This is a genomic window from Paraburkholderia sp. BCC1885, assembly GCF_900996235.1.
Classification (GTDB): domain Bacteria; phylum Pseudomonadota; class Gammaproteobacteria; order Burkholderiales; family Burkholderiaceae; genus Paraburkholderia.
The window spans coordinates 1-57,671 of the sequence record NZ_CAAJGM010000210.1 but is presented as its reverse complement, the minus strand read 5'-3'; the positions used below and the strand labels follow the sequence as shown (position 1 = coordinate 57,671).

39 protein-coding genes, 1 rRNA gene and 2 pseudogenes (1 of these 42 running past the window's edge) are annotated in these 57,671 nt (G+C 61.9%); 27 read left to right on the top strand and 15 right to left on the bottom strand.

Features of this window, described 5'->3' with window-relative positions:
- The 5 genes from FQ755_RS22790 to FQ755_RS22770 form a co-directional block, all read left to right on the top strand.
- On the top strand, positions 1 to 2,275 hold the 3' portion of the coding sequence (locus FQ755_RS22790; RefSeq protein WP_144157282.1) for an AAA family ATPase. Its footprint begins 350 nt before the window's first position; the window shows 2,275 of its 2,625 coding nt (coding positions 351-2,625); its start codon lies beyond the left edge, outside the window; its stop codon occupies positions 2,273 to 2,275.
- The gene (recC, locus tag FQ755_RS22785) at positions 2,272 to 5,895 is read left to right on the top strand and encodes an exodeoxyribonuclease V subunit gamma (protein WP_260858799.1); all 3,624 of its coding nucleotides are present in this window, start codon (positions 2,272 to 2,274) and stop codon (positions 5,893 to 5,895) included. The genes FQ755_RS22790 and recC overlap by 4 nt, the downstream gene beginning before the upstream one ends.
- Positions 5,895 to 9,767, top strand: a complete 3,873-nt coding sequence (recB, locus tag FQ755_RS22780; protein ID WP_144157281.1) for an exodeoxyribonuclease V subunit beta — start codon at positions 5,895 to 5,897, stop codon at positions 9,765 to 9,767. The genes recC and recB overlap by 1 nt, the downstream gene beginning before the upstream one ends.
- A complete protein-coding gene (recD, locus tag FQ755_RS22775; protein WP_144157280.1) occupies positions 9,764 to 11,917 on the top strand; it encodes an exodeoxyribonuclease V subunit alpha in 2,154 nt (717 codons plus the stop codon). The genes recB and recD overlap by 4 nt, the downstream gene beginning before the upstream one ends.
- 193 nt (positions 11,918 to 12,110) lie before the next feature.
- Positions 12,111 to 12,494 (top strand): transposase, encoded by a 384-nt coding sequence (locus FQ755_RS22770; RefSeq protein ID WP_144157279.1) that lies wholly within the window; start codon positions 12,111 to 12,113, stop codon positions 12,492 to 12,494.
- 33 nt (positions 12,495 to 12,527) lie between these two features.
- On the opposite strand, the gene FQ755_RS22765 is transcribed toward FQ755_RS22770, so the two are convergent.
- The 3 genes from FQ755_RS22765 to FQ755_RS22755 form a co-directional block, all read right to left on the bottom strand.
- The gene (locus FQ755_RS22765) at positions 12,528 to 12,752 is read right to left on the bottom strand and encodes a hypothetical protein (protein WP_144157278.1); all 225 of its coding nucleotides are present in this window, start codon (positions 12,750 to 12,752) and stop codon (positions 12,528 to 12,530) included.
- 235 nt (positions 12,753 to 12,987) lie between these two features.
- On the bottom strand, positions 12,988 to 13,191 hold the full coding sequence (locus FQ755_RS22760) for a cold-shock protein (protein ID WP_012428559.1): 204 nt from the start codon (positions 13,189 to 13,191) through the stop codon (positions 12,988 to 12,990).
- Positions 13,192 to 13,520: 329 nt separating this feature from the next.
- Positions 13,521 to 14,159 carry a LysE family translocator gene (locus tag FQ755_RS22755; protein WP_144157277.1) on the bottom strand — a complete coding sequence of 213 codons (639 nt, stop codon included), beginning with the start codon at positions 14,157 to 14,159 and terminating at the stop codon, positions 13,521 to 13,523.
- A 267-nt stretch (positions 14,160 to 14,426) separates the two neighbouring features.
- Here FQ755_RS22755 and FQ755_RS22750 point away from each other — a divergent pair, with 267 nt between their 5' ends.
- The 3 genes from FQ755_RS22750 (at position 14,427) to FQ755_RS22740 (ending at position 17,407) form a co-directional block, all read left to right on the top strand.
- A complete protein-coding gene (locus FQ755_RS22750; RefSeq protein ID WP_144157276.1) occupies positions 14,427 to 14,690 on the top strand; it encodes an H-NS family nucleoid-associated regulatory protein in 264 nt (87 codons plus the stop codon).
- Between the two features lie 132 nt (positions 14,691 to 14,822).
- Positions 14,823 to 16,334 (top strand): sugar ABC transporter ATP-binding protein, encoded by a 1,512-nt coding sequence (locus FQ755_RS22745; protein ID WP_144157275.1) that lies wholly within the window; start codon positions 14,823 to 14,825, stop codon positions 16,332 to 16,334.
- A gap of 116 nt (positions 16,335 to 16,450) precedes the next feature.
- Positions 16,451 to 17,407 carry an ABC transporter permease gene (locus FQ755_RS22740; protein WP_260858802.1) on the top strand — a complete coding sequence of 319 codons (957 nt, stop codon included), beginning with the start codon at positions 16,451 to 16,453 and terminating at the stop codon, positions 17,405 to 17,407.
- On the opposite strand, the gene FQ755_RS22735 is transcribed toward FQ755_RS22740, so the two are convergent.
- The 4 genes from FQ755_RS22735 to FQ755_RS22720 are packed head-to-tail and all read right to left on the bottom strand — an operon-like array spanning position 17,398 to position 21,962.
- Positions 17,398 to 18,357: an ABC transporter permease gene (locus tag FQ755_RS22735; RefSeq protein ID WP_144157273.1), complete on the bottom strand. Its 960-nt coding sequence runs from the start codon at positions 18,355 to 18,357 to the stop codon at positions 17,398 to 17,400. The two genes, FQ755_RS22740 and FQ755_RS22735, sit on opposite strands and share 10 nt — an antisense overlap.
- On the bottom strand, positions 18,350 to 19,375 hold the full coding sequence (locus FQ755_RS22730; RefSeq protein ID WP_144157272.1) for an ABC transporter permease: 1,026 nt from the start codon (positions 19,373 to 19,375) through the stop codon (positions 18,350 to 18,352). Before FQ755_RS22730 ends, FQ755_RS22735 begins: the two co-directional genes overlap by 8 nt.
- Positions 19,372 to 20,937, bottom strand: coding sequence for a sugar ABC transporter ATP-binding protein (locus tag FQ755_RS22725; RefSeq protein ID WP_144157271.1), 1,566 nt, complete (start codon positions 20,935 to 20,937; stop codon positions 19,372 to 19,374). The genes FQ755_RS22730 and FQ755_RS22725 overlap by 4 nt, the downstream gene beginning before the upstream one ends.
- Positions 20,934 to 21,962 carry a sugar ABC transporter substrate-binding protein gene (locus tag FQ755_RS22720; protein ID WP_186308626.1) on the bottom strand — a complete coding sequence of 343 codons (1,029 nt, stop codon included), beginning with the start codon at positions 21,960 to 21,962 and terminating at the stop codon, positions 20,934 to 20,936. Before FQ755_RS22720 ends, FQ755_RS22725 begins: the two co-directional genes overlap by 4 nt.
- A 236-nt stretch (positions 21,963 to 22,198) precedes the next feature.
- Here FQ755_RS22720 and FQ755_RS22715 point away from each other — a divergent pair, with 236 nt between their 5' ends.
- The 6 genes from FQ755_RS22715 (at position 22,199) to FQ755_RS22690 (ending at position 28,699) form a co-directional block, all read left to right on the top strand.
- Positions 22,199 to 23,437 (top strand): SfnB family sulfur acquisition oxidoreductase, encoded by a 1,239-nt coding sequence (locus tag FQ755_RS22715; RefSeq protein ID WP_144157270.1) that lies wholly within the window; start codon positions 22,199 to 22,201, stop codon positions 23,435 to 23,437.
- 4 nt (positions 23,438 to 23,441) lie between these two features.
- Complete coding sequence (locus tag FQ755_RS22710; RefSeq protein ID WP_144157269.1) at positions 23,442 to 24,671, top strand: SfnB family sulfur acquisition oxidoreductase; 1,230 nt, start codon at positions 23,442 to 23,444, stop codon at positions 24,669 to 24,671.
- 46 nt (positions 24,672 to 24,717) lie between these two features.
- Positions 24,718 to 26,097 (top strand): LLM class flavin-dependent oxidoreductase, encoded by a 1,380-nt coding sequence (locus FQ755_RS22705; RefSeq protein ID WP_144157268.1) that lies wholly within the window; start codon positions 24,718 to 24,720, stop codon positions 26,095 to 26,097.
- 66 nt (positions 26,098 to 26,163) lie between these two features.
- Positions 26,164 to 27,234: a substrate-binding domain-containing protein gene (locus tag FQ755_RS22700; RefSeq protein ID WP_144157267.1), complete on the top strand. Its 1,071-nt coding sequence runs from the start codon at positions 26,164 to 26,166 to the stop codon at positions 27,232 to 27,234.
- A gap of 104 nt (positions 27,235 to 27,338) precedes the next feature.
- Positions 27,339 to 27,917, top strand: a complete 579-nt coding sequence (locus FQ755_RS22695; protein ID WP_144157296.1) for an NnrU family protein — start codon at positions 27,339 to 27,341, stop codon at positions 27,915 to 27,917.
- A gap of 254 nt (positions 27,918 to 28,171) precedes the next feature.
- Positions 28,172 to 28,699 (top strand): hypothetical protein, encoded by a 528-nt coding sequence (locus FQ755_RS22690; RefSeq protein ID WP_144157266.1) that lies wholly within the window; start codon positions 28,172 to 28,174, stop codon positions 28,697 to 28,699.
- A gap of 168 nt (positions 28,700 to 28,867) precedes the next feature.
- Here FQ755_RS22690 and FQ755_RS38255 read toward each other — a convergent pair.
- Positions 28,868 to 29,016: pseudogene (locus tag FQ755_RS38255) on the bottom strand (protocatechuate 3,4-dioxygenase subunit alpha); the annotation flags it as partial.
- A gap of 89 nt (positions 29,017 to 29,105) precedes the next feature.
- Between FQ755_RS38255 and FQ755_RS22680 the strand changes: the two are divergent.
- Together FQ755_RS22680 and FQ755_RS22675 are read left to right on the top strand one after the other, a co-directional pair.
- Positions 29,106 to 29,533 (top strand): annotated as a pseudogene (locus tag FQ755_RS22680) (2-oxoadipate dioxygenase/decarboxylase family protein); the annotation flags it as partial.
- Positions 29,534 to 29,757: 224 nt separating this feature from the next.
- On the top strand, positions 29,758 to 32,697 hold the full coding sequence (locus tag FQ755_RS22675) for an FAD-binding and (Fe-S)-binding domain-containing protein (RefSeq protein ID WP_144157295.1): 2,940 nt from the start codon (positions 29,758 to 29,760) through the stop codon (positions 32,695 to 32,697).
- 55 nt (positions 32,698 to 32,752) lie between these two features.
- On the opposite strand, the gene FQ755_RS22670 is transcribed toward FQ755_RS22675, so the two are convergent.
- Together FQ755_RS22670 and FQ755_RS22665 are read right to left on the bottom strand one after the other, a co-directional pair.
- Positions 32,753 to 33,379, bottom strand: coding sequence for a helix-turn-helix domain-containing protein (locus FQ755_RS22670; protein WP_144157265.1), 627 nt, complete (start codon positions 33,377 to 33,379; stop codon positions 32,753 to 32,755).
- A gap of 202 nt (positions 33,380 to 33,581) precedes the next feature.
- The gene (locus FQ755_RS22665) at positions 33,582 to 34,469 is read right to left on the bottom strand and encodes an oxaloacetate decarboxylase (RefSeq protein WP_144157264.1); all 888 of its coding nucleotides are present in this window, start codon (positions 34,467 to 34,469) and stop codon (positions 33,582 to 33,584) included.
- 192 nt (positions 34,470 to 34,661) lie between these two features.
- Here FQ755_RS22665 and prpR point away from each other — a divergent pair, with 192 nt between their 5' ends.
- Together prpR and FQ755_RS22655 are read left to right on the top strand one after the other, a co-directional pair.
- A complete protein-coding gene (prpR, locus tag FQ755_RS22660) occupies positions 34,662 to 36,623 on the top strand; it encodes a propionate catabolism operon regulatory protein PrpR (RefSeq protein WP_144157263.1) in 1,962 nt (653 codons plus the stop codon).
- Between the two features lie 651 nt (positions 36,624 to 37,274).
- Complete coding sequence (locus FQ755_RS22655) at positions 37,275 to 39,317, top strand: arabinofuranosidase catalytic domain-containing protein (RefSeq protein ID WP_144157262.1); 2,043 nt, start codon at positions 37,275 to 37,277, stop codon at positions 39,315 to 39,317.
- Positions 39,318 to 39,455: 138 nt separating this feature from the next.
- On the opposite strand, the gene FQ755_RS22650 is transcribed toward FQ755_RS22655, so the two are convergent.
- From FQ755_RS22650 to FQ755_RS22640, 3 genes are all read right to left on the bottom strand, one after another.
- Positions 39,456 to 40,940, bottom strand: a complete 1,485-nt coding sequence (locus tag FQ755_RS22650; RefSeq protein WP_144157261.1) for an MFS transporter — start codon at positions 40,938 to 40,940, stop codon at positions 39,456 to 39,458.
- 68 nt (positions 40,941 to 41,008) lie between these two features.
- Positions 41,009 to 42,592, bottom strand: a complete 1,584-nt coding sequence (locus FQ755_RS22645; protein WP_144157260.1) for a class I adenylate-forming enzyme family protein — start codon at positions 42,590 to 42,592, stop codon at positions 41,009 to 41,011.
- A gap of 146 nt (positions 42,593 to 42,738) precedes the next feature.
- Positions 42,739 to 43,038 (bottom strand): hypothetical protein, encoded by a 300-nt coding sequence (locus FQ755_RS22640; protein ID WP_144157259.1) that lies wholly within the window; start codon positions 43,036 to 43,038, stop codon positions 42,739 to 42,741.
- On the opposite strand from FQ755_RS22640, the gene FQ755_RS22635 reads away from it, so the two are divergent.
- The 8 genes from FQ755_RS22635 (at position 43,031) to FQ755_RS22600 (ending at position 52,862) form a co-directional block, all read left to right on the top strand.
- A complete protein-coding gene (locus FQ755_RS22635; RefSeq protein WP_144157258.1) occupies positions 43,031 to 44,275 on the top strand; it encodes a branched-chain amino acid ABC transporter substrate-binding protein in 1,245 nt (414 codons plus the stop codon). The two genes, FQ755_RS22640 and FQ755_RS22635, sit on opposite strands and share 8 nt — an antisense overlap.
- Before the next feature lie 58 nt (positions 44,276 to 44,333).
- On the top strand, positions 44,334 to 45,281 hold the full coding sequence (locus FQ755_RS22630) for a branched-chain amino acid ABC transporter permease (protein WP_144157257.1): 948 nt from the start codon (positions 44,334 to 44,336) through the stop codon (positions 45,279 to 45,281).
- A gap of 39 nt (positions 45,282 to 45,320) precedes the next feature.
- On the top strand, positions 45,321 to 46,601 hold the full coding sequence (locus FQ755_RS22625; RefSeq protein ID WP_260858801.1) for a branched-chain amino acid ABC transporter permease: 1,281 nt from the start codon (positions 45,321 to 45,323) through the stop codon (positions 46,599 to 46,601).
- Positions 46,598 to 47,371, top strand: coding sequence for an ABC transporter ATP-binding protein (locus tag FQ755_RS22620; protein WP_144157255.1), 774 nt, complete (start codon positions 46,598 to 46,600; stop codon positions 47,369 to 47,371). Before FQ755_RS22625 ends, FQ755_RS22620 begins: the two co-directional genes overlap by 4 nt.
- Positions 47,371 to 48,084 (top strand): ABC transporter ATP-binding protein, encoded by a 714-nt coding sequence (locus FQ755_RS22615; protein WP_144157254.1) that lies wholly within the window; start codon positions 47,371 to 47,373, stop codon positions 48,082 to 48,084. The genes FQ755_RS22620 and FQ755_RS22615 overlap by 1 nt, the downstream gene beginning before the upstream one ends.
- A 36-nt stretch (positions 48,085 to 48,120) precedes the next feature.
- Positions 48,121 to 50,160 (top strand): acetoacetate--CoA ligase, encoded by a 2,040-nt coding sequence (locus FQ755_RS22610; protein WP_144157253.1) that lies wholly within the window; start codon positions 48,121 to 48,123, stop codon positions 50,158 to 50,160.
- Between the two features lie 101 nt (positions 50,161 to 50,261).
- The gene (locus FQ755_RS22605) at positions 50,262 to 51,437 is read left to right on the top strand and encodes a fumarylacetoacetate hydrolase family protein (RefSeq protein WP_144157252.1); all 1,176 of its coding nucleotides are present in this window, start codon (positions 50,262 to 50,264) and stop codon (positions 51,435 to 51,437) included.
- Positions 51,438 to 51,473: 36 nt separating this feature from the next.
- Entirely contained in the window at positions 51,474 to 52,862 is a 1,389-nt protein-coding gene (locus tag FQ755_RS22600) for an FAD-binding oxidoreductase (protein ID WP_144157251.1), read from the top strand.
- A 17-nt stretch (positions 52,863 to 52,879) separates the two neighbouring features.
- On the opposite strand, the gene FQ755_RS22595 is transcribed toward FQ755_RS22600, so the two are convergent.
- Together FQ755_RS22595 and rpoD are read right to left on the bottom strand one after the other, a co-directional pair.
- Entirely contained in the window at positions 52,880 to 54,583 is a 1,704-nt protein-coding gene (locus FQ755_RS22595; RefSeq protein WP_222105771.1) for a glycoside hydrolase family 13 protein, read from the bottom strand.
- Positions 54,584 to 54,859: 276 nt separating this feature from the next.
- Positions 54,860 to 56,842, bottom strand: a complete 1,983-nt coding sequence (gene rpoD / locus FQ755_RS22590; protein ID WP_144157250.1) for an RNA polymerase sigma factor RpoD — start codon at positions 56,840 to 56,842, stop codon at positions 54,860 to 54,862.
- A gap of 764 nt (positions 56,843 to 57,606) precedes the next feature.
- Between rpoD and FQ755_RS22585 the strand changes: the two genes are divergently transcribed.
- A 16S ribosomal RNA gene (locus tag FQ755_RS22585) occupies positions 57,607 to 57,671 on the top strand; the annotation flags it as partial.

Genomic DNA, 57,671 nt, shown 5'->3' with positions numbered 1-57,671 from the left:
GCTCGGTTTTTCACGGGCGACGCGTGGGGCAATGAAGGCGGACCAGGCGGGCGTGCCCGGACTGTTGTGGGTGCAACAAGGTGAGACGCAAGACGTGCGCGACGCGAGTGGCCACGCGGCGCTGTATCTGCGCGATGCGCTGACGCAGTTGTCGGGTAGTGCCGGCTCGGCTGGCGAAGATGTGTTGATCGGCGCCGTGCAACGCGAGTTGCGGCAATTGCTCACCGCCCGCACACAACGATCGACGGGGCCGTTAGCCGAAGCGGAACAGACGCTGGCTACGCTCGCGCTCGAATGTGAAGCGCTGGAAGCGCAACGGCGTCAATTCGACGAAAACCTCACGCGTCTTGCCACGCAGCAGGAAGCGTCCGAGGACGCGCAACGCAAACGCCCTTGGGAAGCGCACGAGCAAAAGGCCGTGCAGCAGGAGGCGCGTGCCGTTGCGGTGGCCGAACTCGAACGCAGCGTGCAGGCACTGGCGCAAACGCTGCAACTCAGCGAAGTGGAACTGACGCACGCCTTGCAGCAGGAACAAAGCGCCGCAGATCAGGAAGCGGCGCTCGCCAACGAGCGGCTGTTGCTTGAGAAGGCTAAAGCCGCCGTGCTCGCCGCCGAGGCCGAGCATGCTCAGGCGAGCGAGAACGTGTCGCGCTGCCGGCTGGCGAACGACGCCGCGGCCCGCGCGCTGGAACTCGCGAACGCCGCGACGATGGCGCAGGACCTGCACAACCAGATCGCCATGTATCACGCGGAAATCGAGCGGCTGGAGGCCTCGATCGGCGCCGCTGAGGCGGCGCAAGCGGCGGTGCTCGATGCCACGCGATCTGCCGCCTCGCTCGAAATCGACGTCACGCAATTGCAGCGGCTGCCGGCGCTCGAATCGGACATTAGCGTGCTAAAGGCCCGCAAGGAAGCCGCAATGACGCGCATCGACTACAGGTTGAGCGGCACTATCGTCGTAGGTGGCGAGTCGTTCACCGGCGACGGCGTGTTGCGTCTCGAAGACGAGCAGACCATTGGCTTGCCGGGTCTCGGCGAACTGCGGATCGTGCCGGGTGTTTCCGATCTTGCCGCGCTACGCGCCGAGTTGTCCGCTGCCGAAGCACAGCGGGCTTCGATCTTGCAGGCATTGGGCGTAACCTCGCTCGCCGGCGCGCAGGCCCGGCATGAACAATGGAAGGCGCAACTCGCGCATCTGCAAAGCCAGCAGAAGATTCTCGCGGTGCATGCGCCAAAGGGCATCGAGCCTCTACGCAGCGCCCTGGAGAGTGCACACGCGCGACGCCAAACAGCGGATCAGCGACTTGCCGCATTGCCGGACGTGACCGGCGCACTGCTCGTGGACGACGCGCGCCGCGCGGCCGACGAGGCACGCCAGGCACTCGACTCCGCCACTCGCGCGCTGGCGCAAAGCGGCGAACGTCGCTCAAACGCGCTGGCGACCAGCGGCTCGCTCGCGGGTCAGGTACAGCTTAAAGAAACGCAATTGCAGGACCCGGCGTTCCGCGAGCGGCGCGCGCAATGGCAGGCGAAAATCGTCGAACAGCGCGCTCACGTGGCTGCACTGACCAGGCAGCGTGACGCGCGCAATCAGGAACTCGGCGCTGCGCGCACCGACGATCCGGCTGCGGAGGCGAAACGTTATCGCCAGTCGGCGGCCATCGCGCGCGCCGAGCAACAGGAACGGCAGGTGCGTATCGCCGAACTGCGCAGCCAACTCGAAACCATGGGCGCCTCGGGACTCGGCGAAAAGCTCGCATCCGCGCGCGCCGCGCTCGAACAGATGGAGCGGCGCAAGAACGAACTGAGCCGGCGTGCCGGCGCGCTGAGCCTGCTCGACAAGGTGCTGGTCGAGGAACGCGATTCGGCGGTCGCGCAACTTCGCGCGCCGTTGACGGAGCGATTGGGTCATTATCTGAAGCGAATCTTTCCGCAGTCCGCGCTCGAACTCGGTGACGACCTGAGCCCCATCGCCTTGCAGCGCGAAGGCCGTATCGACACGCTCGAGGCCCTCAGTTTCGGCACACGCGAACAGATGGGGATTCTCGCGCGTCTCGCTTATGCGGATCTGCTGAAGGCGTCGGGACGCCCCACCTTGCTGATGCTCGACGACGCCGCCGTCCACACCGACAGCACGCGACGCGATGCCATCAAGCGCGCCTTGCTCGACGCGGCCACGCGCCACCAAATCCTGCTGTTCACATGCCACCCCGAACTGTGGGACGACCTGGGCGTCAAGCAGCGCGCCATCGACGATCTGAGGGCCGCAGCATGAGTGCGATTCCCGCTGGACTGATGCTTGTTCACGGCAATCAGCCGGAGCGTTTGCGCGACCTGATGGTGCAGTGGATTCGCCAACATCCGTTGGGGCCGCTGGAAAAAGAGGTCATCCTCGTGCAGAGCAACGGCATCGCGCAATGGCTGAAGCTCGCGCTCGCCGCGGACCCGGAAGACGGCGGTTGCGGCATCGCCGCTGCGCTCGACATGTCGTTGCCTGCGAGTTTTTTGTGGCAGGTATATCGCGCCGTGCTCGGCGACGAAGCGGTGCCGGCCATCTCACCGTTCGACAAAACGCGCCTCGTGTGGCGTCTCACGCGGCTATTGCCCGAATTGCTCGAGGCGCCGGACTACGCGCCACTCAAGCGCTTCATGGCGCACGACGGCGATCAGCGCAAACGCTTCCAGCTCGCGCAGCGTGTTGCGGATCTGTTCGACCAGTATCAGGTGTATCGCGCGGACTGGCTCGCGGCGTGGGCCGCCGGCGACGACGTGCAGATCGACGCACGCAACCGGCGCACGCCGCTGCCGGAGGAATACCGCTGGCAGGCCGCGCTGTGGCGTGCCTTGCTGGAGGACGTGAAGGCGCACGCCCCGGCTGGAACGGACACGCGGACGGCCGGACGTGCCGCCGTCCACGACGAATTTCTGCGTCGCGCCGCGCAGTTGCCCGAGGACGAGCGGCCGCGCGGCTTGCCGCGCCGGGTCATCATCTTCGGCATTTCGAGCTTGCCGCGCCAGGCGGTGGAAGTGCTCGCCGCGCTTTCGCGCTGGACCCAGGTGCTGATGTGCGTGCATAACCCCTGCGCGCACTATTGGGCCGATATCGTCGCGGATCAGGATCTGTTGCGCGCGCAACGTTCGCGTCAGCAGCGCCGCGAGGGCGCGCCGGCCACCATCGACGACGCGCAGTTGCATCTGCACGCCCAGCCGCTGCTCGCGGCATGGGGCAAGCAGGGGCGTGACTTTATCGGCCTGCTCGACGAATACGACAGCGCCGAAGCGCGCGAACGCTACACGGCACATTTCACCGGCATCGGCCAGCGCATCGATCTGTTCGAGAGCGACGACGCATTGACGATGCTGCAGCAACTGCAGGACGACATCCGCGATCTGCGGCCGTTGCGCGAAACGCGTGAACTATGGCCCGAAGTGGACCCGGGCGCGGACCACTCGATCCGCTTCCACGTCGCTCACAGTCCGCAGCGCGAAGTCGAAATTCTGCATGACCAGTTGCTGGCCGCGTTCGCTGCCGATCCGACATTACGTCCGCGCGACGTGATCGTGATGGTGCCGGATATCGAGGTGTATACGCCACACATCCAGGCGGTGTTCGGCCTGCTCGATGAGCAAGACCCGCGTCATATACCGTTTAGCGTCGCCGATCGCGGCCAGCGCGACTTCGATCCGCTGATCGGCGCGCTCGAAACCTTGCTTGCGCTGCCGCAATCACGCCTGACCGTGAGCGACGTGCTCGATCTGCTCGAAGTGCCGGCCTTGCGCGCACGCTTCGAGATCGGCACGGACGACTTGCCGAAGCTGCGTAGCTGGATCAGCGGCGCCAATATTCGCTGGGGACTGCATGCCGAACAGCGCGCGAGTCTCGGCCTGCCGCAAGCCGGCGACGAAAGCGCACCGAATAGCTGGGCCTTCGGCATGCGCCGCATGCTGCTCGGCTATGCAGCCGGCGACAAGGCCGGCGCGTGGAACGATATCGAACCGTATGCGGAAATCGGCGGACTCGACGCGGCCTTGCTCGGACCGTTGACGCGTCTCATCGATGCATTGGATGAAACCTGGCAGACCTTGCGTCAAGCGGCCACGGTACCAGAATGGTGCGAGCGCTTGCGCTGGCTCAAAACCACATTCTTCGCGGCCGACGACAGCGAAGACGCCTACACGCTGGAACGTCTCGACGCCGCGCTCGAAGCATGGCGCGATGCGTGTGAAGAGGCGGCCTTGACCGGCGAATTGCCGCTTTCGATTGTTGCGGACTACTGGCTATCGCAGTTCGAAGGCGGCGGCCTGACGCAGCGCTTCTTCGCGGGTGCGGTCACTTTCGCCACGCTGATGCCGATGCGTGCGATCCCGTTTCGCATCGTCTGCCTGCTGGGCATGAACGATGGCGACTATCCGCGTAACCGCATGCCGCTCGATTTCGATCTGATGCGACGCGACTATCGTCCTGGTGACCGCTCGCGTCGCGAGGATGATCGCTATCTGTTCCTTGAAGCGTTGTTATCGGCGCGCGAACATCTGCATGTGTCCTGGGTGGGGCGCAGCGTCAACGACAACACGCCGCGGCCGCCTTCGGTGCTGGTCGGCCAGTTGCGCGATCATCTGAAGGGCGGGTGGCGCCTCGAAGGCGCGGCTGATGACGAACCGGACGCGCTGCTGGATGCGCTAACCGTGGATCACCGTTTGCAACCGTTCAGCGCCGAGTATTTTCCGGCGCGTCCGAATGTGTCGCCGTTATTCACGTATGCGCGGGAATGGGATCAGCAGGAGTTGAAGTCCGTTGACACCCGCGAGCATGGCGACGCGGCTTTGCAACCGCTCGAACGCGACGAGCCGCTTTCCGTGCGTGAACTCGCGGACTTTCTCAAAGACCCGGTCAGGAGCTTTTTCCGGCAACGCCTGCGCGTGAGCTTTGAAACCGAGGACGCGTCGAGCGAAAATCACGAGCCGTTCGAAGTCGACCAGCTCGAAACGTGGCAGTTGCAAAACGAGCTGATCCGCGCCCAGGCGGCGGCGCTCGAACGCGGCGACGAGGATCTGTTGCCGGCAGCGCTGAGCCGCCTCGAACGCATGCATCGCAGCGGCGATCTGGCGGCGGGCGGCTTCGGCAAAGTGATCGCCGCCGAGTTGATGGAACCGATGGCCGACCTGTTCGAACGATTCCGCACGGAATTGCAGCGCTGGCCGGAGCGGCTCGATGAGCAGTACGAACTACGCCTGGACGGTGACACCGACACCCGCGCGCTCAGCATCGAAGACTGGATCGGCGAACTGCGCGCCGGTTCCGACGGCAGCCGTGGCCGGGTCTTTCTCGACCCCGGCACGCTGATCAAGGACCGCAAATATCGCGGCGACCGCCTCATCGTGTATTGGGTCGCCCATCTCGCTGCACAGCTTGCTGCGGGCGCAGTGACCACGGTAATCGTCAGCAAGGTGGGCAGCGTCGAATTCGCGCCGCTCGCGGCGGAGCAGGCACGCGCGCATCTGCTGACCTTGCTGCGTGCGTGGGACGAAGGCATGCACCGGCCGTTGCCGCTTGCCGTCAAAAGCGCGTTCGCGTGGCTAAGAAAGCGACCCGGCGCGCTCGACTTCATGGATCCGCAGGATTTTGCCGGCGCAGCGCACGAAAGCGCCGAACTCGCGGCGGCGCTCGTCGACGCGCGGGACGCCGCCCGTGTCACGTATGAAGGCGCGGGACGCCAGCAAGGTGAGCGCGACACCAACGCCTATTTGCTGCGCGCATACCCCGATTTCGGCGCGCTTGCCGCGTCGGGAGAATTCGAACGGCTCGCTGTGGCGTTGTTGTTGCCATTGCACCGCGCGATTCCGGCTTCCTCGTCGAAAGCGAAGAGCGCGGCGACTCAAACGGGAGACGCGTAATGAACGCCACCCAGACACAAACGTTCGCCGCGCCAGCCGAAGTGCTGCGGCCGCTCGAATTTCCGCTGCTGGGCAGCAGCCTGATCGAAGCCAGCGCGGGGACCGGCAAGACCTTCACGATCGCAATGCTATACGTGCGGCTGGTGCTGGGTCATCGTGGAGCGGAGGGCGAGGCGCGTCCGCTGACGCCGCCGGAGATTCTCGTCGTCACGTTTACCGATGCCGCCACCAAGGAGCTGCGTGAGCGCATCCGCGCTCGACTGATCGAAGCGGCCGGGTATTTCCGTGCCGACCCCGCTGAAATCGAGCCGCTTCCGGTGGGCGAGGATCTGCTGCACGATTTGCGCGACGCGTACCCGCAGGAGCAGTGGGGCGCATGCGCGCGTCGCCTGCAACTGGCTGCTGAATGGATGGACGAGGCGGCGGTCTCCACTATCCACGGCTGGTGTAATCGCATGCTGAGCGAGCATGCATTCGACAGCGACAGCCTGTTTTCCCAGACACTCGAAACCGACCAGAGCGAGTTGCGCGCGGAGGTCGTGCGCGATTACTGGCGCACCTTCCTCGCGCCGCTCGACGCGCAATCCGCGGCTGAGGTGCGTGAATGGTTCGGCAGCCCGGCCGCGTTGCAGACGCAGATTCGCGGTTTGCTTGGCCATGCCGATTTGCTGCCCGAGGCGCTCGCGCCCGTCGACGCCCTTCAGCAGGCGCGCGAAAAACAGCGCGAGCATCTCGACAGTCTGAAAGCCAATTGGCCGGTCTGGTGCGACGAGATACAGGTGTTGTTCGACGACGCCCGCGCGAAGAAGCAGTTCAAGGCCACCAGTCTGAACGCGCCGAACTGCAAGAAGTGGATCGACAAGCTGCGCGACTGGGCCAACGATCCCGAGATGCTGCGGCCCGACTTCGAGGATTCCGCCGCCGTGTGGACACGCTTTACGCCGCCCGGTCTCGCGGAAATCTGGCTGAGCGGCGAGCCGCCGATGCACCCGGCGTTCGTCGCCATGGAATCGCTGCGCGAGGCGCTGGCTGCGCGGCCCACGGCGTATCACGCGGTGCTGTGCCACGCGGCGCGCTGGATTGCGCAGCGCTTCGCGGAGGAAGAGGCGTCGCGTTCGCAGATGGGCTTCGACGATCTGCTCACGCGTCTGAACGATGCGCTCCACAAACCGAATGGCGCACGCCTCGCCGAGATCATCAGACAGCAGTACCCGGTCGCGTTGATCGACGAGTTTCAGGACACGGACCCGGTGCAGTATCGGATCTTCGATGCTGTCTATCGGATAGCGGAGAATGATCCAGATACGGCAATTATTTTGATCGGGGATCCTAAGCAAGCTATCTATGCGTTTCGTGGCGCGGATATCTATACTTATCTGGAAGCACGGCGTGCCTGTGCGGGCCGCCTGTTCACGCTGAAGAAGAACTTTCGCTCGACGCGCGAGATGGTGGCGGCCGTCAATCGCTGCTTCGATGCGGCCGAAGAGCGGCCGGATGGCGAAGGGGCATTCCTGTTTCGCGGCGCAGAAGGCAGCGACAACCCGCTACCGTTTATCGAAGCCGAGGCACAGGGCCGCAAGGACCGTCTGCAAGCCGGCGGTGACGATGTGCCTGCATTGAGCGCGTGGTGGTTGCCGCCCGCTGAGGACGGCAAGCCGCTCAGCAAGGAGGCGTATCTGCGCAACATGGCCGCCAGTTGCGCAACCGAGATGGTGCGCCTGCTCAACCTGGGTCAGACCGGCGCGGCGGGTTTTAGCGGCGCAGCGCACGGCGCCCTCACGCCTTTGCAACCCGCGGACATGGCGGTGCTGGTCAACAACGGCACCGAAGCGCGGGCGATCCGCACGGCGTTATCGGAGCGCGGTGTGCGTAGCGTCTATCTGTCCGATCGCGATTCGGTGTTCCAGACCGAACAGGCTGGCGAGTTGCGGCACTGGCTGGCGGCATGCGCGGACCCGGACGACGGACGTCTGGTGCGTACCGCGCTGGCGACGGTCATACTCGGACTCGATTGGGCCGCGCTCGACCGCTTCAACAGCGACGAACTCGCGTGGGAGGCCGTCGTACTGCAGTTCCGCGGCTACCGTGATTACTGGCGCAAGAAGGGCGTGCTGCCGATGCTGCGTCGCCTGCTCAACGACTTCCATGTGCCGCAGCGTCTGCTTGGGCAGACGGCGGGCGCCGCGGTCAACGGCGAGCGCGTGCTGACGAATCTGCTGCATCTGGCCGAACTGTTGCAGCAGGCGAGTTCGCAACTCGATGGCGAACACGCGCTGATCCGCTACCTCGACGAGCAGCGCCAGGACGCAGGCGGCGGCGCGGGCGGCGATGCACGGCAACTGCGGCTCGAAAGCGACGCGGGCCTCGTACAGGTGGTGACGGTTCACAAGTCGAAGGGGCTCGAATATCCGCTGGTGTTTCTGCCATTCGCCTGCACCTACCGGCCGGCCAACGCCAACGACATGCCGCTCAAATGGCACGACGAAAGTGGCCAACTGCATATCACGTTAGGCGACGCCGACGTGCTGCCGCGCGCGGACCGCGAGCGTCTCGGCGAAGACCTGCGCAAGCTGTACGTGGCGCTCACGCGGGCGCGTTACGCGACGTGGGTGGGCATTGCGCCGATCCAGAGCGTCGAGTTGAGCGCGTTCGGTTATCTGCTCAGTGGTGGCCGGGCAATCGCGGCCGCAGAACTCGGTGAACTGCTTGAGCAGTTGAGGGGGACGTGCGCCGAGATCAGCGTCGCCGAAGCGCCGCCCGCCAACGACACGCCATTCGTGCCGCGCGGTGCGCAACAGCTTCGCGGCGAAGCGCGCCGAGTGCCGCGACCCGTGCGCGAACATTGGTGGATTGCCAGCTATTCGAGCCTGCGCAAGGAAGGCGGTGTGATTGGCGGCAGCATGACTCATGCGCTTCCCGCGCCCGCAATCGAGGTGGAAACGGACGAGTCGCGCGACGCTCCGCAGACGCGCAGCGAGGACGTGTTTCACGAATTGCTTGAAGCCGAAGCGCTCGACGACGCCGAGGATGAGGCGACGTCGCAAGCGGGCGGGTCCGCCGTACTCGCGCTTGCCTTGAATGCGGAGCAAACCTTGCATGGTTTCCAGCGCGGCGCGGACGCCGGCAGTTTCCTGCATGATCTGATGGAATGGGCCGCCGAGGAGGGCTTCGAAAAACTTGCCGCGGACGAGCAACGGGTGCGGGATACGGTTGCGCGGCGCTGCAATCTGCGTGGCTGGGCGCGCTGGATCGAACCGCTGACGCAGTGGCTGCTTGACCTGTTGCGCACGCCGCTCGCACTGCCTTCGGTAGATGGCGAAGGGGTGGCGCCCGTCGTGCTGGCGGATCTCACTTCATACATGGCGGAAATGGAGTTCTGGCTGGCCGCGCATACGGTCGATACACATGTGCTCGATCAACTGGTGTGCGACATGACGCTCGATGGCGCAGCGCGGCCTGCGCTCGAACCTGCCCGCCTGAACGGCATGCTCAAGGGCTTTATCGATCTGGTATTCGAGCACGAGGGCCGCTATTACGTGGCGGACTATAAATCGAACTGGCTCGGTCCCGAGGATGCAGCCTATACGCCGGCAAAAATGCGCGCACAGATTCTGCACTCGCGCTATGAACTGCAATATGTGCTGTATCTGTTCGCGTTGCACCGGCTGCTGAAGGTGCGCCTGCCCGATTACGATTACGACCGCCATGTGGGCGGCGCGGTGTATCTGTTCCTGCGCGGCGGCCGGGCGCCTGGTCAGGGTCTGCATATCGAGCGGCCGCCGCGTGAGCTGATCGAAGCACTGGATGTGCTGTTTGCGCATCGCGCGGATGACGAAGATACCCCGGAGTATGCGTTGAAGGAAGCCGAATGACGACCCGCTCCACCGATACTCTCGCCGCCGCCGACGCCAAGGGCGACACGCCGCGCATGCTCGGCGTGCTCGATCAATGGGTCGAGCGCGGCTGGTTGCGCGCACTCGACGTCGGCTTCGCACGGTTTCTCTGGAGCGAGGAGCCGCAAGCGTCGCCGCTGCTGGTGCTGGCCGCTGCGCTCGCCAGCCATCAATTGGGACGCGGCCACGTGTGCCTCGATCTGCAGGCGACGCTCGACGATCCTGCCTTTGCGTTGTCGTTGCCGCCGGATGGACCGCAAGCGGTGACGGCGACGGCGCCGCCGCAGTCACCCGCCGAGGTGCTGACCGGCGTCAACCTGGCGCGCTGGCTCGCGGCATTGAACCAACCGGCGCTGGTCGGCGCGAGTGCGGGCAATACGCCGCTCGTGCTGGTCGGCACGCGGCTGTATCTGCGCCGGTATTGGCAATATGAACAGGACGTGCGCGCCGGGATCGAACGGCGGCTCGCGGCGTCGGCGCAAATGGAGGCTTCGTTGCAGGCCGATTCCGCACGCGCAGCATTGGATGTCTTGTTTCCACCGCGCGCTGCGAGCGCAAACGCGAACGCAGATTCAAGCGGCGCCGACTGGCAAAAGCTCGCCTGTGCGCTGGCTGCGCGCAGTGCGTTCAGCATCATTACGGGTGGTCCAGGCACCGGCAAGACGACGACGGTGGTGAGGCTGCTGGCTTTGCTGCAGACGTTGGCGCTAAGCAACGCCACGGCGAATCCGTTGCGTCCTGCACGGCCCTTGCGCATCCGGCTCGCGGCGCCGACCGGCAAGGCTGCCGCGCGCCTGAATGAATCGATCGCGGGCGCGGTGGAAAAACTGCCGGTGGACGCGCTGCCGAACGGCGCCGCGGTGCGCGAGGCGATCCCCACTGTCGTGGCCACGCTGCATCGTGTGCTGGGCACGCGGCCGGATAGCCGGCGCTTCCGTCACGATGCGAGCAATCCGCTGCCCGTGGACGTGCTGGTGATCGATGAAGCGTCGATGGTCGATCTGGAAATGATGGCCGCCGTGCTCGATGCACTACCGGCTTCGGCGCGGTTGATTCTGCTGGGCGACAAGGATCAGTTGGCGTCGGTCGAAGCAGGGGCCGTGCTGGGCGAGTTGTGCGAACGCGCGGGCGCGGGGCATTACACGCCGGCGACACGCGATTGGCTGCTGGCGGCGACCGGCGAGCGCATCGACGCCACCATGCTCGACGAAGCGGGTACGGCGCTCGATCAATCCGTGGCGATGCTGCGGCGGAGCCATCGTTTTTCGGCGCAGAGCGGCATCGGCCAACTCGCGGCGCTCGTCAACGCGGGGGACGCGGCGGCGGTCGCACGCGTCTGGACACACGGCCACGCGGACCTCGCGCTGCTGGTGTGTTCCGCGCATGACGATGCCTCGTTCAGGGCATTGGTTATCGACGGATACGGCGGGGCGGCGGCAGCGCCGCAACTGTTTGGCGCGAATGGTGAGCCGGGACGTCCGCGATACGGCTATCGGCATTATCTGGAGACCATGCGCAAGCAGCAGCCCGGGCGTGATGCCGGACCCGAGGTCTTTGATGAGTGGGCGAGAGACGTGCTTAAAGCACATGGCGAATTCCAGTTGCTATGCGCGCTGCGGCGCGGGCCGTGGGGCGTCGAAGGACTCAACCGGCGCGTCGCGCGTCTATTGCAGGAAGACGGTTTGATTGCCGCACGCGGGGAATGGTATCCGGGCCGGCCCGTGCTCGTCACGCGGAATGACTATGAGCTTGGGCTGATGAATGGCGACATCGGCATTACGCTTGAACTGCCGGGACCGACGCCGGAGAGCTCGATGCTAAGAGTGGCCTTTCCTGCCGGCGACGGCGTGGGTGGCATCAAATGGGTGTTGCCGAGCCGCCTGCAGGCGGTGGAAACGGTGCTTGCGCTGACGGTGCACAAATCGCAAGGCTCCGAGTTCATGCACGCGGCGCTGGTGTTGCCCGATACGTTTAGCCCGATCCTGACGCGCGAACTGGTGTACACCGGCATCACGCGGGCGCGCGCGTTCCTGACGCTGGCTGTGCCGGAGGGCAAACCCGTACTCGATCAGGCAGTGTGCGCGAAAGTGCAGCGCGCGAGCGGCTTGATGGCGGGGTTTGGCGAGTGAGGGGATTTCAATGCGACCGGGCTGCAAGCGAGACTCGCGACTAGCCCTGCGTGCAAGGCCTTATGCGGATCTGACAAGATTTGACTTTCTTTGCGTAGCGCTTAAGTTAAGCTGACCGCAAGGCTTTGTCGGAGGGCGTAGGCCTTCTTCGCCACAGTGAATCTCAGCCGTTTAGTACGGATTCCTCACTTGCATGAATACTCCAGAATCGACCCAGGCGCATTCGCCGATGCCCTCTGCGCTCTTTCTCGATGACCTGACCGACGCGCAGTGGGAACGGGTTGTGCCGCTCTTGCCTGAGTTGAATCAGCACGTGGTTCGTCGCGGACGTCCATGTGTCAATCTGCGTGGTGTCGTCAATAGCGTGCTGTGGGTGTTGCGCAGCGGCAGGCCGTGGAATGCCATGCCGGAACACTATCCGCCATATCAGACTTCACATCGGTATTACTTGCGTTGGCGCGAGACCGGTGTGCTGTCGGAGATTGCATTCGAACTGTTTCGCACGGACGCCGTGCTGACGCGCTACGTTTCGCGCAAGCGCGACCCAAACGAGCGGCACGAGAGCAAAGCCGCCTGAGATCCGGCTTTAGCCTGAGCCCAGGTCTTGGTCTTAGCCGCGGCTATCGACCCAGTTGCGCGCCCAGCGGCACGAATGCTGCAGCGCCTGTTCTTCGTTATTGAAGTAGTCGAGCGAATAGAACTGATAGCGCGTTTCCGCGGGCACATTGCCGGCGCGTTCGAGCAGCAGGTTGGAAGAAAACGAACCGTCAGGCAGCCGATGTGCCGAAGGTTGAACGGCATAGCCGTTGTAATGATGAGTGTGTTTGCTTTGCATTTTAATTTTAAATAGTCGCACGCGTGCGCGGCGTTCTGGACGAACCAGATCGGGCCGAAGCGAATGCGTATCGTGAGGGCGTTTAAGCCGGTCAAGCCAGGGGGAATGAAGGGAGCAAGCGAGGCGTTTGGCGCATCGAAAAACTGCTAAGCGATGGCCAGGTTTGGGAGAACAAACTCCGCGAGGATGTCGCTGCAGCCCGGTACCCGTTATCGGATACCGGACCCGTCAAACTTTACAGCGGCTTGATGTTAGCCGCTTGCAGACCCTTGGGGCCTTGCTTCGTTTCGAAGCTCACCTTCTGGTTTTCAGCCAGCGTCTTGAAGCCGTCGCCGCTGATTTCCGAGAAGTGAGCGAACAGGTCGTCGCCGCCCTTGTCCGGTGTAATGAAGCCAAAGCCCTTGCTGTCGTTGAACCACTTAACGGTGCCGGTATCCATGAAGAATCCTTGATGAAGAAAAAAGTAAATATTCGCTCGCTACGGAGCACGTGAAGCGTCAAGGAGGGAGAGGACAACGAATACCGCTGAGAGAGCGAGCAATTGATGAACAGCAATCGAACTTCTTGAACTTCGATGGCCACAATAGCGGTACGGGGCCACTGCCGTCAAGGAATATCTTGTAAAGTTTTCGACGGCCGGCACGCAATACCGCAGAAAACGCTCGGACCCTCTTAGGAAAGCGAAACGTTGAAAATCCCCTGCATGCCACGCCAGGTATGACGTTAGAGGAAACCTGGCGCGGTTGCGGAATGCTTTTAAGCCGGGAATTACAGGCCGATGCGATGCGCCGCAAAAATCAGGCGAAGCCCCAGCGCGGTGATGGCGCCGGCCGCCACGCGGTCCACCCACGTCTTGGCTCGCAGATACAGTTCGCGCGGACGCCGGCTGGAAAAGCACAACGCGACGACGGTGTACCAGCCTGCCTCGATCATGAAGATGGCGGGCGGCAGCGCGAAATAACACCACAGCGGCGGATGCTGCGGCAGCAGCGCAGCAAAGATACTGCCGTAATATATGGCGGTTTTCGGATTGCTGAGTTGTGTGCTTAAACCGACCCAGAAAGATTTACGCGGATTGGCGCTGGCATTAGCGTCGGCCTGATTGAAGGCGAGTGGCGTTTTGGCGTTGCGCCAGATCTTCGACGCCAGATAGATCAGGTACAGGCCACCCGCGACTTTCAGGCTCACATATAACCAGGTGACGGCGGCGAGCAAGGTGTACAGACCCAGCAGCGCGACACCGCTAAACAGCACGCCGCCGATTCCCATGCCCAAGGCCGTAGCCAGTCCGTCGCGCCGCGACAAGCCGATCGAGTTGCGCGCGACGATCACGAAGCTCGGCCCCGGACTCATTGCGCCGATCAGAAGCGCAGCAAGGATGGTGGCGACGGCGGTAGAGGGAGACATGGCGGCTTTCCTTGCAACGTGACGAGAGAAAGTACAGGGCCATAAAATAGCACGACGGTGCGCGTCGATCGACGCACTCGAGCCGCCTTTTTGCCGTGCGAGGCGGAAAAGAGGGATGCTAAAATTGCCGGATAGATGCTAAAGCGGCTTCGCAAAGAGGTCGCCCATCCGGTTCATAGATAGGCTGGCCGTTCACTGGTGAAGCCTGCGTTTTTCAAAAACCTGCTTTCAAAACGCGTGCAATTCGCACCGCAATATCGGTACGTCATGAAAGAGCGACAAGAACAAACCACGTTCGATTTCGACGGGAACGCGCGTGAACGCCTCGTCCTATGGATACGTCATCGCATGGACGAATACGGCATTACGCTCGAAGCATTGGCGGCATCGATCGAAGCGGATGCGGCTGCGATCAAGCCGGTAATGTACCGGGACGCCTTCGGTAATTCGTGGGACGGTCAGGGCGAAAAGCCGGACTGGCTCGCGCGGGCGATTTACGCCGGTCAGAGTATCGATCACTTTCGCTGTTAAGCCGCTCGGCTTCGGCCTGGCTGTCGCCGGACATGCTATCGATATGAGCAACGCTTCGTTGGCACACCCTTAGCGGGTGGCTACGATGGTCGGTCATCCGCTCTGAGCGCAGCCTCGTGCGCGTCCTCTTCGATGACTGCTCCAATCCTGACCGTTGCCGCCGTTTCCAAGCGTTTCGGCCCTACCGTGGCGCTCGATCGTGTCGATCTGTCGATCCGTGCGGGCGAGGTGGTCGCGCTGATGGGCGCGAACGGCGCAGGCAAGTCGACCCTCGTGAAGATTCTCAGCGGCGTGTATCGTCCGGATGCCGGTGAGCTCCGGGTGCGCGGAAAGCCGTTTCAGCCGGCTTCCCCTCAGGATGCTAAACAGCTGGGCATTGCGACCGTCCATCAATCGATTGCGGATGCTGTGGTGCCGACGCTTTCGATCGCAGACAATTTGTTGCTCGACCGCCTGTGCGATCCGGCTTCACCCTGGCGGGTATCGCCGGCGGTGCGCCGTCAGGCGGCTGCGCCGCTCGCGGCACGTGTGGGGCTGGATGTCGATCTGGCCGTGCCGCTTGCCACGTTATCGCTCGCCGCGCAGCAACTCGTGACGCTGGCGCGTGCGCTCGCGACGCGGCCTGCCTTGCTGATTCTCGACGAGCCCACGGCGAGTTTGTCGGCGCCCGAGGCGGAACGTCTGTTTGGACTCGTTGACCGGTTGCGCGCCGACGGCGTGGCGATTTTGCTCGTGTCACACCGGCTCGGCGATCTGCGGCGCGTTGCCGAACGCGTGACGATTGTGCGCGACGGCTGCATCGTCGCGGATCTGCCTGCACCGATCGACTTCGACGCCGCCATCGAAACGATGATCGGGCGGCCGTTGCGCAACCATGTTGCGACGAACGCGAGCGCAACTATAGCCCCGGCGGAGGTCGGGATCGCAGCGCCCATACCGTGCTTCAGCGCGCGCGATCTGCAACTGACGTCCGCTAGCATTCCCTTCGATCTCGACGTGCACCGCGGTGAAATCGTCGCCATTGCCGGCCCGGTAGGCGGTGGCAAGTCACGCTTCGCACGCGCGATTTTCGGCGCGGGACGTGTGGTTGCGGGGACCATGACACTCGACGGCCAGCCGTGGCGGCCACGCTCGCCCGCCGAGGCAATCCGCGCCGGCGTCTTCCTCGCGGGCGAAGACCGTTGGCGGACCTCGCTGTTTCCGGACAGCGTGCGGTTCGCTTCGATTGCCGGCACGCTTAGTTTTCCGTTCCTGTCACGCTGGTTTAGGTATGGCGGTCTTAAGCGTGCGCGAGAACAGCGTGCCGCGCGTGAAGCGATCGAACGCTTCGGGATTCGCTGCACCGGACCGGATGATCGTCTCAACCGGCTTTCCGGTGGCAATCAGCAAAAGGTCGTGCTGGCGCGTTGGCATGCGCAGCCCGCCCGGCTGCTGTTGCTGGATGAACCGTTTCAGGGCGTCGATGCCGGCGCGCGTGCCGATATCGTCGATACGCTGCGGCACCATGCTCAGGAGCGCGCCACGCTGGTCTTCGTCAGCGATCTCGAAGAGGCGTTCGAAATTGCCGACCGTGTGGTTCGCTTCGATCGTGCGTCGCTTGATCACGCAGTTCATGCCGATTTCACCTCTCACGTCCGCTCATGAAAACCACTGCTTCGATTCCCCCGGAGGCGGTCTCCGACGCCGCGCACACCACGTCTCAAGCCGGCATTCGACAGGGACGATTGCGCGGACTGCGCGCTCATCTTGAGCGGACCGGCATGCTGCTCGTGCTCGCATTGCTTGTCGTCGTGTTCGCCGTCAATCAGCCGGCTTTTCTGAATATCGACAACCTCTTCAGCATTCTGCAGGCGGTTTCGATTGTCGCGTTGCTCGGCATAGGCGTGACGGTGACGCTCGCCGCCGGCGGCTTCGATCTTTCCGTGGGCAGCGTGGCGGCCTCGGCACAGATGGCGGCTAGCTATGTGCTGATCGTATGGCATGGGAATGCTTTTGAAGCGGTCATTGCCTGCCTCGCACTCGGCGTGGCGGCAGGTCTTTTCAACGGCTTTCTGATTACCCGCCTGCGTGTTCCCGATCAACTGGCCACGCTCGGCACGCTGTTTCTGCTCGCGGGCCTGCAACTGATTCCAACCGGTGGCCGCTCGCTCGCAACAGGCACGATCTTGCCCGATGGCAGCGAAACAACCGGAGTGTTTCCCGACGCGTTTCTGGCACTCGGACGTCTGCGGTTGTTCGATGTGGTGCCGTTGCCCGTGATCATCCTGGTAGTACTAACCGTGGTGGCGTGCGTTGTGATGGAAACGACGCGCTGGGGGCGCGTGATCTACGCGATTGGCGGCAACGAAACCGCCGCACGCCTGGCGGGTGCGCCCACCGCGCGATACAGGATTGCCGCATACGTCGCCTCGGGCGCCATCGCCTCGTTGGGCGGCGTGCTGATTGCGGCGCGCGTGGGACGAGGCGACGTCAGCGCCGGCCATTCGATGCTGCTCGATGCCGTGGCGGCCGCGCTGGTCGGCTATGCGGTGTGGGGCGCCAAGCGTCCTAACGTGTTCGGCACGGTGGTGGGCGCGGTCTTTGTCGGCGTGTTGCTCAATGGCTTGACGATGTTGAATGCGCCGTACTACATGCAGGATTTCATCAAAGGCGTGCTGCTGGTCGGCGCATTGGCCTTTACGTTTAGCGTGGGGCGCGGCAGCGAGAATCATGCATAGCGGCCGCGCCGCTGCGCGAAGCTCACGGCCAGCACGGCGAAGATAAGCGCGCCGGTCGCCACCTGTTGCCAATAGAAATTCCAGCCAATCAGCAGCAAGCCATTGGCGACGAGGCTCAATAGCAACACGCCGAGCAATGTGCCGACGACGCCAGGTCGGCGCGCCGGCGACAGCGTCGTGCCGATGAAGGTCGCGCCGATCGCATTCAGCAGATAGCCGTTACCGGCCTGCGGCACATAGGCTTTGACAGTCGACGACAGCAGCAGGCCGACCACGCCATAAATCAACGCACTGGCGATAAACGTCGCGGCGGTGATGGTCGCCACCGGCAAGCCCGAATAACGCGCCACACCGGGTTGCGCGCCGAGCGCGGTGAGTTGCCGGCCTAAAGTGGAATGCGCCAGCGTGACATGTACCACGAGCGCCAGAATCGCGACGATCCATAACGGGACTGGCAATCCCGCGAGCGTGCCATGCGCCAGTTCTCCGAACAGTGGCGGCAACACGACGTTGAGCAGATACACGGGTTGACCGCCGTCGGTGGCGAGTTGCTGGACGGTTTGGCCGATGAACAGCGTGCCGAGCGTGGCGAGAAATGGCGCAATGCCGAACCATCCGGTCAGCAAGCCGTTGAAAGCGCCGACGAGAAACGCCGCTGCAAGGCCGCCCAATGCCGCGGACACTACGCCCGCATGATGCGCACTCAGCAGGACAAAGGCGAGACTGGCGACGTCGATGGACGTGCCGAGCGAAAGATCGATCGCGCCTAACGATAATGCGATTGTCATGCCAAGCGATGCAATTGCCAGTAGTGCGAAATTATTCAGCAGGACATCGGAAAGATTATCGAACCGTGCGAAACCCGGTGCAAAGACCGCAAAGAAGGCGGTCACCGCAATCAATGCGCCCACCAGCGCGAAGCGCTGCAAGCGGCTTATCTGTTCAATCATGAGCGTGATTTCCTGCATGGCGGCGCACCAGCGCGGTCGTGGCGACGACGAACAGGATCAACCCCCCTTCCACGCCGTTGACCCAATAGCTCGAAACGTTATCGAGCTGAAACCCGTTGCTGATGACGCCAATAAACAGAACGGCGAGCAGCGTGCCCGGAATGGTCGGCACGAGCCGACGCGAAAAGACCACGCCGAGCAGCGCGGCGGCCACAGTTGCGAGCAGATTCTCTCCCGCACCGGGCGAACTGCCGCTCAATAGCGCGGTGGAGGCCAAAGCGGCCAACGCCGCGGCGATTCCGCTCAACACGTAGCTCGCGGCAATATAGCGGGTCGGGCGTATTCCAGCGGCTTGCGCTGCATCGCGATGAGCGCCGGTGGCGCGCAGCCGTAGCCCAAATGGCGTGTAGTGAACCAGCGCGGTGAACAATGCGGCGGCCGCGAGCAGCGCGTAGGCGAGATGCGGCACGCCGAACGTGCCATTGTCGAGCAGGAAACTGAGCAAGGCGCCGCTCGCAGGCACCGAGGTGTTCTGCGTCAACACCAGTTCGAAACCGGCACAGAGATTCATCGTCGTCAGCGTGGCAAGCAGCGGAAAGATGCGCAGCACGATGACGGCAAACGCATTGAGCGCGCCGACTCCTGCGCCCGCTGCAAGCGTCAATAGCAACGCCGTAATGGGTGCGGCGTCTTCACGCTGCGCAACGGCATAAACCGCCGCGCACAGCCCGAGATTGGCCGCCACCGAAAGATCGAGACCCCCTCTGAGCGGATCTGCGCCGCCGCCGATCAGCACGATTGTCAAACCAAAGCCGAGAATCCCGACGACTGCGGATTGCTGCAATACATTGGCGAGATTCGCAATTGTAAAGAACAGCGGCGAACTCACGGCGAAGCCGATAAACACCACTGCAAACGCAAGCGCCGCGCCGCTTCTCAACCACCATTGCGCGCCTGGGAACTGCGCGGGCCGCTCGAATTTCCGGCTACGTGGCGTGGCATCGAGCACTTTGCTCATGCGGCAATCTCCTGTTGCGTCGTCGAGCCTTGCGCACTGCGCGCGCCGGTGGCCCATGCCAGCACGTCCTGGCTATCGGCGTCACGCGAGACCAATTCGCGCACGATGCGGCCACGCGCCATCACGAGTACGCGGTCGGTGATGCCGAGCAGTTCGATCAGGTCGCTGGAGAACAGCAGGACGCCGGCGCCGTCGCGGGCAAGCTGGTCGAGCAGACGATAGATTTCCGTCTTCGCGCCGACGTCGACACCGACTGTGGGTTCGTCGAGCAGATAGAGCGAAGACGTGCGGCTTAGCCACTTGGCGAGCGCAATTTTTTGCTGGTTACCGCCGGAGAGATGCCGTACCGGCGTTTCCGTGCTGGACGTGCGCACTGCCAGCTCTTCGATCAGGCGCTGCACGGTTTGGGTTTCGCGGCGCTGCGCCAGCAGACCGAAACGGCTGAAGCGGGCGAGGCTGGCAAGCGTCGTGTTCTCGCGCACGGAGAGCGCCGGCGCGACGCCGTGCGCGCGCCGGTCCTCAGGTACGAACGCAATATGCCGGCGCACGGCATCCTGTGGACGACGCAGGCGCGCTTTCTTGCCGTCGATTTCGATCTCGCCCTCTACGCCACGCTCAAGGCCGAACAGGCTGCGCACCAGAGATTTGCCGCCGGAGCCGAGCAAGCCGGTGATGCCGACGATTTCACCGCGCCGCACGTCGAACGAAACGTTTTCGAAGCGGCCCGGCGCGCTCAGATCGCGCACCTCAAGGACGACATTCCCTGGCATGCGCGCGGGCGCTGCGGTCTGTGCCTGTGTTGTCTGCGTACCGATCATGGCGCTGACGAGTGCTTCGGTCGGCGTCTGCCGTGCATCGACGCGGGCGACGTCGACGCCGTCGCGCAACACCGTGACCTGATCGCAGATTGCCGCGATCTCGTTCAGATAGTGCGAAACGTACAGGATGGTCAGGCCGCGTTGCCGCAGAAGATCGATGGTTTGCAACAGACGATCCACTTCGCGGCTGACGAGTGCCGCCGTCGGTTCGTCGAAGACGAGAATGCGAGGCTCGCGGATCAGTTCACGGGTGATCTGCACGATCTGCTGTTCGGCGACGCTTAGATCGCCAATGAGCCGATTTGGTGCGATATCTACGCCAAAGTGGGTGTGCAAGGCATCACGCGTATCGCGCTGCAGGCGTCGTATGTCAAGCAGCCTGAAGCCGCCCGCTGCTTTCGGGCCGATGGTTCGCTCGGCGCCAAGCCAGAGCGCCTCGGCTACCGTAAAGGTGGAAGGTAGTAAGCGTTCCTGATGAATGAAGCCAATTCCCGAAGCGCCCGCATGCGTCGATGCCGTGTGCGTCTGTACGATGCCGTCGACGGCAATCGCGCCTGAATCCGCGCCATGAATGCCGGCGAGAATCTTGATCAGCGTCGACTTGCCCGCGCCGTTCTGCCCGATCAGGCCATGAACGGTGCCGCGCGCGACCGTCAGCGAGGCGCCGCGCAACGCCGGCACGCCGTCGAAGTGTTTGACGACGTCGCGCAGTTCGAGCGCGGCGGCATGATCGCCGTGGCTCATTTTGCGGCGAGCTGGCCGAGGGTCTGCTGGACCGTGCCGGCGTTATCCTTGGTGACGAGAATCGACGGCACGTAGGTATACGGTGCCAGCGTGCGATCGCCGGCGAGATAACGCGCGACGTTATCGACCGCCGTCTTGCCGATTAAAGCAGGCTGCTGCGCGACCACGGCCGCGGCGCTCGACTTCGGATCTTTCACGAGCGTGACGACGTCCGGACTGCCGTCGACGGCGTAAGTCCTGATCTCGTCACGATGCGCGGCATCCACAGCCTGCGTGGCGCCCACCTGCGGTACGTCCCACGCGGACCAGATTGCTGCGACCTGTCCCTTGGGATACTTTTGCAGCAACTGGCTGACCTGCGCATACGCGCTTTGCACCGTATTCGGAATCACGTCGCGCAACTCGGGCTGGATGATATGCACTTTCGGGTAGTATTTGAGCACCGCCTTAAGCTGGTCGTAACGGATCGCGCATACCGGCACGCCGTAAAAGCCGTTGAAGACGAGGATGTTGCCTTCGCCGTGGATATCGTTAACGAGCTTTAGCGCGAGTTGTTCGCCGATAAAGAAGTTGTCCGAGGTCGTATCGTTAAGGCTCGATGGCGAAGCGGTGTCGATCGTAAACAGCGGGATGTTGGCCTGGCGGATTTTCTGCAACCACGGCTCGAGCACTGTTGCGGTACCCAATTGCTCGACGATAGCATCCGGCTTCTGCGCGATCAGCGTCTGGATCTGCGCGATTTGCCGATTGTCGTTGCGGCCCGCATCCAGCGCGATCGGTGTGCCGCCCAGGCGCTTCACTTCATCGACGGCGCCCTGGTATGCCTTCAGGTCCCAGTAGTGGTCAGTACCCGCGGCTGTAATGCCGATGCGCTTGCCTTTCAGTGAAGGCACGGATGCGGTGCTGTCTGCAGCATCGGCAGCGGGCGCTGCGCCTTGCGCGTGAGCTTGAATGGCAATGCCGCCGCTTATGCCGAATACGGTCGCGGCCAGCAACGAGAAGAGAGGGGTGTGCAAGCGTGTCATGGTTTCCGAATCAAAGAGGCAGGGATGTCCAGCTTGCAACGACTCTAATCAACAACCCGTCACGCATGAAACCATCAAATCGGACTATGGTTATCAGATTCGAGTCGAAGTGCTTATGCGCGATTGCGCGAAAGTTGGTTTGCCATCCGAAGGAATATCTATTTCTCAATCGTTCAGTTTGCGCACGTCGTACCCGCTGATAGATTGTGCGAACAGTCATTCAAGCGGAGATTCGTATGGCCGAGCTTTACGAAGCGACCTCATCGCCTACGAGCGATACGGGTCAGCATGCGGTGCGCGTCATTCACGACAACGCCCAGGCCATCGCCGTGGCGCGCGAACTGGCGGCGCGCCTCGCGCAAGGCGCGCCGGAACGCGACCGCGAGCGCCGCTTGCCGCATGAAGAGATCGAATGGTTTTCGCAATCCGGGTTATGGGCGATCACGGTGCCTAAGGCATACGGTGGCGCCGGTGTTTCCTTCGTCACGCTGACTGAAGTGATCAAGATCATCGCGGCGGCGGACCCTTCATTAGGCCAGTTGCCGCAAAATCACTTTGGTCTGGTGGATGTAATTTCGCTGACCGGCACCGAGGAACAGAAACGCTATTTCTTTGCGCAGATACTGAACGGCAAGCGCTTCGGCAATGGCTTCTCGGAGAAGGGCACGAAGCATGTGCTCGATCTGAAAACACGCGTGCGGCGCGACGGCGACGACTATGTGGTCGACGGCACCAAGTTTTATTCGACCGGCGCATTGTTCGCACACTTCGTGCCGGTGCTGGGTCTCGACGACGACCGCAAAGGCTGGCTCGCTTATATACCGAAGGGTACGCCGGGCCTCAATGTGATCGACGACTGGTCGGGTTTCGGTCAACGCACCACGGCAAGCGGCACAGTGGTGCTCGAAGCGGTGCGCGTGCCGGGCTCGCATGTCTTCCCGGCGCATCGAGTCTCTGATTTCCCCACACTGAACGGCCCGATCTCGCAGATCATCCAGGCCGCAATCGACGCCGGCATCGCGCAAGCCGCATTGGCGGACACGCTGACGTTCGTGCGTACCCGCTCGCGGCCGTGGATCGATAGCAGCGTCGAACGTGCAAGCGACGACCCGTTGACGGTGCGTGAGGTCGGTCATCTGCATATTCAGTTGCATGCGGCAGAGGCGCTGCTCGAACGCGCCGCCCGCACTCTGGATCTCATTGCTGCCAAGGGCGAAACCACTGAGGACGATGTGGCCTTGGCCTCAGTGGCAGTAGGCGAAGCAAAGGTCTTGACCACGGAAATCGCCTTACTGGCGAGCGAAAAACTCTTCGAATTGGCAGGTACGCAGGCGACGCTGGGCGAGCATAACCTCGACCGGCACTGGCGCAACGCGCGCACACACACGCTGCACGATCCGGTACGCTGGAAATATCATCTTGTCGGCAACTACTATCTGAACGGCGTCAAACCAGCCCGCCATCCGTGGAACTGACGCTATGAATGCTTTCGCAGAATCGATGATCCCGCGCGCACCTCATGCGCCGCAGGCGGCGCGTATCGCAGACGATCAGCAGGCGCTGGATGTTGCGCATGAAGTGGCGCGGACGATTGCCGAAGGCGCTTCGCAGCGGGACCGTGAGCGGCGCCTGCCGTATGCGGAGATTGGCATTTATTCGGCGAGCGGTCTATGGGGCATTGCCGTGCCGCGTGAGTTCGGCGGCGCGGAGGTTTCTTATGCCACGCTTGCGGAAGTTACCGCGATTATCTCGGAGGCGGACCCTGCGATAGGGCAGATTCCGCAAAATCACTTCTATATGCTCGAGGTGTTGCGCGTGAACGGCACGCGAGACCAGCGGGCGTTCTATTTCGCACGCGCGCTGGCAGGGGAACGATTTGGCAATGCGCTCTCCGAGCGAGGCACTAAAACAGTAGCGGACTATCGGACCACACTCACGCCGGATGGTGACGGCTTTCGCATCAACGGCACCAAGTTTTATTCGACGGGTGCCCTGTTCGCGCAATGGATTCCGATTGTCGCCAGAGCGGCCGACAACACGCTGCATGTCGCTTTCGCCAGCGCGCAAACGCCTGGCTTGTCCATCGTGGATGACTGGTCTGGTTTCGGGCAGCGCACGACCGGCAGCGGCACGACTACGCTAGACAATGTCTATGTCGAAGCGTCGGCCGTGGTGCCATACAGTGCTGCCTTCGATGCGCGGCCCACGACCGTTGGCCCCATTGGTCAACTCATTCATGCAGCGGTGGATCTCGGTATTGCTCGCGCGGCAATTGCAGATGCACGGCGTTTTGTGCGCGAACGCTCGCGTCCGTGGATCGACAGCGGAGTCGAGCGCGCCAGTGACGATCCGTTGACGCTCGAATTGTTCGGCAAACTCGCGCTGCAACTGCACGCGGCTGAGGCTCTAGTGGAGCGTGCGGGCCGTCGCGTGGATGCGGCGGTCAAGGAGTCGACGGCACAGACGGTGGCGGCGGCCTCGATTGCCGTAGCCGAAGCACGCGCCGCGACAACCGAGGCGGCCTTGCAGGCGTCTACGCGTCTGATCGAATTGGCCGGCACCCAGGCGACGCTCGCCGAACACAATCTCGACCGCCACTGGCGCAATGCACGTACCCACACGCTGCACGATCCGGTGCGCTGGAAATACATCGCGGTGGGCAATTATTACCTGAACGACGTGCTGCCGCCGCGCCACGGCGCGATCTAAAGCGCGCGTGGCGGGCTTATTCGTATCACTCTAACCGGGTCCGACTATGGCCAGACAGATCCGTCTAAACGCATTCGACATGAATTGCGTCGGACATCAATCACCGGGCTTGTGGGCACATCCGCGCGACACGTCCTGGCGCTACAAGCACCTCGATTACTGGACCGACCTCGCGAAACTATTGGAGCGCGGCAAGTTCGACGGCCTGTTCATCGCCGACGTGCTCGGCATCTACGACGTGTTCAACGGCAATGGCGAGGCCGCGATTCGCCAGGCCGCGCAGGTGCCGGTCAACGATCCGGTCCTGCTGGTCTCGGCGATGGCTAACGTAACCGAGCATCTGGGTTTTGGCGTGACGTGCTCGTTGTCGTACGAACATCCCTATCCGTTTGCGCGCCGCATGTCGACGCTCGATCATCTGACCAATGGACGAGTGGGTTGGAACATCGTTACGTCGTATCTGGATAGTGCGGCCCGCAATGTCGGCTTGCCGAGCCAGGCGAATCACGACGAGCGCTATGCGCTGGCCGAAGAGTATCTGGACGTCTGCTACAAACTGTGGGAATCGTCATGGGAAGACGATGCCGTGGTGCGTGATGCGGCGCGTCAGGTCTTCACGGAACCGTCGAAGGTGCATCCGATCGAGCATCATGGCCATTATTTCGATGTGCCAGGAATTCACCTGTGCGAACCGTCGCCGCAGCGCACGCCGGTGCTCTATCAGGCCGGCGCATCGAAGCGCGGCAAGGATTTCGCCGCGCAGCACGCCGAATGCATTTTTATCGCCGCGCCGTCGCGCACCATTCTCAAGCAGTTCGTGGCCGATATTCGCGCGCGCGTGAAGTCGTTCGGGCGCGATCCGCATGATGTGCTGATTTTCAACCTGCATACCGTCATTACGGGCAGAACCTCGGCCGAAGCGCATGCCAAGCACGCGGACTACCGACGCTACGCCAGCGACGAAGGCGCGCTGGCGCTGATGTCGGGATGGACCGGTATCGATCTGTCGAAGTACGACCTCGATGAGCCGCTGCGTCACGTGGAGAGCAACGCGGTGCAATCCGCGGTGGAAGCCCTGTCGAGCGCCGATCCGACAAAAGTATGGACCGTGCGCGAGATTGCGAAATGGGGCGGCATAGGCGGTCTTGGACCGTTGTCGGTTGGCGATCCGCAGGAGATTGCCGATGAACTGCAATCATGGGTCGAGGAGACCGACGTCGACGGTTTCAATCTCGCCTACGCGCTGACGCACGAGACCTTCAGCGATTTCGTCGAACTTGTGGTGCCGGAATTGCAGCGGCGCGGCGTCTACAAAACCGAATATACCAACGGCTCGCTGCGCGAAAAGCTGCATGGCGGCGGCCCACGTTTGGCGGAACCGCATCCGGGCGCACGGTATCGCGCACGCCATACCGCGCACGCATGATTCGATCCTGCGCCTGCCAGTAAATGCTTTCTATAAACCGTTCAGATATAGCGCTGAGGAGCCCAAATGAAATATTTGAATCGCCGTAAGTTTCGTGCGCGTCACGCGGTTTGTGCCTTGGCGCTGCTTTCTGCCGCTGTTTTGCTCGGGCAGACGACACAGGCGGAGCCGCTTAAAGGCGCGCCAGCGCCGTTCAATAAGGGCGGTGTGAAGATTGCGCTGGTCAATTATCTGTCCACCGGCGATTTCTTCCAGGCCTATGAGGCCGGCGCGCAAAAGCAGGCAAAGGCGCTCGGCATCGATTTGCGCATCTACGAAGGGCGGCAAGACGCTGCCGAGGAGCGCGAGCAGATCCAGCAGGCGATTAGCCTGGGCGTGTCGGCGATCATCGTCAATCACGGCTTGCCGGAATCGCTGAGGGACGTGGTGCAGCGCGCGCTCGACAAGGGCATCAAGGTCGTGGCTTTCGACGTCGATCTGAACAATCCCAAAGTGCCGCAGATCGAACAAAGCGATCACGATCTGGCCACCTTGCTTTTGAATCAGGCCGTCAAGGACAACGGCGATGCGTTCGCGGCGGGCTACGTGTATGTGGCGGGGTTTGCACCGCTCGATCGGCGCGATGCGGTGTGGCGCGACTTCAAGACGGCTCATCCCCAGGTGCAGGAGAAGGCGCGCTGGGGCACGGTGGATAACCCGATCGCGCAGTCGGTGGCGAATCAGGCGGCTGCGGCGTATCGCGCGCATCCGGAGATTCGCGTGGTGTTCGCGCCTTACGACGAATTCGCGCGCGGCGCGACGCTGGCGGCCAGCGAAGCGAATCTCGGCTCGAAGATCCGCATTTACAGCGCGGACATTTCGACGGCGGATATCGAGGCGATCCGCGCACCGAACAGTGCATGGGTCGCGACGGCTGCGACCAATCCGGCGGTGGTGGGCGCGGTCTCGGTGCGCGCGGCCGCGTTGGAGGTGGCCGGCGCAGACCCGGGGCATCAGATTGTCGTCAAACCGACGCTAATTACGCGTGATGACCTCGTGAAGAACGACATCAAAACGGTCGCGGAATTGGGCAGCAAATTCCCGGCTTTTCGCTCGAGCGACGCAGCGAGTGCAGCCTGGATTCCGGTCGCGGAGTGATGCCGTGGATCGGTTAGACCCGGCATTGAAGCCGGCATTGGCAGTCTCCGAGTCTTGAGCGACAATCGCGGCGATTGGTCGACACCCGTCGCGGGGAGCTTGCCATGTCGGTATTGATACTGGGTTTGGTGGTTTTTCTGGGCGCGCATTCGGTGCGCATCTTTGCTGAGCCGTGGCGTGAGCGGCAGATTGCGCGGCTGGGCGAGAAGTCGTGGAAGGGCGCTTATTCGCTCGCGTCGGGCGTGGGGTTGGTCTTGATCATTTGGGGCTACGGGATCGCGCGACGCGATCCAGTGGTGTTGTGGACGCCGCCGGTCTGGGCGCCGCATCTTACGGCGTTGTTGACGCTGATCGCTTTTATTCTCTTCGTTGCGGCTTACGTTCCGCGTAATCACCTCAAAGCCTGGGTTCATCATCCGATGGCGCTTAGCGCGGCGTTGTGGGCGTTCGCGCATTGGCTGGCGAACGGGACCTTGAATGCGATCGTGCTGTTTGCGGCTTTTTTTGTTTGGGGCGTGCTGGATTTTCGCGCCGGGCGGCGGCGCGATGCAACCTCAGGCGTGGTTTATGTCGTTGGCAGCTTGGGCGGTGATGCGATTGTCGTTGTAAGCGGCGCGGTAGCCTGGGTGGCATTTGCCTTTTGGCTGCATGGATGGTGGATTGGAGTGCGGCCATTGGGGTGAAGCTCTTTTGCCTTGCAAAAACTTCGCTTGATATTCGTGGCTGGCCGTATAAATTGGTGATCGCCTGATGCGTCAGCATTGTTGCGTCATGAAGAATGGCGCCCCTGATTCATCCAGTTAAGTAAACACACGCGTATTGCCAGAGGTGCACTTCCGACTTTATTGATGCTGCAGTGCAGCCGTCGTCCTTGCGGCGCGTCGCATGCCCTGAGGTCCCCGGATGCGGATAAAGCCGGCCACGTTCGGAGATGATCATGAGCAAACTGACTGTGACGATCAAGCATGAATTGATGGAGATGTTGCCGCCGACCATTTTTTTCTTCGTTATCCTGCACATTGTTGCGATCATTCGCGAGTTGATGACAAAGGGCGCAGGTGTCTCGTTGCAGACGTCGCTTTCCGTCACGGTCGCCGCCTTGATTCTCGGTAAGTCGGTGCTGCTCGCCAATCTACTGCCGTTCATCAACCGCTTTCCGGAGAAGCCGTTGATATGGAACGCCGGATGGCGCACCTTGATTTATGCCTTGGTGGCTTTGTTCGTCCACTACCTGGAGCACCTGTATGACTACTGGAAAGAAACGTCTGGTCTGATTTCCGCCAACCATATGCTGCTCGCCAATCTCAACTGGGCGCATTTCTGGGCGATCCAGATTTTGTTGGTGACGCTGATCGCCAATTACTGTGTGCTTGCCGAATTGGCCCGCGTAATGGGCCCCAATAGGCTTAAGGTGCTGTTCTTTGGTCCGATGCCGACTAAGCCAGCCGCGCAGGCTGCCGGCTAATCACAAAGTGTTGGACGGTCTGCTCCGGTTCGTCACACGGCTATATCGCGGCTATAAAACAAAAAAAAGCCCGCACGCGGCGGGCCCAAACTTACTCGGAGTTTCGCAATCAAAGTCGCATCGCGAAGCCGCGATCCTACCGTGCGATTGTGAAAGCGGCGTGAAAGCTCATAAATCGAAGAATACGGTTTCGTATTCGCCCTGCATGTGGATATCGAACCGGTAAACCGGTTTGCGGGTCCCGGGCTCGCGCCGCGCAAGCAAGGTCGCGCGGCGTTCCAAGGCACTGGAGCCAGCACCGGGCCGCTTTCACTGGCAGCGATACCTCCAGCATGGCATCGCCCATCACTTTGCCGCCGTCGTCAAGCACGCGCCCGTCGCCGCCGGGATTGGCGTTGATCGACGCGTCGTGCAGTTCTTCGTCAGCGAACTGCATCCCGAGCGTTTTTCGGCGGAGTTTCAGCAGGCGATCAGCAATATAATCGGCGCGTTGCGCGATACGTTGACGCCCGTTGCCACGGCGCACTGGTGGGAGCTTGAGCGCGAGAGCGTCTTGCCGCTCGACGCGGCGCATGAATTGCTGCCGTTGATCGTGGCTGCGTTTGCGCGGCAACACGAGATACCCCACGAGGCGGATTACGAAGTATTGTTGAAGGAATCGGCAAAAATGGCGTAGATCGCCACCGAAGGCAATGCGTCCAATCACGCGACAGATCGCGTCGCGGATGTGTTCCAGCTTGCGGATGAGGCAAACGCACGTTCGATCAGGACACACGCCGCTGGGAAACCGACCTGCGTTTCGACGCCGGCAATGCCCAGGGGATCTTCAGATGATCGCGGCTCAAGATCAGGCCACTTGAGCTTGGATTTGGCTTGAGCCGCGGCCCTATGTACGAGGTGCTGTTGAAGTGGAATCATCAACCGATGATGCGGGTTTCCAAGCCGTTGGGGCAGGTGTTGTAGTGAGCGCGCGTGACAGCAAGGTCGCAGCCGAAGCGGGCGCGCTGGCGGCTGATGTCAAAACCGTCGCCACGCCGTTTCGTGGCACGGCCGCTGTCATGCAGTCGCTCGAAGCCGATTTGCGCCAGCATGTGCGCGGCGAAGTGCGTTTCGATCAGGCGTCGAAAGCGCTATACACGTCCGACGCATCGAACTACCGGCAAGTGCCGCTGGCGGTGGTGGTCCCTGCCGACGTCGACGATCTGCTCGCCACCGTCGCCGTGTGCCGGCGCAACGACGTGCCGTTTCTGCCGCGTGGCGGCGGCACGTCGCAGAACGGCCAGTGCGTGAATGTCGCGGTGGTTGCGGACGCCAGCAAATACGTGAATCGTGTTGTCTCGGTGGATCCGGTGGCGCGCACGGCGCTCGTCGAACCCGGGGTGGTTTGCGATACCTTGCGCGATGCCGCGGAACAGCATGGCCTCACGTTTGCACCGGACCCGGCCACGCACAGCCGCTGCACGCTCGGCGGCATGATCGGCAACAACTCGTGCGGCGCGCATTCGGTGATGGCGGGCAAGACGGTCGAGAACATCGAGGCGCTCGAAATCGTCACATACGACGGTGCGCGCTTCTGGGTGGGTCCGACTGCCGACGACGAACTCGAACGCATCATCGCAGCCGGCGGCCGCCAGGGCGAAATTTATGCGGCGCTCAGGCAACTGCGCGACACCTATGCCGATCTGATCCGCGCGAAGTTTCCGCAGATCAAGCGGCGCGTGTCCGGCTTCAATCTCGATCAACTGCTGCCGGAAAACGGCTTCAATGTCGCGCGCGCGCTGGTCGGCACGGAAGGCACGTGCGCGGTCACCTTGCAGGCTAAAGTGCGGCTCGTGAAGAGCCCGGCAAAACGCGTGTTGCTGGTGCTCGGCTTCGCGGATATCTTCACGGCCGCCGACGCGGTGCCGCATTTCATGCAGTGCGGGCCGATTGCGATTGAAGGACTCGACCGCGCGATTATTCGCGGACTGCAGGCGCGTGGTTTGAAAAAGGAAGAGATCGCGCTGCTGCCCGAAGGCGACGCGTGGGTCGTGCTCGAATTCGGCGCGGATACGCATGAAGCGGCGGTGAGTCAGGCGCGTGCGGCGGCCGAGCTTTTCGCGTCGGGCGTGGCGGGTGCGAACGTTTCGAGCATGCTGGTCGAAGAGCGCGCGTTGCAGGCGAAGGTGTGGTCGATCCGCGAGACGGGGGCGTCGGCGGTGGCGTTGTCGATCGATCCGGCGCGGTCGGATCCGGTGGTGGGCTGGGAAGACGCCGCGGTGGATCCCATGCGGCTCGGCGATTATCTGCGCGCGTTCCAGGCGATGGTCGACCGCTATGGTTATGAAACCAGCCTGTATGGTCACTTCGGCGACGGCTGTGTGCATGCGCGCATTACCTTCGATCTGCGCACGGCGGAAGGCATTGCGACGTGGCGCCGCTTTCTGCGCGAAGCGGCAGAACTGGTGGTCGAATTCGGCGGTTCGCTTTCCGGCGAACACGGCGACGGCCAGGCGAAGGCCGAATTCCTGCCCATCATGTATGGCCCGGAATTGATGCAGGCGCTGGAACAGTTCAAGGCGATCTGGGATCCGGCCAACCGCCTCAATCCCGGCAAGGTGGTGCATGCCTACCGCGCCGACGAAAATCTGCGCATGGGGCCGGCGTATCGGCCGGTGACGTTGCAGACGAAGCTGACGTTTGCAAGCCAGGAGGGCGATGGCTTTCAACGCGCGCTCGAACGCTGCATCGGCATGGGCAAATGCCGTTCGCTCGACGGCGGCACGATGTGTCCCAGTTTCCGTGCCACACGCGAGGAGAAATATTCGACCCGTGGACGCGCGCATCTGTTCTGGGAGATGTTGCAAGGCGAAGTCATCACCGATGGCTGGCAGAGCCACGAAGTCAAGGAAGCGCTCGACACGTGCCTTGCCTGCAAGGGCTGCAAGTCGGATTGTCCGACGCATACCGACATGGCGTCGTACAAAGCGGAATTCCTTTCGCACTACTATGAAACGAATCGTAGGCCGCGACAGGCGATGTTCATGGGCCGGATCGGCGAATGGGCGCCGCTTGCCGCGCGCTTTGCGCGCCTGACCAACTTCATGACGTCGGCGCCGGGCATTGCACCGCTGGGCAAGTGGATTGCGGGTGTGGCGCAAGCGCGCGAGTTGCCGAAGTTTGCGCGGCAGACGTATCGGGAGCGTGTGCGGCGGGCGGAGGGGGTTAAGGGCGGTGCGCCTAACCCGGCCGCGCGCAAGGTAATCCTTTGGGTGGACACGTTCAGCGACCACTTCTCCCCCGAGATCGCGCAAGCGGCTGCCGACGTATTGACGCAACTCGGCTGGCACGTCGTGCTGCCGGAAAACCGCCTGTGCTGCGGCCGTCCGCTCTATGACTTCGGCCTGCTCGAGCGCGCGCGCGAACTGCTGGTGAACGTGCTTGACGATCTCGCCGACGACATCGCTGCCGGCGTGCCGCTGGTGGGTCTCGAACCCGGTTGCCTGTCCGTCTTCAAGGACGAGTTGCTCAAGCAGTTGCCCGATCACGCGTTGGCAAAGCGTTTGTCGGCGCAGACCTTTCTGTTTTCCGACTTCGTGGTGCGCGAGCCGTTCGACTGGCCGAAGCTCGACGCCGATGTCGTCGTGCATGGCCATTGTCATCAGAAGGCGCTGTTCGGCATGCAAGGCGACACGGCGCTGCTGCAGCGGCTCGGCGTCAAATGGAAACTGCTGGACACGGGATGCTGCGGAATGGCGGGATCGTTTGGCTTTAACGCCGAGCATCACGCGCTGTCCGAGAAGATCGGCGAAGACAAACTGTTTCCGGCGCTTCGCAGCGCGGCGGCTGAGACCATCGTGCTGACGAACGGCTTTAGTTGCCGCGAGCAGATCGAGCACGGCACCGGACGTCATGCGTTACATATTGCGCAACTGGCGCAGCGGGCTTTGGCCTCGCGCAAGGCGATGCAGGCGGGCGGTGAAGCTGCGGGAGCCGGCGCGGCGAAAGCCGCTTCATAACCGCAGCGGCGAGCCGCTCATTCGCGCGCGTGCGGCGGATCGGTTTAGTGCGCGCCTACTTCTTGGCGGCGTCCACCGGCGCCTGTGGAATATCGGCACTGGTGGCCATCCACAAGACTTCCGCGTCTTCGTCGCTGGTGGAGACGGCGGCGTGGCCTGTGCGGCTGTCGAAGTAGATGCTGTCGCCCGCGTTCAGATGCGTCGGGGCGTACAGCTCGGAGTACAGGCACACGCTGCCGCTGATCACGTAGAGAAACTCCTCGCCTTCGTGCCGTCCCCAATCGTCGAACGCATCGAGCGTGTGCGCCGAGATGCGAATGCGAAACGGCAGCATCGCCTTGTGAGCGAGGTCGGTGGCGAGCAGTTCCATCTGATAGCCGCGATACGCGTGGCGCTGGCCGGCGTCTTTGCGGGTCAAGGCGCGGCGGCCGCCGGCGCTAACCTTTGGCGTCGATCCAAACAGTTCGCCGATCTCGATCTTCAGCCCGAGCACGATCTTTTGCAGCACGTCGAAAGTGGGTGACATCAGGCCGTTTTCGACTTTCGACAGCGTCGAGCGTGATACGCCGCACAGGCGGCTCGCGGTTTCGAGCGTCAGATCCTGCGCCTGGCGCGCGGCTCGCACGCGCCGGCCCAGATCCGAGGTGGACGGCTCGGCAGGTTTGGTGAGAGGGTGATCCATGATCCAGGGGACAAAAGCGCGCCGCATGGCGTGCAATGTTTCCGATCATAACATCGGGCGGTCGCGCTGCCGTCGCCGGCCCGGAGCGGCGAGCGGAGAGGGTGTCGTTTTCCGTTCGGAAACTCAAGGGTTGGCGAGCGTGGCGTGGCGAATTGCCTAAAGCGGGCCGAGCCTGGTTGACGCGACCGCACCGCCTCGCCACTCACTTGTCCTTTGCTGCGTATTCCCGGTCGAGCCGGTCGTACAGCGGCTTGTTGACCAGCCGTTGCCGCTCGCTGAACGGCGCGACGAGCGTGGCGTCTTCGTCCAGCCGGCCATTCTCGCGCAGCGTGCCAAGGGCGCGTTGCATGCCGAGCACCGCGCCCTGCAATGCCGCGTTCGCGTACAGCACGATGGCGTAGCCGAGCTTGCCGAGTGCCTCGCGCGACTGCGTCGGCGTCTTGCCGCCGATCACAATGTTGATCAGTTGCGGCGCGTCGATCAGTTTGGGCAGGCGTTCGATGTCCGCCAGCGATTCGGTGGCTTCGATAAACAGGATGTCCGCGCCCGCTTCGATGAAGCGATGACCGCGCTCGATGGCGTCTTCGATGCCATGCACGGCGGCCGCATCCGTGCGCGCGATGATCAGCAGGTTGTGGTCCTCGCGCGCATCGACGGCGGCGTGGATCTTGCCGAGCATCTCGCCCGTCGAGACCACTTCCTTGCCGGCGAAGTGGCCGCATTTTTTCGGCATGACCTGGTCTTCGAACTGGATCGCGTCGGCGCCGCTGCGCTCGAGCGTGCGCACGGTATGGCGCACGTTGAGCGCATTGCCGAAGCCGGTGTCCGCGTCGACGATCAAGGGCAACTCGACGGCGTCGCGGACCCGGGCGGTGTGTTCGGCGATTTCGTGCAAGCCGACGAAGCCGAGGTCGGGCAGTCCAAGCGACATGTTGGTCACGCCGGCGCCGGTCAGATAGAGCGCCTCGAAGCCGGCGTCTTCGATGACGCGCGCGCTCATCGCATTGAAGGCGCCGGGCACGAGCAGCCCGTTGCGTTCTTCGACTTTGGCGCGAAACGCGGCGCGGCGGGCGGTGGATGAAGTGGGCATGCGAATCTCCGGATAGGTGTCTGAAAGTGCAGGGTTTTCGCAGGAAGCATGCCAATCATGGCATTTCCTGTTTTGTTTTCAGATTCATGGACTTATGAAGCATAGGCGGGGTGGCGTCGTTCGTGCGAGAATGTTTCATGTGTTTCGTGGAACGTTTCAGAACCGTTCCATTTCCTTGCCGGAGATTGCCGCGTGTCGACCCCGCTTTCCATCCAAAGCCAGTTCCTCAACCAAGGCCGCCCGGGCATCGCGCTCGTCAGCATCAGCCGGCTGACGACGTTATGCGAGACGGTCGCGCCGCGCTATACGGAGCGCGCGAAATTTTTCTCGGTGCGTGAGGGATACGGCGCCGCCGTGGCCGCGCTGCAGGCTTACGTCGAGGCGGGCAGCGTCGACGTCGTGCTCGCCGCCGGTTCGAACGGTGCGTATTTGCGCGACAACCTGAGCGTGCCGGTCGTGATGGTCAAGGTGAACGGCTTCGACGTGCTCAGCGCGATCACCCAGGCTATCACGCTGTGGCCGGGGGCGTCCATCGGTCTCGTGCTGCATGAGACGGTGTCGAAGGAACTGACCGACCTCAGCGCATGGCTGAACGTCGCCTTGAAACAGCGCGCGTACCGCTCGATTGACGAAGTCCACGTGGCGGTCGAAACCCTCGCGGCCCAAGGCTGCACGGTGATCATCGGACCCGGCATGGCATGCGACCTCGCTCAGCAGGCGGGACTGCATAGCGTGTTTCTCTACTCGCTTGGCGCGGTCGAAGAGGCGTTTGAGCGCTCGATCGAACTGGCGCGCGTGAGTCGTCAGAAGGAATCGAAACGTGTGCGGCTCAATACGATCGTTGCGCATCTGCGCGACGGCGTGGCGGCATTCGATGACGCCGGCCAGCTCGAAGCAGTCAACCCAGCCATGCTCGATCTGCTCGGACTCGACCGCGCGCATGATCTGCCGTCGCAACTGGCGAAGGCGGTGGGTCCGCTGCTGCGCGAGACGCTCGATACCGGCGCGCCCATCGACGAACGCATCGAGCAGATCGACGGCCGCGCGCTGATCGTCAATTGCGTGCCGATTGTCGAGCACGGTGTGCGATCCGGATCGGTGGTGACGGTGCAGGACGCGCTGGTCGCGCAGCGCATCGACCGCTCGTTGCGGACCAGTCAGCGGCCGAAACATCTGGTGGCGCGGCATCGCCTCGACGATCTCACCGGTGCATCGCCCGCGCTCGAACGAGTGCGGCGTCTCGCGCGCGCCGGGGCCGCACATGACGCGACCGTGCTGCTCAGCGGCGAAAGCGGCACTGGCAAGGAACTCGTCGCGCAGGGCGTCCATAACGCGAGCCGTCGACGCGGCAATCCGTTCGTCGCGTTCAATTGCGCGGCCTTGCCGGAAGGTCTGATCGAAAGCGAGCTGTTCGGCCACGAAGAGGGCGCATTCACCGGCGCTCGACGCGGCGGCAAACCGGGGCTATTCGAAATCGCCCATACAGGGACCATCTTTCTGGATGAAATCGGTGAAATGCCGGCGGCGTCACAAAGCCGTCTGCTGCGCGTATTGCAGGAGCGCGAAGTAATGAAACTTGGTTCGGGGCGCGCGACGCCAATCGACGTGCGCGTGATTGCCGCGACGCATCGCGACCTGCACGCGCTCGTCGAACAAGGCGTGTTTCGCGCCGATCTGTATTTCCGGCTCAATCTGTTGCAGATCGAACTGCCGCCCTTGCGCGAACGTCGCAGCGACATACCGGAACTGGCCCAGCATCTGCTCGCGCGCAGCGCAACGCAATATGGTCTGCCTGCAGCGGCGGCGAAGCGCGTTCTGGAGTTTCTGAAACCGCTGTTCGAACAATACGCGTGGCCCGGTAATGTACGCGAACTCGAAAACCTGATTGCACGTGCCGCGATTTATCTCGGCGACGGCGCGAGCGGCGCGTGGCAGACTCTGCGCGATGTCTTCCCGGAGTTTGGACGCATGCATGCGGCGCCTGCCGCGGTGGTGTCAAACGGCAATGCAGTCAACGCCGTGACATCACTGCCGGCGGCCGTGAGCCGTGACGATGTACAACGTGCTCTCGAACAACACGGAGGCAACCGGGCGGCGGCGAGCCGTGCGCTCGGCATTGGCCGGACCACGCTCTGGCGGTTGATGAAGAAGTGATGGAGTCCTGATTATCTATTGCGGACGGCCGCGCGCGGATCATGCCGTGAGATGTTTTTGCGGCCGCGGCGCCTATCAGATGTAATCAAATCCCACAGATTATGACAAATTATATTAGCGATAATATTTATTCACATATCTGTGTACCTCGTATATGACGCTGCAGTGCGGCATTCTGCCAAATTGCATAGTGCCGGGGTAGGGGATTGTCCCAGGAAGGTTGGGCGATAATATTGACTAATATTATTACCACGCGCGGCGTCCCACCGCCGCGCGGCACCGGTCGCTGTCCGCTGGGCAGACGGCCGCTGCACCGACAATGGAGACGAGGATGATGAGTCGCACAGCGCTGCAATGGATGGTGGTGATGCGTGCCACTAATCTCCCGCACTAGCACCGAGCGATCCGCGATGAGCGTCGCCTTTTCTCACGCCGCCGACTGCGCGGTCCAGCAAACGAACCATTCCATTCCCGCGCGCAGGCCGACTCCGCTTGCGCGTTGCATCACCCCTGTAGCACATCTTCTAACCCGCCGTGAGTAATTGATAGTCCCGAAGAATATTTGCTTGATCTGTGACGATTCTGTGGCAACAAATTCGCATACCTAAATAGTTTGAATCCAATCCGATGCATGGTTTACAGGAGGAGGTCATGATGTCCAGAGGAGTGGGATTAATAGCCGCTTTATTGGCGATGACAGTCGCGCTTGCCGCGTGCGACGGTGGCAGTAGCGGCTCGTCGCAAGCGGCAGGCGTGGCAAACGCGATTTCGTCACCGACGACTGCTGCCGCTCAGACAAGCGAAAGCGCCGCCACGGAGGAATCGGCGTCGTCGACGCCTCTACCGTGCGACGCCGCCGCCACGGCCAACACGCCATGTTCTGCCGCGCATAGCGTGACCCGTTTGCTGACGAAGCATTACACAGGGCCTTTGTTCCAGATCCAGCGGGCTTCCGACAACACCACGCTGAACATTTATCCGTATACCTCGGGTAATTTGCCGCATGGTTCGGATCGCTCTTTGATCGGTTCCGCAAACGTTAAAAGCGCCGATTCGTTCTGCAGCAACACCACGTGCTCGGTTACCTACATTTACGACCAGATCGATCTGGTGGCTGCCCTGAAGGGCGGCGCGTTCGGCAATGTACCGGCCACACTCACGCTGAATGCAGACGGAACCGAGTCGCTGACCGTGCCGGGCGTGGCGGCCTCCAGTTCCGCAGCCAAAAAATCGACCACCGTTCCGGTCCTCAACGGCTTTGCGACGCTGACGGTTCCGGGTACCGGCACGCTGACGGTTCAATTGCTGCAACCGCCCACCGCCCTGACTGCCCAGGCGCCGACGCAGCAAATTTCAATTGGCAATGACTTGCCCGCGCTTGCCGGCACGCCGGCCAAACTCGCTTTCGTCCCGCTGCAAGGCGCCGAAATTCCGGCTTTGGGGACCCTGGCGGGACAGGCGTATCGCAACCGGTTTGGTACGGTGAATCAGTCGATTGGCGATACGGAGATTGCCGAGTACATGGTCGCGGGGGCGCACTATAGCCAGTCCTCGACGTGTTGCGGCACTTACGGAAATATGGAAAGCAGTGCTAACCCCAGCACTTATGCTCATGGAGAAATCGAAGGCGAAATGTTCGCGCTGGCGTTCTCGAACGGCAACGCAGCCGTGTTCGGCTATTGCGACGGCGATTCAAGCCAGCCGTCCACCGTCAAAGACCCTGTGTGTAATGCGCTCGATACGAACTGGCCGGGTGTCGATGCAGAAGCAGGTGTATATCTCTATGGACCGCAACAGCCGCCTAAGGAGAAGTTCGTCACGGTGCTTTCCAAATACTCGCCGGTGACCGCATCCAATATTTTTGTGGTTAAGGGCGGGTCCTCTTCGCAGGATGTCCTGACCTCGGTCTATGATCAGGCACCTCCGGAAGCCCTTAATTTTGAAAACGATGCAGGTCATGCGTTTAACGGCCAATGGCAAGGCGGTCTCTCGCTCGGCGAAGGCGGCGACGGCAGTGCTGCGCCGATCCAGTTCTTCGAAGGCGCGGTGATCACCAAGGCGACGTCCGATACGACCGACAACGCCATCCAGGCGAGCATCGCCAGCTTCTATGGACCGCCGGCCGACAAGACCACCGCCGCCTGCTACGCCAACAACCTGATCGACTCGCCGCTGAGTCTCGCCACCCCGGATGCGTGGGCGCAACAGAACGGCGGAACCGCTGTGCCTGCAACCGACATCTCGGGCGTGAACCGGGGCGCGGCGACGGTGACCAGCACGAACGGCTCGTCGGTGTCGAATATCCGCGAAATCATCCGGGTGCAAGGCGGTCAATCGTATAGCTTTACTGACTATGTTCTGGCAACCACCAACGCGACGGTCTTTCCCGGTGGATCGATTCAGACTGACGACCCGAGCGGCACTGAGTTTGGCTGGGTCCTCAACACGAACACGGGCGCAATCGTGCGTGGGACGTGGGGGGCCGGACAGGCGACGTCGCTGACCGCGGTGAAGTCAGGCAACTGGTGGAAAGTGACGATGACCCTCACGGCGCCAGCGGGATCGAACAATGCGCAGGTGTTCATCGATCCGCCCACATCTAACGCCGCTGGCGACCGTGCACAACAGGTGGCGTATCTGAGCGCGACGCATTACTGCCCGAGCCTGGCTATCGTGAGTAACTCGGGAATGTAAGCAAGAGGTCGCGTCGGAGGTATTTGATTGCTCAGTCGCGATAGAAGTGAAGCGGTGCTATCTGCCGAGAAAGCACCGCTTTTTTGCCGCTTTTTTACGCTTCAAGCAACCAGTTCAGGTACGGGACAAAAAAATAAATTACTGAGCAGTCCGATTCAATGACAAATGAAAGTCTTCGGCGTCGACGTCATAACCGGACGGCTCCCATCGAATCGTGAGCAAGGCGAGCAGGCCGCACAGCGGGGCCGCCGCAATGATCCAGAATACCCGTGTATTCAGTGCCGCCGCGAGGACCGGGAACAGAAAGAGCGATACGGTGGAGCTGGCGCGCATCAGCGTCTGGTTGAAGCCTACACCCACGCCACGCAGCGACGTAGGGTAGCTTAGCGAAGCGAAGGTCATGCTGTGCGAACCTGGCCCGACGCCTTGGCCGAACAGGAAGGTGGCGAGCAGAGCGACAGCGGCGACGACTTCCGGCGTGGTGTGAGGCCGCCCGACCAGCGCCAGGCCAACCAGGGCGATGAACTGTAAGACGTAGCCGAAAACCGTGAGGTTCCACGCGCCCACTTTCGGCACGATACGCACGGCAATCAGGCCGCCGACGAAGGCAAATCCCAGGTTAAGAACGAGCGAAGCGAGGATCGTCGTCAACATGGACTGCGCGAGGAAGCTGGAGATGATCACGGGCAATCCGAAAGCGACGGCGTTATAGGCGAATGACGACGCCACGCCGATGACCGTGGCGAGAACCGTCCGCTTCAGATAAACGCCATGTAGCAGTGTGCCGTAATTTCTCCACGAAGCCTTGCGCACGGATGTCCGATCTGCAGATGCCTGGGCATCCTGAGCAATTTCCGCATCAATGCCATAGGAGCGTTTCAGGATCCGTGCTGCAGCCACCAGATCGCCCTGATTGGCGGCCCACACCGGCGATTCGCTGATATAGCGGCTACGAACGGCAATGATGATGATGGCCGGTACGGCACCGAAGCCCAGAATCAGCCGCCACAGCAATCCCGCGTGACTGGCAGGCAGCGTCGAATAAAAAGCCAGCACCAACAGGTAGGAAATGCTGATGGCCGCGTACCAGACAGGGCACCAGGTGGCGATTCGTGCGGCCTTGTTGCCGCGCCCCGAAAGCCGCGAGAATTCCGCGAGAAATGCCATGGCGACCGGCAGGTCGATTCCCACGCCGAGGCCCATGACGAAGCGCGCGCCGCCCAACACCCACGCATTAGGCGCAAAAGCGCACGCCAACGCGGCCACCACGAAGAAAAACATGTCGGCCATGAAGACCCGGTAGCGGCCAATCTTGTCGGTCAGGAAGCCGCCGAGAAATGCGCCGACAATCGCGCCGAACGTGATGGCGGAGGCGACGAGCCCAATGCCGGTAGGTGTCAGCGTAAATTCACGCGCCACATCCTTGACGCCAAAGGCGAGGGCGCCCAGGTCGTAAGCGTCGAGAAAGACGCCGCCCAGTGCAATGGCGACGACGATTCGCGCATCGCTGCCCGATGCCGCACCGCGGTTCACCAGGTTCGATACGTCGGCGGCGGATCGGATGACGGGACGCGGCGCGCCAGTCTGATCCGGGATGGTTGCGGAGGCAACGAGAGTGGACATGCAAAACCTGCAGGCAAAAACGCCATGCTACTTTTGTGCGGTGCAAGGTAGCAAAGCCATTTTTGTTATTAGCTCATGCCTGATGGGTTTTTTGCGTCGTGAGAAGCGGATTGAAACTGCTCACGTAACTCGCGTTTCAATACCTTGCCGATCGGGCTGCGCGGCAACGCCTCGATGAATCTCAGCGCGGAAAGCCGCTGTATTTTTCCCAGGCGCGCATTGACCCATGCCAGCAGGGCGTTTTCGTCGAATGTGGCTTGCGGGCGGCACACTACGAACGCCACAGGCGTTTCGCCCCATTGCTCCGATGGCGTGCCTATCACGGCGGCATCGGCTACATCGGGATGCGCGCGTAGTTCGGCCTCCAGATCACTTGGATACACATTGAAGCCGCCGGAAATGATCATGTCCTTCTTGCGATCGAGTAGCGTGAGAAAGCCGTCTTCGTCGAAGCGTCCCATGTCGCCGGTACGGATAAAGCGTTTGCCGCTGAGGTCGTACCATTCCGCTTCGGCGGTTTTCTCCGGCTGCCGGTAGTAGCCCGTCATCATGGCCGGCGAATTCCCGACGATTTCGCCAACTTCGCCTTGTGCGACCTCGTTGCCCAATTCGTCGATCAGGCGGATATCGTGGCCTTCCACCGGCTTGCCGACGGTATGCAGTTTGTCGGGAAATGCATGGGCGTCCAACTGGCACGAACCGCCGCCTTCGGTCATGCCGTAGTACTCGGTCAGCTTGCCGGGCCAGCGTCGTACCACGTCGGCTTTCACGCTGGCCGCGAAGGGCGCGCTGGTGCAGAACTTGGCCTGAAAACTGGAGAGATCGTAGCGATCGAACTCGGGATGCGCCATCAGACGCTGATATTGGATGGGGACGAGCATCGTATGCGTTGCGCGGTATTGTTGCGCGAGCAGCAGATAGCGTGTCGTATCGAATTTGGGCATCAGTATGACTGTGCCGCCGAATGTGAGTGTCGGCATGAAGCTGACGAGCGTGGTGTTCGAATACAACGGCGTCGAGATGAGCGTCGTGGCATGCGGTCCGTAGCCGCGTTCGATGCTGCGCTGCGCGTAAGCCCAGCGCATGCCGTGCGACTGCACGATGCCTTTCGGCGTACCGGTGGTGCCGGACGAATAGATAATGTTGAAGGGCCAGGTGGGGTCGATCGCTAAAGGCGTGGGTGTTGCGCCACTCGGTGCGAGCCAGTCGGTGAGCGCGATGCTGCCTGCGTGGTCGTCAAGCGCAATGGCCGCAGCGCCGATCTGGTTCGTTACCGGTTCGAGCAGACGTTTGACTTCGACATCCAGAAACAGGAGTCGCGCGCCCGAGTTGCCGATCATGCCGACAAGGCTTGCCGCGCTCGACGACGGCGCGAGCGGTGCGACCGCTGCGCCTGCTCGCAGGCCGCCGAGAAACGCCACGACATACTCCACCGACGCCGCTGCGCATAGCGCAATCGCCTCGCAAGGTTCGAGTCCGTCGCGCTGCAATGCGGCCGCAAAGCGGTCGACTTTCGCATCCAGTTCGGCGTAGGTGATGATCTGATCGCCGCAGATCAGCGCGGCATGGTTGCCGCGCTCGGTCGAGAAGCGGCGCAGCGTGTCGGTAATGCAGACGAAGGGTTCGTTCACCAATGCGTCGAGCCATGTCATTTGCACGCGTCTCCATGGGTTTTGTTACGCCTCGTTATTCGCCGATCATACGTGCGACCCTTTGACGTGTAAATAAAAGCACGTTCATTCGTATTTGAGGCTTCGTCGACCGCTAGGTGTTTTCCCGGTTAAGCCATGCGACAGCGTCATTTGTCCGGTTTGCCCGTTGACATGCTCCGAACGGTCGTGCGAAATTGTGAATCGAGTTCCGCTGTAGTCACGACCTGATAGACGCGCATCACTTCGCCAATTGAAAGGATTTCAATTGGCATGGAGATACGAAGCATGTCGGCCAACCTTCCCTGTTTGTCCATTGCGGTAGCACCGCCTCCATCGTCTTGTAGCGCCCGGCGCGAACGTTCGCGACCAATCCGGCTTCGCAGATAGTTAGTTATACCTAAGATAAGACTCGATTCTAAAATCGTAGGAGACAACTGCATGAACACGATGCGTTCCATCGTTGCTGGCGCAACGATCCTGATGGCGCTGGCGTCCAGCGCGGCGACGGCGGAGACGGTCAAGATCGCGTATATCGACACGCTCTCGGGCCTAATGGGTTCGCTTGGCAACAACGAGCTGAAGAGCTGGCAGTACGTGACCGAGGTCGCCAACCAGCAGGACGGGGCGGGGGGCCAGAAATTCGAAATGGTCCCGTTCGACAATAAGCTGTCGCCGCAACAGAGTCTCACGCTTCTCAACGAAGCGGCCGATCAGGGCATCCGCTATATCGTGCAGGGTAACGGTTCTTCGGTCGGTCTTGCGCTCGAAGATGCGGTGTCCAAGTACAATGCGCGCAATCCCGGCAAGGAGATCATCTACCTGAATTTTGCCGCGGTGGATCCGGCTATGACCAATAGCAAGTGCGACTACTGGCACTTCCGTTTCGATGCCAACTCCGATATGAAAATGGAAGCATTGACCACCTTTCTCGCCAAGGATCCGAACGTCAAGAAGGTCTACCTGATCGATCAGGATTATTCCTTTGGTCACGACGTGTCGCGCACGGCGCAGGAATATCTCAAACGCAAGCGACCGGACATCCAGATCGTGGGCGACGATTTTCATCCGCTGGCGCAGGTCAAGGATTTCTCGCCGTATGCCAGCAAGATCAAGGCTTCCGGCGCCGATACTGTGATTACGGGCAACTGGGGCAGCGACCTGGCTTTGCTCATCAAAGCCGGCAAGGACGCGGGCGTGACGGCCAATTACTATACGTACTACGCCTCCACGACCGGCGTGCCGACCGCGATGGGCTCGGCGGGCGCCGGGCACGTCAGGTATGTGGGCTACATGGGTCCGAATAGCAAGGACAATCCGCCGCAAGCGGATCAGATCATGGACGGTTTCAAGAAAAAATACGACGACGACTTCTTCGAAATGGCCGCCTATACTGCGGTCGCGATGCTGGGTAAAGCGATGAAGGAAACGAAGTCTACCGATCCGGTCAAAGTCGCCAAGGCGATGGAAGGCATGAAGGTCCAGAGTCTTAACGGCATCGTGGAGATGCGTGCATCCGATCACCAGGCGGAGCAGCCGCTCGTGATCGCAACCTGGGTCAAGGCGGACGGCAAGGACATCAAGTACGACCAGGAAAAGACCGGCTATGGCTGGCGCACCGATGCCATGCTCGACGCGTCGTCTGCAATCCAGCCGACTACATGCCAGATGAAACGCCCGAATTAGGCCGCGCCCTCGCCACCACGCTGGTCGGCGTTGCCGCAAGAAGTAAGGAACATGGTCCGTGGAATTTTTTGTCATCTCCCTGTTGAACGGCATCAGCTATGGGTTGCTGCTGTTTCTGCTGTCGTCGGGGCTTACGCTGATCTTCAGCATGATGGGCGTGCTCAATTTCGCGCATGCCAGCTTTTACATGCTGGGCGCTTACTTTGCGTATGCGATTGCCAGCAAGATCGGCTTTTGGCCTGCACTGGTGCTGGCGCCGCTGTTGATTGTCGTGGTGGGCGCGCTCGTCGAACGTTTCGGGCTGCGGACCGTGCACAAGTACGGGCATGTCGCTGAACTGCTGTTTACCTTTGGGCTTGCGTATCTGATCGAGGAAGCCGTCAAGCTGGTTTGGGGGCAATCCGCTGTGCCTTATCGTATTCCAGCCGAACTCGACGGTCCGCTGTTTCAGGTGTTCTCGTCGGTGTTTCCCAAATACCGTGCTTTCATGATGCTGGTATCGGTCTTGATGCTGGTGACCATGTACCTTGTGCTCACTCGCACACGCATTGGACTTGTGATTCAGGCCGCGTTGACGCATCCGCAGATGGTCGAGGCGCTCGGCCACAATGTGCAGCGCGTATTTATGCTGGTGTTCGCGGGTGGCGCTGCGCTTGCGGGCGTCGCGGGCGTGATCGGAGGCAATGCGTTTGTCACTTCGCCGTCGATGGCGGCTTCGGTGGGTACCATCGTGTTTGTGGTGGCGGTGGTGGGCGGCATGGGATCGCTTGCGGGGGCGTTCATCGCGTCGCTGCTGATCGGGTTGCTGCAGACCTTCGCGGTCACCGTCGACGCGTCGCTTGCGGATCTGTTTAGTGCTATTGGCTTGCATGTCACCAGCGCCACGCCGCTGTCCTCGGTGTGGAAGCTCACTGTGTCGCAAATGGCGCCGGTGCTGCCTTATCTTCTGATGGTGATCATGATGATTGTGCGTCCACGTGGTCTCATGGGTACCCGGGAGGGCTAGATCATGAAACCCATTTTGAGGCATAGCTATCAACAGGCCATGATTCCTGACGGACATGGCGCTTTAGCGCCACGTCATCTGGCGCGCTATCTGATCTGGGGACTGACGGTTCTCGTGATGGCAATCGCGCCGCTGATTTTCTCAAGCGGTTTTGCGATCACCCTGCTCTCACAGATGGGGATCATGATCATCTTCGCGCTTTCGTACAACATGCTGCTTGGCCAGTCCGGCATGCTGTCGTTCGGCCATGCGGTTTATTCGGGCATGGGTGCGTTTATCGCCGTGCATGTACTCAACCAGGCTGGCGCGGGCGCATACTGGTTCCCGGTTTCGTTGCTGCCGCTGGTGGGGGGGCTGGGCGGCGCATTGTTCGGTGTGCTATTTGGTTACGTGACAACGCGTAAAGCGGGCACCACGTTTGCCATGATCACGCTGGGTATTGGCGAAATGGTGTTCGCCAGTTCGTTGATGTTTCCAGATTTCTTTGGCGGCGAAGGCGGCATCTCGACTAACCGGGTTGTCGGTCACGCCGTGCTGGGGATCACTTACGGGCCAGGACGTCAGGTGTATTACCTGATCGCGGCGTGGTGCCTGCTGTCGATGATCGCGATGTATGCGTGGACACACACTCCATTAGGCCGTATCGCCAATGCCGTGCGTGATAACGCTGAGCGGGCCGAATTCGTTGGCTACAATACCCAGCGCGTGCGTTATCTGGTCGTGATCCTCTCGGCGTTTTTTGCCGGCATTTCCGGTGGTTTGTCGGTCATCAACTTTGAAATCGTCTCTGCCGAAAACGTGGGTGCGGTGCATTCCGGCAGCGTGTTGCTGGCCACTTTCATTGGCGGCGGCGGCTTCTTCTTCGGACCGGTCGTCGGCGCAGTGATCTTCGTGCTGTTCGCTGTTGCGCTGTCCAGTCTCACCCAGGCATGGCTGCTTTATCTGGGGCTCTTCTTCGTGCTGATGGTGATGTTCGTGCCTGGAGGCGTGTCGAGCCTGCTGGTGAAGCAGGCGCCGCTACTTGCCAAACGCAAACTGGGCCGCATGCTGCCTTCCTACGGCGTGGCCTTAGGCGCGGGTGTGATCCTGCTGGCCGCGTTGATCCTGACCGTCGAACTGACCTACAAGCTGCAGATCGATAGCGACAACGGCACGAGCATGACGCTGCTGGGCATCGCCTTCGATGCGGCCTCGTTCAAACCTTGGGTAGCTGCGGTGGCGCTATGGCTCGCCGGCGCGGTGGCCTGGCGCGCGGCGGTGGCGCGCGTGCATCGGGCGTGGGACGACGTTCAGGCGGAAATAGCAGGAGGCGGCATATGACGGCTGCTTTGGAGCTAAGCGGAGTGACCAAGAACTTTGGCCAGACGGAGATTATCCGTGGCATTGACCTGAGCATTCCTAAAGGTGAGCGCCATGCGCTGATCGGCCCTAACGGCGCGGGCAAGTCGACCACCTTCAATCTGATTTCCGGGCGTTGCGAGCCAACCGCCGGCTCGGTCAAGCTGAATGGTGTCGAGATTGGTGGCCTCAAGCCGTTCGTGATCAACCGAATGGGGCTGTCGCGCAGTTTCCAGATCACGAATATTTTCCATCGGCTTTCGGTGTTCGAGAACTTGCGGTGCGCGGTGCTGTGGTCGCTTGGCTACAAGTATTCGTTCTGGCATCGGTTAGGCCAATTGCATGATGCGCGCGAACGTGCCGACGAAGTGCTCGAATTGATCGGGCTTCAGCGGCGCCGCGACACCCAGGCAAGTCTCTTGACCTACGCTGAACAGCGCGCCCTGGAGATTGGCATCACCATTGCGGGTGGCGCCGAAGTGATCCTGCTCGACGAACCCACGGCTGGCATGAGCCGCTCGGAATCGGATCAGGCCGTCGAGTTGATTCGCAAGGTTACGGTTGGCAAGACGCTGGTGATGGTCGAGCACGACATGGGCGTCGTGTTTGGCCTTGCGGACCGCATCTCGGTGCTGGTCTATGGCGAGGTCATTGCAACGGATACGCCGGAGGCGATCCGCAACAACAGCAAGGTCAAGGAGGCTTATCTCGGCGCCTCGTTAGACGAAAGCTCTACCGAAGGGGCGCACTGATGGCACAGCGCATGCTCGACGTCCAAGGCCTGCACGCCTATTACGGCAAGAGCCATATTTTGCAAGGTGTCGATGCGCATGTCGACGAGGGCGAGATTGTCACCTTGCTAGGTCGCAATGGTGTCGGCCGCTCCACGATGGCTAAAACCATTCTTGGGATGGTCAAGGCCGCGGGTTCGATACGGTTTCGCAACGAAGAAATTCTCGGGCGTCGCACGTTTGAGATCGCGCAATTGGGCATTGGCTATGTTCCGGAGAATCGCGACATTTTTCCCACGCTAACCGTACGCCAGAATCTGCTGCTAGGCGAGAAGCGCCGCAGCCGTCAGGGTAAGCCGCGCTGGACGCTTGCGGAAATGTACGGCATGTTTCCGCGCCTGAAAGAGCGCGAGAATACCGCGGCCGGTGTGTTATCAGGCGGTGAGCAGCAGATGCTGACGCTGTGCCGCACGCTGATGGGCGACCCGGACCTGATTCTCATCGACGAGCCCACCGAAGGGCTTGCACCAAAACTGGTGGCGCAGGTCGGCGAGTATCTGCAGGCGCTCAAGGAACGCGGTGTGTCAGTACTGCTAATTGAACAGAAACTCGCTATCGCGCTCGATATTTCTCAGCGTGTCTATGTGATGGGACACGGCAACATCGTATTCGAAGGGAGCCCGGCCGAATTGAAGGCCAACGCTCAGGTGCGCAAGGAATGGCTGGAGGTATAGCGCTGCTTTAACGCCGCTTTAATGCCGATCGCAACTATGAACCAAGCAGATTCTATCGCCGGATGTCCGCCTGTGAACGCCACGTGCGTTCCCCAAATCCGTCTGTATCAGGACTGGCTTAAGCGAACCCGTGGCCTCTCGTTCGATTCATACGACGCGCTGTGGCGCTGGTCGGTCACGGATCTCGATGCGTTTTGGGCCAGCGTTTGGGAATATGGCGGCATGCAATCGCCCACGCCGTATAGCGCCGTGCTGGCCGAAGAGCGTATGCCGGGCGCGCGCTGGTTCCCTGGTGCGCAAGTGAATTATGCACACCAGGTGTTCCGGCACGTCGACGCCGCGCATGCGGCAGGCATGCCTGCGGTGATCAGCGAGGACGAGCAGGGCCGGATACGGGAGTTGAGTTGGCCTGAGTTGAGGCAGCGGGTCGCGGCGCTCGCTGTGACGCTGCGTGAGCGCGGTGTGCAGAAGGGCGATCGGGTGGTCGCCTATCTGCCCAATGTGCCTGAGGCAGTGGTGGCATTTCTCGCCTGTTGCAGCCTTGGCGCAGTGTGGAGCGTATGCGCGCCTGATATGGGACTGCAGGCGGTTATCGATCGCTTTCGTCAAATCGAGCCACGCGTGTTGATCGCGGTGGACGGTATCCACTACGCGGGCCGTGCAATGGATCGCAGCCAGGTGGTGACCTCGCTGCGTGCGGCGTTGCCACAAGTGCATACGTTGATTGTGCTGGAAACGCCGCATGCGGCATCGCGCGTGGACGACGCGCTCAGCTTCGCAGATGCGGTTGCACGCAACGACGCGGCCACTGCAGCCTTTATTCCTGAATGGTTGCCTTTCGATCATCCTCTATGGGTGGTTTATTCGAGCGGCACCACGGGGCTTCCCAAGGCGATCGTGCAAAGCCACGGCGGCGTGCTGGTAACGGGCTTGAGCGTGGTGCTGCATACCGACTTCGGCGCAAGCTATAGCGGCAATAACTACGGCGAGCGCTTCCATTGGTACAGCTCGACCGGTTGGATCATGTGGAATGTGCAGGTGTCGGGTTTGCTTGCGGGTACAACGATCTGCCTTTATGACGGCAGCCCGAACGGCAGCAAGGAGCATCCGGACTGGGGCGTGTTGTGGCGCTTCGCCGCCCGCCACAAGATCACCATTCTCGGCGCCGGGGCGGCCTTTCACGGTAACGCGATGAAGGCGGGTTTGTCGCTTGCGGAGTGCGGCGATCTCTTACGCTTGCGTGCCATCGGCACGACCGGCTCGCCATTGCCGGAAGACGTGCAACGCTGGGGTACGGCGCAATTCGCCGCTATCGGCACGCCAGATATCTGGTGGCTGAATATTTCCGGCGGCACCGATCTGAGCGGCAATTTCCTCACCGGCAATCGCGAACTGCCGCAGGTGCCGGGGCGTATGCAGTGCCGTCAACTGGGCGCGGCAGTCGAGGCGTGGAATGAGGCAGGGGACGCACTGATCGGTGAAATGGGCGAACTGGTCTGCACGCGTCCGATTCCCGCCATGCCGCTGTATTTCTGGGGTGATGCGGATAACGCCCGCTACCTGTCGAGCTATTTCGATGTCTATCCGGGCGTGTGGCGTCACGGCGACTGGCTCAGGATCGACCCAGACGGCGCGTGCACGCTCTACGGCCGCAGCGACGCCACGATCAACCGCAGCGGCTTGCGTATGGGCACCAGTGAAATCTACGCAGCCGTTGAAGCCTTGCCTGAAGTGCTCGATTCGATGGTGATCGATCTGGAATTTCTCGGACGCGAAAGTTATCTGGCGCTGTTTGTCGTATTGCGTGAGGGCGTCGTGATGGACGATGCGCTCGAATCGCGCTTGACGACTGCAATTAGAACTTCGCTGTCGCCGCGCTTCGTACCGGATCAGATTCTGCAAGCACCGGAAATTCCGCGCACACTCTCGGGGAAGAAGCAGGAAGTACCGATCAAGAAGCTGTTTCTCGGCCACGTGCTCGAAAAAGTGGTCAATCGCGAGGCCATGGCGAATCCGCAATGCCTGGACTGGTATGTGCGGCAAGCGTCGTTGCATGCGGCGCGGCGTCAGGCGTAATTCGATCCGGTCCCAGAGCGTGCGTTAGGTATCAATAGGGTGGACACTGCGCGAGCGCATGGATAGGATCAGTTTTTGGTCAATGCTCAGGACATGACGATATGCGAACCGATTCCGCTGCCTGCCTTCCCGATGACCTCGATCGCGCACTGCTGATAGGCCGCGTCTGGCGCCCCGCGCCGGTCGATGGACCGGCCGTCGTGGCGATTCGTGATGGACAGGTCTTCGATATCACGTCGACGGTTGCCACCACGGCCGATCTGTTCGACCGGGCCGATGCCGTGCAAATCGCCCGCAATGCGCCGGGCGAAGCGTTAGGTCCGGTGCGCGCACTGCTTGAGGCGAGTTTCGCTCCGGCCGCCGCTCAAGCGGGCGGCATGCGATTGCTTGCGCCTTGCGACGTGCAGGCTATCAAGGCGTGCGGCGTGACCTTCGCTGTGAGCCTGCTTGAGCGTGTGATCGAGGAGCAGGCGGGCGGCGACGCGGCCAAGGCCGACGAAGTGCGCCGGACCATCACGGAGCTGGTCGGCACAGATCTGGCGAAGATCAAGCCGGGCTCGGACGCTGCGATGAAACTCAAGGCCGAACTCGAGCGGCGCGGTGCGTGGTCGCAATACATGGAGGTTGGCATCGGGCCGGATGCCGAGGTGTTTTCGAAATCGCAGCCCATGTCCGCGGTTGGGCTCGGAGCCGATGTCGGTTTGTATCCCACTTCGGCGTGGAATAACCCGGAACCGGAAATCGTACTGGCCGTGAATAGCGCGGCGCAGATCGTCGGCGCCACGCTGGGTAATGACGTCAATCTGCGCGATATCGAAGGCCGCTCGGCTTTGCTGCTAGGCAAGGCTAAAGACAACAACGGCTCGTGCGCAATCGGTCCGTTCGTGCGGCTGTTCGATAAACACTTCACGCTGGATACGGTGCGCGCCGCGAGCCTGTCGCTGCGTATCGAAGGAACGGATGGCTTTGTGCTCGAAGGCGTGAGCCATATGAAGGAAATCAGCCGCGATCCTGCGGATCTCGTCGCGCAGACCTGCGGTGCACATCATCAGTACCCCGATGGTTTCATGCTATTTCTCGGCACGATGTTTTCGCCGATTAAAGATCGCGACGCACCGGGCGGTGGTTTCACTCATCATCTCGGCGACGTCGTGACGATCGCGTCGCCGTCACTCGGCGCCTTGGTCAACACCGTGCAGCTTTCTACCGAGATCGCGCCGTGGACCTTTGGCGTAAGAGCGCTGTATCAAAGTCTTGCGAAACGCGGGCTGCTTTAAATTTGCGCAACGTGGGTCGCAAGGACGGAGGCAGTCATGCAGCAAGGCAATGTAATCGAGGCGTTGCTTGAGGCGCTTGGCGCAGACGTGGTGACGTTGCCGGAGCAATTCGGTTTGCGCCAGGTGGTGGACTGGAGTGGTCTGCCGGGCGCGACGCCACGCGCCGTCATTCGGCCGCGCAATACGGACGAAGTCGCTGTGGCGTTACGCATCTGCAATCAGTACCGTCAGACGGTTGTCACGCAAGGCGGACTGACCGGGCTGGTGGGCGGCGCGAATCTGCGCGAGGGCGACCTGGCGCTGAGCCTGGAACGGATGAACCGCATCGTCGAAATCGATCCTACGTCGGGCACGATGACCGTCGAAGCCGGCACGCCGCTACAGGTCGTGCAGGAAGCCGCGCTAGAAGCGGGCCTTTATTTCCCGCTCGATCTCGGCGCGCGGGGCAGTTGCACGATTGGCGGCAATCTCGCGACGAATGCGGGCGGCAATCGCGTCATCAAATACGGCATGATGCGCGACCAGGTGCTGGGCCTCGAAGCGGTACTGGCGAGCGGCGAGGTGGTGGGCGCATTGCACAAGATGATCAAGAACAATAGCGGCTACGATTTGCGCAATCTGCTGATCGGCAGTGAAGGCACGCTTGGCGTCATCACGCGCGCGGTGCTGCGTTTAAGACCGCGGCCAAGCGCCGTGGCCACGGCATGGTGTGCCTTGCCGTCATACGACGCGGTGACGAAACTGCTCGCGCAGGCTCAGGCGGGCTTGGCCGCGGGCGTGTCTGCGTTCGAAGTGATGTGGGCCGGTTATTACGACGCGGTGCTTGCCAATCTGCCGAGCCTGCGCGCGCCAGTCGAGAAACGCTATCCGTTTTACGTTTTACTCGAAAGCGTGGGTGGCGATCCGGTGCGGCACGCACAAGCGTTCGAGGAATTTCTCGGCCGTATGCTTGAAGACGACGTTGTCAGCGACGCCGCGTTGGCGATGTCGGAGACGGACGCGTTGGCATTCTGGGCGATTCGTGACGCACCGGGCGAGTATCCGAAGTTCATTCCGAACCACGCGGCGTATGACGTCAGTTTTTCAATTAGCGACGTGGGCGACGTCGCCGCCCGCTGCGATACGCGCTTGCGCGAGCGCTGGCCGCAGGCGCTCGTGATGATCTACGGCCATCTTGGCGACGGCAATCTGCATATCGTAGTGGACGTGCCAGGCGCCGCGAAGACGCTGCATGACGAGATTGACGATGTCATCTACGACGTGACGCGCGAGTTTCATGGCTCGGTTTCGGCGGAGCATGGAATCGGCACCAAGAAGAAGGCGTATCTCGGCTTCACGCGTAGCGATGCGGATGTTGCCGCGATGCGTGCGGTTAAGGCTGCACTCGATCCGCACGGCATCCTGAATCCGGGGAAGATTTTCTGAAAGCGGTTGCTTGAGCTTCACTCCAGCTTAAGCCACGCCGCCGTATTGCCGGGCAATTCGCCAGGCGCTTCCAGTGGCTCGCTCGAAATTAGCAAGGCGCCCTGAGGCAAGGCGATGGGCTGCATACCCAGATTGATCACCGCGCGCAGCCTGCCGTTATCGAAGATCAACGCGTCAGGCGAGTGGACGGCGTGCCACTGCAATTGGCCGCTACCGAGCGCGTAATCGCGCCGTAAGCGCAAAAGCTCGCGATACAACTCCAGCGTCGAGCCGCTTACGTCATCTTGCTGATCCACGGCGTAACGCGCGAAATTATCCGGCTGCGGCAGCCAGCTTTTTTCGCCGGGCCCAAAGCCGAACGAAGGCGCCTCGGCTTGCCAGGGTAACGGTACGCGGCATCCATCGCGTCCGATCTCGGCGCCCTGAGTGCGGAAGAACGCCGGATCTTGCCGGTAGCGTGCTTCTAAGGTGGTGTGTTCAGGCAAGCCCAGTTCCTCGCCCTGGTAGATGTACGCCGAGCCCGGCAAGGCGAGCGTCAACAGGGCGGCGGCGCGGGCGCGGCGCAGTCCCAGCGCTTCGTCGGGCTGCTCGCCGGCTGCGTCGATGCCTTTCGGACGTGATCCCGGCTCGCGCAAACCGTAGCGCGAGGTATGACGCACGGAGTCGTGATTGGACATGACCCAGGTCGTAGGCGCGCCGACCGACGCCGATGCCGCCAGCGAGCTATCGACCACCGCGCGGATTTCGGCCGCGTCCCAATGAGCCAGCAGGTAGTCGAAGTTGAACGCCTGCTGCATCTCGTCGCCGCGGATGTAGCGCACGAGGCGGGCTTGCGGCGCGATCCACGCTTCGGCCACCATCATCCGTTCGCCGGGATAGGTGTCCAGCAGGCGGCGCCAGCCACGATAAATCTCGTGCACGCCTTCCTGATCCCACATGGGCCCTGCATTGCCGCTGCTGCCGCTGTCGTCCGAGGTGCCTTCCACCATCGCGGCCTGGCCGGACCAGTCGGGCAAGCCCGGCGCCTTGATCAGGCCGTGCGCCACGTCGACCCGGAAGCCGTCCACGCCCCGATCCAGCCAGAAGCGCAGCACGTCCTCGAATTCCGCGCGGACTTCGGGGTGATCCCATTTGAGATCGGGCTGCTTGCGGTCGAACAGATGCAGATACCACTGCGAGTCCCCCGGCGCGCGCGACCACGCCTCGCCGCCGAACACACTCTTCCAGTTATTCGGCGGCAAATCGCCGTGCGGACCGCTGCCGTCACGAAACAGATAACGCGCGCGTTCGGCACTGCCAGGCGGCGACTGCAGCGCCGCCTGGAACCAGGCATGTTCGTCGGAAGTGTGATTGGGGACGAGATCGACGATCACCTTCATGCCCAGCGCGTGGGCCTGGTGGCGCATGTGCTCGAAGTCGCCGAGTGTGCCGAAGAGCGGATCGACAGCGCGGTAGTCGGCCACGTCGTAACCGGCGTCGGCCTGGGGCGAACGGTAAAACGGCGAGAGCCAGATGGCGTCGATGCCGAGCCGCGCAAGATACGGCAGCCGCGACGTGATGCCCGGCAAATCGCCGATGCCGTCGCCGTCCGAATCCGCGAAAGAGCGCGGATAGATCTGGTAGATCACCGCGCTGCGCCACCATTCCGTTCCGGCCTGCGCTGCGGCGCGCGCTTGCGCCTCGGCTTCGGGAAGGGTGAACTCTTTCGTGCGCATATTCATGGTGCGTCCTTTTGATGATCTGCCCGGACAGAACCGCGCGCCGCTTCCTTGAACGGCGCGCGACCCCGATTATGAGGGCCGCTGCCATGGAAAATATATTGCGGCTCGCATGTTCTGCTTTCTATCGATCCTCGCCGCAGCGAGATCGTTCCCGTTAATTTTGCGGAAATGGCGCAGACAGCAGGAGCGCACGGCGCCAGGCGATTCGTCAAACCGGCGCCAGAAACAAAAAGGGCTCCGGTTTTTAATCCGGAGCCCTTCTTTAACTTGCTGCTTTTACCGATCGAGGAACGATTTGAGTCGATCCGCGCGGCTAGGATGCATCAGCTTGCGCATGGCCTTGCTTTCGATCTGGCGAATCCGCTCGCGCGTGACGTCGAACTGCTTGCCGACTTCTTCGAGCGTGTGGTCCGATTTCGTGTCGATACCGTAGCGCATGCGCAAAACCTTCGCTTCGCGCGGCGACAGCGAATCGAGCGCGTCGTCGATGGCAATTCGCAGATCGGCCTGGACCGCAGCTTCCGCCGGCGAGGTGGCCGAGGAATCTTCGATCATGTCGCCAAGCGTCGCGTCGCCGTCTTCGCCCATGGGCGTTTCCATCGAAACCGGCTGGCGGGCGATCTTCAGGATGCTGCGGACCTTCTCTTCCGACAGATCCATGCGCGCAGCCAGCACCGACGGATGGGCTTCCTGACCGGTCTGTTGCAGGATTTCGCGCGAGATGCGGTTCAGCTTGTTGATCGTTTCGATCATGTGCACCGGCACACGAATGGTGCGCGCCTGGTCGGCCAGCGAACGCGTAACGGCCTGGCGTACCCACCATGTTGCGTAGGTGGAGAACTTCCAGCCGCGACGGTATTCGAACTTGTCCACCGCTTTCATCAGCCCGATGTTGCCTTCCTGAATCAGGTCCAGGAACTGCATGCCACGGTTGACGTATTTCTTGGCGATCGAGATCACGAGACGCAGATTGGCCTCGATCATTTCGCTCTTCGCCTTGCGCATCTTCGCTTCAGCCGCGACCATCTTGCGGTTGATTTCCTTCAACTGCTTGAGCGGCAGCGCGACGGCCGCTTCAATGGCGATCAGCTTTTGCTGCTCGGCCTGAATGGCCGGCAGATTGCGCTCCAGCGCGGCGCCGAATTCCTTGGACTTGCCGGCCATGCGCATGGTCCAGTCCAGATCGGTTTCGTGGCCGGGAAACGACTCGATGAACAGTTCGCGCGGCATGCCGCTCTTTTCCAGCACGATCTGCTGCAGACGGCGTTCGATTGCGCGAACCTGCGTCACCTGATGGTGCACGTCGCCGCACAGGCGGTCGATCGTGCGTGCGGTGAAGCGCAGCGCGGCGAGTTCCTGCTGGATGTCTTCACGAGCGCGCAGGTGCGCTGCCGAAGACGAGCCGTCCTTCGCGTGCAGCGAACTGACTTCTTCGAAGCGCGTGCGCACGCGGGCGAAAATCTCCAGGCAGTCGGCCGTCAGCTTCTTCAGACGCGCTTCGTCGACGGCGCTGGAATCCGCGCCGATGTCGTCGTCTTCGCTGTCGTCGCCGTCGGCGGCGTCCGCTTCGAGTTCGGCTGCTGCGTCGGCGTTGTCGTCCGCGACTTCTTCGGCGGCGGTGTTTTCGTTCAGACCGTCGACCAGTTCGTCGATGCGCAACTCTCCGGCGGCGACCTGGTCGGCGCTGGCCAGAATGGCCGAGACGGCCGACGGGCAAGCGGCGATCGCCTGCACCATTTCGTGCAGGCCGTCTTCGATGCGCTTGGCAATCGCGATTTCGCCGGCACGGGTCAGCAGCTCCGTGGCGCCCATTTCGCGCATGTACATGCGCACGGGGTCCGTGGTGCGGCCGAACTCGGAGTCGACCGTCGACAGCGCGACTTCGGCTTCTTCGTCGGCCTGGTCGTCGGAAACGACCGGCGAGTTGGCATTCAGCAGCAGTGCTTCAGCGTCGGGTGCCGTCTCGTAGACAGCCACGCCCATGTCGTTGAAGGTCGCGACGATGGTTTCCATCGCCGCGGTTTGCGCGAAGTTGTCGGGCAGGTGGTCGTTGATCTGCGCGTGGGTCAGGTAGCCGCGCTCCTTGCCCAGCTGGATCAGCGCGCGCATCTGGCGTTGCTGCTCTTCGACTTGCTGCGACGTTTCGGCTGCAACCGGGATCGCTTTACCCGCGCCCTTGCCTTTGGCGGTTCGCCCGGCAGGGGCCTTGATTGAGTATCCGGCGTTGTCTCCGGAATCATCCCGATCGAAAGGGTTCAATGTCTTCTCCTCGAAGGCTCGCTATGAGGCGCAAGACGCGGCGCTCAGGCGTTTCGGCTAGGCCGCAACATCACCTGAGTGATACATGCGGCTGGTTTGTCTATGCTCGCAAAGAGCGAAAAGATTGGCCCGCCGAAGCGGGCCCATAGAGGCGCGCGAAATTCGCGCGGCCAGCGATTATATACGAACTTGGGGGCGAACTCTCGTAACACCAGAGATATATTGTGAAGAAGCGTCAACTGGTGCGCGCCCTGGGGGCAGATCATCCACCGTGACGGATTCTTCACTGCTGCTCGCTTCTTCAAACCGCTTCCCTATGTAGGGGCGATCCCCGTGCGCACAAGGTGTCGTCGCGAGACATCTCTTATATATAGACGGTCACACGACGCGCCCCCGTTTTCGCGGCGCTCATGATCAACGCAGTGGACGTCTCGCGCGTTGACGTGGATCACCTCGCAAACTTTTTTCTGAAACCCGCTTGACGTGCTGTGAATGGCATCGCATAATTCGCGTCCCGTTTGATGACGGACGCGCAGAAAGCAGAGCTTCTGAGGCGAGCGATCTTTAAAAATTAACAGCCGATAAGTGTGGGCGCTTGATGCGCGACGCGGCGGCGGGCCCTTCGGGGTCTGTCGCATAAGCGAAAGTATCAAGTCTCACACAGTAATGAAAGGAAGGTTTTTCCGTCGAGAGATGGAAAGACAATTCGTCAGTACGTTGAGTGAGCGACCTATTCGGAAGAATAGAAAACAGTAACAGGAATTGAACTGAAGAGTTTGATCCTGGCTCAGATTGAACGCTGGCGGCATGCCTTACACATGCAAGTCGA

Coding starts and splice junctions, on each gene's coding strand:
- recC (WP_260858799.1), top strand. CDS start 2,272: ATGAGTGCGATTCCCGCTGGACTGATGCTTGTTCACGGCAATCAGCCG.
- recB (WP_144157281.1), top strand. CDS start 5,895: ATGAACGCCACCCAGACACAAACGTTCGCCGCGCCAGCCGAAGTGCTG.
- recD (WP_144157280.1), top strand. CDS start 9,764: ATGACGACCCGCTCCACCGATACTCTCGCCGCCGCCGACGCCAAGGGC.
- FQ755_RS22770 (WP_144157279.1), top strand. CDS start 12,111: ATGAATACTCCAGAATCGACCCAGGCGCATTCGCCGATGCCCTCTGCG.
- FQ755_RS22765 (WP_144157278.1), bottom strand. CDS start 12,752: ATGCAAAGCAAACACACTCATCATTACAACGGCTATGCCGTTCAACCT.
- FQ755_RS22760 (WP_012428559.1), bottom strand. CDS start 13,191: ATGGATACCGGCACCGTTAAGTGGTTCAACGACAGCAAGGGCTTTGGC.
- FQ755_RS22755 (WP_144157277.1), bottom strand. CDS start 14,159: ATGTCTCCCTCTACCGCCGTCGCCACCATCCTTGCTGCGCTTCTGATC.
- FQ755_RS22750 (WP_144157276.1), top strand. CDS start 14,427: ATGAAAGAGCGACAAGAACAAACCACGTTCGATTTCGACGGGAACGCG.
- FQ755_RS22745 (WP_144157275.1), top strand. CDS start 14,823: ATGACTGCTCCAATCCTGACCGTTGCCGCCGTTTCCAAGCGTTTCGGC.
- FQ755_RS22740 (WP_260858802.1), top strand. CDS start 16,451: ATGCTGCTCGTGCTCGCATTGCTTGTCGTCGTGTTCGCCGTCAATCAG.
- FQ755_RS22735 (WP_144157273.1), bottom strand. CDS start 18,357: ATGATTGAACAGATAAGCCGCTTGCAGCGCTTCGCGCTGGTGGGCGCA.
- FQ755_RS22730 (WP_144157272.1), bottom strand. CDS start 19,375: ATGAGCAAAGTGCTCGATGCCACGCCACGTAGCCGGAAATTCGAGCGG.
- FQ755_RS22725 (WP_144157271.1), bottom strand. CDS start 20,937: ATGAGCCACGGCGATCATGCCGCCGCGCTCGAACTGCGCGACGTCGTC.
- FQ755_RS22720 (WP_186308626.1), bottom strand. CDS start 21,962: ATGACACGCTTGCACACCCCTCTCTTCTCGTTGCTGGCCGCGACCGTA.
- FQ755_RS22715 (WP_144157270.1), top strand. CDS start 22,199: ATGGCCGAGCTTTACGAAGCGACCTCATCGCCTACGAGCGATACGGGT.
- FQ755_RS22710 (WP_144157269.1), top strand. CDS start 23,442: ATGAATGCTTTCGCAGAATCGATGATCCCGCGCGCACCTCATGCGCCG.
- FQ755_RS22705 (WP_144157268.1), top strand. CDS start 24,718: ATGGCCAGACAGATCCGTCTAAACGCATTCGACATGAATTGCGTCGGA.
- FQ755_RS22700 (WP_144157267.1), top strand. CDS start 26,164: ATGAAATATTTGAATCGCCGTAAGTTTCGTGCGCGTCACGCGGTTTGT.
- FQ755_RS22695 (WP_144157296.1), top strand. CDS start 27,339: ATGTCGGTATTGATACTGGGTTTGGTGGTTTTTCTGGGCGCGCATTCG.
- FQ755_RS22690 (WP_144157266.1), top strand. CDS start 28,172: ATGAGCAAACTGACTGTGACGATCAAGCATGAATTGATGGAGATGTTG.
- FQ755_RS22675 (WP_144157295.1), top strand. CDS start 29,758: ATGCAGTCGCTCGAAGCCGATTTGCGCCAGCATGTGCGCGGCGAAGTG.
- FQ755_RS22670 (WP_144157265.1), bottom strand. CDS start 33,379: ATGGATCACCCTCTCACCAAACCTGCCGAGCCGTCCACCTCGGATCTG.
- FQ755_RS22665 (WP_144157264.1), bottom strand. CDS start 34,469: ATGCCCACTTCATCCACCGCCCGCCGCGCCGCGTTTCGCGCCAAAGTC.
- FQ755_RS22655 (WP_144157262.1), top strand. CDS start 37,275: ATGATGTCCAGAGGAGTGGGATTAATAGCCGCTTTATTGGCGATGACA.
- FQ755_RS22650 (WP_144157261.1), bottom strand. CDS start 40,940: ATGTCCACTCTCGTTGCCTCCGCAACCATCCCGGATCAGACTGGCGCG.
- FQ755_RS22645 (WP_144157260.1), bottom strand. CDS start 42,592: ATGACATGGCTCGACGCATTGGTGAACGAACCCTTCGTCTGCATTACC.
- FQ755_RS22635 (WP_144157258.1), top strand. CDS start 43,031: ATGAACACGATGCGTTCCATCGTTGCTGGCGCAACGATCCTGATGGCG.
- FQ755_RS22625 (WP_260858801.1), top strand. CDS start 45,321: ATGATTCCTGACGGACATGGCGCTTTAGCGCCACGTCATCTGGCGCGC.
- FQ755_RS22620 (WP_144157255.1), top strand. CDS start 46,598: ATGACGGCTGCTTTGGAGCTAAGCGGAGTGACCAAGAACTTTGGCCAG.
- FQ755_RS22615 (WP_144157254.1), top strand. CDS start 47,371: ATGGCACAGCGCATGCTCGACGTCCAAGGCCTGCACGCCTATTACGGC.
- FQ755_RS22610 (WP_144157253.1), top strand. CDS start 48,121: ATGAACCAAGCAGATTCTATCGCCGGATGTCCGCCTGTGAACGCCACG.
- FQ755_RS22605 (WP_144157252.1), top strand. CDS start 50,262: ATGCGAACCGATTCCGCTGCCTGCCTTCCCGATGACCTCGATCGCGCA.
- FQ755_RS22600 (WP_144157251.1), top strand. CDS start 51,474: ATGCAGCAAGGCAATGTAATCGAGGCGTTGCTTGAGGCGCTTGGCGCA.
- FQ755_RS22595 (WP_222105771.1), bottom strand. CDS start 54,583: ATGAATATGCGCACGAAAGAGTTCACCCTTCCCGAAGCCGAGGCGCAA.